The following is a 47,921-nucleotide window of genomic DNA, read 5'->3' as shown; positions in this document are numbered from 1 at the left end:
CCGACCAATGTCATCACCAAGCCGCCCACGGCCGAACTGCGCGAGAACCAGACGGATCAGGACAGCCTGCCGCCCTATGATCTGCTCGATCGCATCCTCTATGGCTTGGTGGAGCAAGAGCGTTCGGCCAGCGATCTGATCGCCGAAGGACTGGATGCCGCCACCGTCGCCCGCATCGAACGCCTGCTCTACATCGCCGAATACAAGCGCCGGCAGGCGCCGCCGGGCGTCAAGATCGGCCGCCGCAATTTCGGCCGTGATCGCCGCTATCCGATCAGCAATGCGTTTCGCACCGCTTAGTCTGGCGCTGCTGCTGGCGGCTGGCCCCGCGTTGGCCGCGCGCAAGCCCAAGCCGCCCCCCTGCCGCCCTTGCCGCCGCTGGTGCTGCCTGCCGCTGCCCCAGTGATCGAGGTGATGATCGCCGGCCAGACCGCGCGGCTGACGGTGGATATTGGCGGCGATGATATTGTGCAGATCAACCCGGCCAGCCCGCTGCGGGCCATGCTGGCCAGCGAAACCCGCGCCGACGGCAGCACGGCGGATCGTGGCCGTTACCGGGTGGCCGTGGGCCAGACGGCGATGGCCATCCCGTTCAGCCGCGAACAGCTGCTGATCGCCGGCCGGCCGCTTGCGGCGCGGGTGCTCACCCCGGCATCTGTGACCGCAGCGGCCGACAGCGACGGCACCATCGGCCTGCCGCTGCTGCCGCATGACGTGGTGAAGCTGCAGCTGCGCCCGCCCGCCGCCGCTGATCGCAGCGCCGTACTGCCAGCCCGCATCGGCCGCAGCGATGCCTGGGGCTTTGACTGGAAGCTGGCCAACGGCGCGGTTCTGGATGTGGAATTGCACCTCTTGCGCCCTGTCAGCGTGATTGCGGCTGCAGCGGCGGCTGAACTGGCAGATGTGGGCGGTGGCAAGCTGGTTGGCCCGGTGCAGCGTATGCCGATCAGTTTCGGCGCCATCCGCCCGGTGCGCGTGCTGGAACTGGCGCGGCCGGTGGCCATCGCCAATCTTTCTCTGCAGCGCGCGGCGGTGCGCCTGTTCGATTGGGCCGGCAAGGCCGAACTGCCGCCCGATGCCGAAGCCGATGATGCCGCACTGGTAATTGGCAAGCGCGGCCGCCAAGGCGCCTGGCGCAATCTGAAACTGGGCCGCGACGTGCTGGGCCGCTGCGCCAGCATCAGCTGGCAGCGCGATCCGGCTGATCCGCAACGTGGCCGGTTCACCCTGCAGTGCTGAAATCCTGAGCAATCCGCGAATGAAGGCGGGCAGACACGCGCAAAAATTCTTGCCGCCGGCCGCGCCCGGCGCAATGATGCAACAAAGGCCGGCACAAGCGGGCCAGCATGGGGAGGAAGATCATGGAGATGAACCGTCGCGAGACGCTAGCGCTGGCTGCCGGCGCTGCTGCCATTGGCGCCTTGGGCGCTGCTGCACCGGCCGCCGCGCAGATGGGCGGCGCGCGCCGCCTCGGCTCCAAGGAGAAGGTGGCCTACTGGGTCGCCACCGTCACGCCCTGCGATGCCCGCGGCCAGTTCGATCCCGGCGCCATGAAGGCGGTGATGGAATGGCACCAGAAATGCGGCGCCGATGGTGTCGTCGTGCTCGGCACCTCGGGTGAATTCCCCAGCTTCTCGGTCGCGGAACGCAAGCTCGTCACCGAAACCGCCATGAAGCACAAGGGCAACATGAACATCATGGTGGGCCCAGGTACGCCCAACATCGTGGAGACCATCGATCTGGCCAAGCACGCCCAAAGCGTGGGCGCCGATGGCCTGCTGGTGATCCCGCCTTTCTATTTCAACCAGCCGCCGACCGAAGGGCTGATCCATTATTACACCCAGCTGTTCGAAGCGGTGTCGATCCCGATCAACCTCTACCACATCCCCGGCACGTCTGAGGTGGCGATCACCATCGAGCTGCTCAAGGCCATGATGAAATATCCGCATCTCGCGGGCATCAAGGATTCGTCGGGCAACGCTGAAGGCTTCGCCGAGTTCCTCAAGGGCTTCCCGGAACTCAACATGCGCTGCGGCACGTCGAACAACCTGATCCCGGCCGTGGAAGCCGGCATGGGCGCCATCCTGGCCGACGGCAACATGTTCAGCGACAAGAGCGCCGACATCTTCAAGACCTACCGCGCCAAGGGCGACTGGAAGGCCAAGCTTGCCCATCTGCGCGCCGCCGGCGGCATCATGCGCGATCACAACATGGGCGCGAACACTTATGCGGCGATGAAGTACGTCCTGTCGCTGCGCATGGCCAAAGAGGGTGGGGGCGGCCCGATGATGTATGCGCGCACGCCCTATCCGCAGCTGAACGACGCGCAGAAGGCCAGCCTGAAGGCCGGTCTCGACAAAGTCATGGCGATGCCGGCGTGAACGACGAAACAAGGGGCAAAACCATGAAGATCATTCTGCCAATCGCCGCAGCGCTGCTGCTCACCACCGCCGCTGGCGCTCAGACGCCGGGCAAGGAAGGCGTCGCTGCGGCGCGCACCACCAATGGGGTCGCCAACTGGACCACCTACAATGCCGATCTGAAGGGAAGCCGCTATTCGCCGCTCGATCAGATCAACCCCGGCAATTTCAAGGATCTGGAAATCGCCTGGCGATTCAAGACCGACATTCTGGGCAGCCGCCCGGAATACAAACTGGAATCCACCCCGCTCGCCGTTGATGGCGTGATCTACACCACCGGCGGCACCCGCCGCGCCGTGGTGGCGCTGAACGGCGCCACCGGGGAGCTGCTCTGGCAATATGCCATGCACGAAGGCAAGCGCTCCGCCGAAAGCCCGCGCGCCCTCTCCGGCCGCGGTCTCTCCTATTGGACGGACGGCACCAGGCGCCGCATCCTCTATGTCACCATCGGCTATCGCCTTGTCAGCCTCGACGCCGATACCGGCCGCCCTGATCCGGAGTTCGGCACCAACGGCGTTGTCGATCTGAAGACCGATTATGATCAAGATCTGGGCGATCTCGATACCGGCGAAGTCGGCGTCCACTCCGCGCCGGCGGTTTCGGGCAACACCATCATCATCGGCGCCGCCTTCCGCGAAGGCTTCACGCCCAAGACCCACAACAACACCAAGGGCTATGTGCGCGCCTTCGACGTGCGCACCGGCAAGCGCATGTGGACCTTCCACACCGTGCCGAAGAAGGGCGAGGTCGGCTATGAGACCTGGCTGAACAATTCGGCCGACGTGAACGGCAACACTGGCGTGTGGACGCAGGTTTCCGTCGATGAGGATCTTGGCCTCGCCTATCTCGCGGTCGAATCGCCGACGTCGGACTTTTTCGGCGGTAAGCGCCCCGGCCCCAATCTGTTCGGCAACAGCCTTGTCGCCGTTGACCTGAAGACCGGGGAGCGCCGCTGGCACTTCCAGCTGATCCACCACGAGATCTGGGATCTCGACAACAGCAGCGCCCCGCTGCTGATGGACGTGACCGTGGATGGCAAGTCGCGCAAGGTTGTCGGCCTGCCGTCGAAGCAGGGTTTCTTCTATGTCTTTGATCGCGCCACCGGCCAGCCGGTGTGGCCGATCAAGGAAACCAAGGTGGCCAAGGGCAATGTGCCCGGCGAATGGTATTCGCCCACCCAGCCGATCCCGTCGAAGCCGCCGGTCTATGCCCGCAACGGCGTCGAGGAAAAGGACCTGATCGATTTCACGCCTGACATGAAGAAGAAGGCGCTGGAATTGACCTCGAAATATGTGCTCGGCCCGGTTTACACCCCGCCGATCGTCTCCACGCCGGAGAAGTTCGGGGTGATCAACAACTGGGCGCAAGGCGGCACCAACTGGCCGGGCGGTTCGTTCGATCCGGAAAGCGGAATCGCCTATGTCTATGCCTGCGGCGCCTGCATTTCCTCGACCGGACTGCTGCCGCCGCCGGCCGGCCTGTCTGACATTCCGCTGGTGGTTGGCGTTGCCGGCCAGCCGGTGGTGATGATCAAGGGCCCGGGCGAAGGCGCCGGTGCCGACAGCCCGGCCCCGGCCGCTGCACCCGGCAGCGGCAATGCCGGCCCACCGCGCCTGGCGGTTGACGGCCTGCCGCTGGTGAAGCCGCCCTATGGCACGATCAGCGCCATCGATGTGAACAATGGCACGATCAAGTGGCAGGTCGCGCATGGTGAAACGCCGGATTTCGTGCGCAATCACCCGGTGATCAAGGCGATGGGCGGCATCCCCCGCACTGGCCAGTCCACCTATCAGATTGGCACCTTGGTGACGAAGGGCTTGGTGGTCGCCGGTGAAAACCAGTTCACCCGCACCGAAGACCGGCCGCGCGGCGCCATGCTGCGCGCCTACGACAAGCAGACCGGCAAGGAAGTGGGCGCTGTGTTCATGCCCTCCACCCAATCCGGCTCGCCAATGACCTATATGGTGAACGGCAAGCAGTATATCATCGTGCCGACCAGCGGCGGGAACGCATCCGGCGAATTCCTCGCCTATGCCCTGCCCAGCAAGCGATAAGGAACCAGTGACGTGAAGATTGCCCTGCCCCTTTTGATTGCGTTCGGCCTTGCTGGTGCCGCTGTGGCCCAGGATGCCGGCAAATCGGTGTGGCAGGGCATCTACACGCCGGAACAGGCCGACCGTGGTGCGGGCGTCTATGCCCAGCGCTGCGGCGCCTGCCACGGCGCGGCGCTGAATGGCACCGGCGAAGCACCGCCGCTGATCGGCGGTGAGTTCGTTTCCCACTGGGACACGATGACAGTGGGCGATCTGTATGACCGCGTGCGCACAACCATGCCGCAGAATGATCCGCAATCGATGACGCGCGAAGAATATGCCGATGTGCTGGCCTTCCTGTTGAAGAACAACGGCTTCCCGGCCGGCGCCCAGCCGCTCGACAAGCGTTCGGAAGTGCTGGCGACCATCGGCATCACGGCAGAAAAGCCGGCCAATAGCGGCCGCTGAACCACTTGGGGGACAAGGCCATGAAGCGGATGATGATGCTGGCACTGCTGCTGGTCGGCAGCGCCGTCAGTGCGCAACAGGCGACGTCTCCCCCCCGCCCGGTGTGGACGGTGGAGACGCTGCCCAAGCCGGCACCGCTGACCGCCGAAACCAACAAACAGCCCAACCCCTATCGCAGCGAACTGGGCTTCCTGAAGCTGCCCGCAGGGCGCGTGATGGGCTCGACCAGCGCAGTGGGTGTGGACAGCAAGGGCCACATCTGGGTGGCGGAACGTTGCGGCGCCAACAATTGCGGCAACAGCCAGATCGATCCGATCATGGAGTTCGACGCACAGGGCAATTTCATCAAGGCGTTCGGCGGCGGGCTGACCGTGTTTCCACACGGGTTTTACATCGACGCCCAAGACAATGTCTGGCTCACCGACGCGCGGGCCATCCCCGGCAAAGGCGCCACCGCCCTGAAATTCAGCCCGGAAGGCAAGTTGCTGCTGACGCTCGGCAAACCCGGCGTGCAGGGCAAGGGCACAGACGTGTTCACCGAACCCAATGCGGTGATCGTGGCGAAGAATGGCGACATCTTCGTTGCCGATGGCCACGAGGCCGATCGCGGCGTCGCCCGCATCCTGAAGTATGATCGCACCGGCAAGTTCCTCATGCAATGGGGCCAACCCGGCAAGGGCCAGGGCGATCTGGAAGTGCCGCACGCGCTGGCCATGGACAGCAAGGGCCTGCTGTACGTGGGCGACCGCTGGAACAACCGCGTGCAGGTCTACACCCAGAAGGGCAAGTTGCTGAACAGCTGGACCCAGTTCGGCCGCCCGTCCGGCCTGTTCATCGACGCCAACGACATCATGTACAGCGGCGATTCGGAAAGCCGTCGCCCGGTCGGTTATGGCTACAACCCTGGCTGGCAGCGCGGCATCCGCATCGGCAGCGTGAAGGACGGCAAGGTGACGGCCTTCATCCCTGATCCCGAACCCGCCCCGGATGCCGGCGCCACCAGCGGCGCCGAAGGCCTGTGGGTGGACAAGAACGGCGTGATCTACGGCGCCCAGGTGAAAGAACGCACGGTCGCGCGGCATATCAGGGCGAAATAGGCGTCCCCGCCGACCCTGCGCTGCCATCCTCATAACGCGTTGCCCACACCCCGCTGGCAACGCCGAGGATGATCGTCTCCTCGTCGGCCCCGTCGAAATGCACGGCACCCGCTGGCACCACGACGAAACTGCCAGCCGGGAAGGCCTGCGCGGTGGACTTGTCCATGGTCGCGCCCCATCCCAATTTCAACACGCCTTTTAACACGAAGATGCGCGCGGTCGTGCTGTGCCGATGGGGCTTGTCCCACGCGCCAGCAGGCAGCGCGAAGGCATAAGAAAAACTCTGCCCCGCCACTTCGCGTTGACCATCGAGCAAGGCAAAGCGGCTGCCATCCGCCGCAGCCGGCCCCCACGGAATCGTGGCGGGCGTGATGGAGACAGCACCAGGCGGTGCAGTGGCGGCGGCAAGTGCGATGAGGAGCGTGATCATGGCGGAACCTTGCCACACATTCTCCCAATTGGGCTGGCGACAATCGGACGGTGATTTCCGCGCCTCAACCCGCTATGCCGCCGCCATGATCGTCACCCGCTTCGCTCCCTCGCCCACTGGCCGGCTCCACGCCGGCAATATCCGCACTGCGCTGGTCAACTGGCTGCTCGCCCGTTCGGCGGGTGGCCGCTTTGTGTTGCGGCTGGATGATACCGACCTGGCGCGCTCCACCGCGGAATCGGCCCAGTCCATCCGGGACGATCTCGCCTGGCTGGGCCTGGCGCCTGACATGGAGGTCAAGCAGTCTGACCGATTCGACCGCTATGAAGACGCGCTGGCTCGCCTCGCCGCGCAGGGCAGGGCCTATCCCTGCTATGAAACCGCCGAAGAGCTGGAGCTGAAGCGCCGCGTTGCCCTGTCGCGCGGGCTGCCACCGATCTATGATCGCGCCGCACTGGAGCTGAGCGATGCCGGCAAGGCGAAGCTGGAAGCCGAAGGCCGCAAGCCGCATTGGCGTTTCCGGATGGATGAAACCGCCGATGTCGAGTGGCAGGACGGCGTGCGCGGCCATTGCCATTTCCCCGCCGCCGCACTGGCCGATCCGGTGGTGCGCCGCGCCGATGGCTCGTGGCTCTACATGCTGCCGTCGGTGGTGGACGATATCGATCTGGGCATCACCGACATTGCGCGCGGGGAAGACCATGTCACCAACAGCGCCGTACAGCTGCAGATGTTTGCCGCACTGGGCGCCGCCGCCCCGCGCCTCGCCCACATGGCGCTGTTCACCGGCAAGGATGCGGCGCTGTCGAAGCGGCTGGGTTCCGAAGGGGTCGATGCTTGGGCAGAACAGGGTATCGAGCCGGTAGCGGTCGCAGCGCTGCTCGCCCGGCTGGGCACCTCGCAGCCGGTGGAGCCGATGGCCCGCTTGGCTGATCTGCTGCCCGGCTTTGCGCTCAACCACTTCGGCCGCGCGCCTGCCCGCTTCGATCCGGCCGATCTTGCCAGCCTGTCGGCCCGCTGCATCCACCACATGGAACACGCCGACGTCGCCGCCCGCCTGCCGGCCAGCATCGGTGAGCGCGAATGGCTGGCGATCCGGCCCAACCTTGCCCGTCTTGATGAAGCCGAAGCCTGGCACCAGATCATCGCCGGACCAATCACTGCGGCCACTGATGAACCCGACTATTTGGCCACTGCCGCCGCCACGCTGGCCGGCCTGGACTGGGGCGATGATATCTGGAACCGCCTGATCGACGCACTGAAGGCCACCACCGACCGCAAGGGCAAAGCGCTGTTCCTGCCGCTGCGCCTCGCGCTCACGGGCCAGCCGCACGGGCCGGAAATGGCGGCCCTGCTGCCGCTGATCGGCCGCGACGAAGCGTTGCGCCGCTTGGCCCCGTGAAACTGCTTTTCCTGCACGGGCCACCGGCGGCCGGCAAATACACCATCGCCAGGGCCGTGTCGGATGCGACCGGGCTGCCGTTGTTTCACAATCACCTGATCGTCGATGCAGTGCACGCCGTCTTTCCATTCGGCTCGCCGGGATTCGTGACCTTGCGGGAGCGCTTCTGGATCGACGTGATTCGCGCCGCCGTCGCCGAGAATCGCTCGCTGATCTTCACCTTCCAGCCCGAATCCAGCGTCTCTCCGGGCTTTCCCGAACAGGTGGCGGGCATCGTGGCGGCTGGCGGCGGCGAGACCATCTTCGTGCAATTGCGCCTCGATCTGGCCGGGCAGATATTCCGCATTGCCAATGACGATCGTGCCCGTTTCGGCAAGCTGCGCGATACCGCCCTGCTTGAACAGCTCCACGCCGATTTCGCCGCCTGTGAAACGGCCATGCCGGCCTCGGCGCTGACCATCGATACTGCCAACACTGCGCCCGCCGACGCCGCTGCCCGCATCATCGCCCTGCTGACGGCCCCCCAGTCGAATTGACGCCCCTCTGGCCAAGCGCGCGCCGCGCCCCTATCTTGGCCGCTATGGCCTTTCTTGATCCCCCTGATGCCACCCAGCGCCGCAAGCGTTACTGGATCGCCGCCGGCTCCGTGCTGGCCACGACCATCCTGATGACGATGTTCCTGCTCGAATCGCGCTGGGGCTACATGAAGCCCGATTCGGTGATCATCTATGCGCAAAGCTGGAAGGCTGACCGCAGCCGGGATGATGCCATCGCCGATGTGAAAGCGACGAAGGCCGCGCGCGAAGCCCGGCTGGCTGAAGCCCGCGCTGCCATTGCCGGGCTGTCTGGCCAGCCGAAGATCGACGCGCAGAAACAATATGATGATTATGTGAAGGGCGGCGGCTTCAAGCGGGATCTGCCCTATGTCGCCGCAGAGCCATCCGTGCAGGCCATCGTGCGCGTGCCGGCCCCGGCCGAACCGCCGATCGAGTGAGGGCTCCCGACGACTGGCGGTTCATGGGCGCGGCGCTGGCGCTGGCCAGCCGCGGCATTGGCACGACCTTCCCCAACCCGTCGGTCGGCTGTGTGATCGCGAAAGATGGCCGCGTGGCTGGGCGCGGCTGGACACAGCCGGGCGGCCGCCCGCACGCCGAAGCCTTGGCGTTGAGCCAGGCCGGTCAGGCCGCAAGCGGCGCCACCGCCTATGTGACGCTGGAACCCTGCGCCCATGTTAGCCCTCGCGGGCCCAGCTGTGCCGACAGCCTGATTGCCGCCGGCGTGGCGCGGGTGGTGATCGCCGCGCATGATCCCGATCCGCGCACCGATGGCGATGGGGTGGCGCGGCTGCGCGCGGCCGGCATCGCGGTGACCACAGGCGTGCGCGACGCCGAGGCCGAACAGCAATTGGCCGGCCTCCTGACGCGCCTCAAACTGGGCCGGCCGCACATCACGCTGAAACTGGCGGTGTCGCTCGACGGCGCCATCGCCATGGCCGACGGCCGCAGCCAATGGATCACCGGTGAGCGCGCCCGTGCCGCCGCCCATCTGGAACGCGCCCGCGCCGATCTGATCGTGGTTGGTCGCGGCACCTGGGATGCGGATCAGCCCCGGCTGGATGTGCGCCTGCCGGGCCTCGAAACCCGCACGCCGCGCATCGGCGTTGTCGGGCGCGGTGACGGCCTGCCGGACCATTTCACGCATTTCCCCGATCTCGCTGCGCTCACCGCCGATCCGGCGCTGTGTGTGCTGGTTGAAGGCGGCATGGGCCTCGCCGCCAGCTTGGCTGCCGCCGATCTGGTGGATGCGTTGCTGCTGATGCGCGCGCCGATCCTGATCGGAGCGGGCCGCGCGCTGGGCGATATCGGCCTAGCCGAGTTGCCAGAGGCGCACGGCCGCTGGGCGGCAGGCGCGGCGATGATGCTCGGCCCCGACCGCATTGAACGTTACGCACGGACACGTTAGGGCAGCCCCATGTTCACCGGCATCATCACCGACATCGGCATCATCACGCATGTGGAAGAGCGCGGCGATCTGCGCGTGACCGTGCAGACCGGGTATGACACCACCGGCATCGCCATCGGCGCGTCCGTTGCCAACAGCGGCGTGTGCCTGACGGTGGTGAGCAAGACCGCGAACAGCATCAGCTTCGACGTGTCCGCCGAAACCCTGCGCTGCACCGCCGGCGGCATGTGGAGCCAAGGCGCGCGGCTCAATCTTGAGCGCGCACTCAAGGTGGGCGATGAACTCGGCGGTCACATCGTCACTGGCCACGTCGATGCCGTCGGCCAGATCGCCGCCATCACTGCGGAAGGCGATTCCAAGCGCTTCACCTTCCAGATGCCGGCCAGCGTCGCGCCCTATGTGGCGCCCAAGGGCAGCATCTGTTTGAACGGCGCGTCGCTGACGGTGAACGAGGTCAGCGATGATGATCTTGGCCACTGGTTCACGGTGAACATCATCCCGCACACCGCCGAATGGACCACCTTCGGCACCGCCAAGGCCGGCGACGAGGTGAATATCGAGATCGATGTGCTCGCCCGCTACCTGTTCCGGATGAACCAGCTCAACTCTTGACAGCGCAATGTGATGAGCGCATCCCGTCTTCACATTTCGATGTGAGGCCCCGATGAGCGAATCCCTGATTGCCCGGCTGCGTGACCTGGTTGCCAGCGGCGAGGAATCAAAAGCCGGCATGGCTCGCGCCGCTGGCCTGCACGCCAACAGCTTGCGCGCGCTCGACGAAGCCGAGTGGAACCCCACCACCGATACGCTCCGGAAACTGGAAAACTGGCTGGCCGATCGCAGCAGCGGCCCGGCGCTGTCCCCCATCGAGGATATCATCAACGAGGCCCGCAACGGCCGCATGTATATCCTGGTCGACGATGAAGACCGCGAAAACGAAGGCGACCTGATCATCCCCGGCCAGATGGCGACGCCCGATGCCATCAACTTCATGGCCAAGTTTGGCCGCGGCCTGATCTGCCTTGCCTTGGCTTCAGAGCGCGTGAAGGCACTCGGCCTGCCGCTGATGGCGCAGCACAATGGCACAAGGCACAGCACCGCCTTCACCGTGTCGATCGAGGCCAAGGAAGGCGTCACCACCGGCATTTCGGCTGCCGATCGCGCCCGCACCATCGCGGTGGCCATCGATGCCGGCAAGGGCCCGGAACATATCGTTTCGCCCGGTCACGTGTTTCCGCTCGTCGCCCGCGATGGCGGCGTGCTGGTGCGCGCTGGCCATACCGAAGCCAGCGTGGACATCTCGCGCCTGGCCGGTCTCAGCCCCAGCGGTGTGATCTGCGAGATCATGAACGACGATGGCACCATGGCGCGCCTGCCCGATCTGATCCCGTTCGCCCGCCGCCACGGCCTGAAGATCGGGACCATCCGCGATTTGATCGCCTATCGCCACGCCCATGACCGGCTGGTGAAGTGCGTCGCCGAAACAAAGCTGGAAAGCTGGCACGGCGGCGAATGGCTGGCGAAAACCTATGCCAACACTGCCGAATATGGCGAGCACATGGTGCTGCAAAAAGGCCGCATCGAACCCGGCAAGCCCACGCTGGTGCGCGTCCACACCCAATCCATGTTCACCGACATGTTCGCCGAAAAGGGTGAGCGCGCCGGGCAACTGGGCCGCGCCATGGACGCCATCGGAGAAGAAGGCGCCGGCGTCATCGTCATCATCCGCGACGGCAGCCCCACCGCCATTTCCGAACAGATGCGTGCCAAGGGCCAGGGCGAATCCATCGTGCTGCGCGATTACGGCATCGGCGCGCAGATATTGGTTGATCTTGGCGTCACCGACATGATCCTGCTCACCAACCAGCACCGCAACATCGTCGGCATCGAAGGCTATGGCCTGCACGTTGTTGGCGAACGCGCCATTCCCCCCCGGAGCTGAATCTCATGCACATCCTGATCGTCGAAGCCCCGTTCTACACCCACATCGCCGATATGCAGCGCAACGGCGTGACCGAAGCCCTGAAGGCCGCCGACGCCACCTATGACGTGATCACCGTGCCCGGCGCGCTGGAAGTGCCGGCGGCCATCGCCTTTGCCGATGCCAGCGGCGAGTATGATGGCTATGTCGCGCTGGGCTGCGTGATCCGCGGCGAGACTTATCATTTCGAAGTCGTCGCCGGTGAAAGCGCGCGGGCCATCATGGCGCTCACGCTCGACGGCCTCGCCATCGGCAACGGCATCCTGACCGTAGAAAACGAAGCCCAAGCCATCGCCCGGGCCGACAAAACCCAGAAGAACAAGGGCGGTGAAGCGGCGGCCGCCGCGCTGGCCATGGTGGCGCTGAAACAGCGTTTCGCCTGAGCCACGGTTTGCCAAGTTCGTGCTTGGCCTTTGCGATGCCGTGATGGCACACTGATTGATAGGGTCGCGAACCGCTGTTTCCAGGGGGAGGCGCCGTCATGACCGATCCGCACACCATCCAGTCGATCGACGCCGCCGGCCGGCCCCAGGAATGCGATCTGATCATGAAGGGCGGGGTGACGAGCGGCCTCGTCTATCCCGGCGCCATCGCCACCCTTTCTGAAACATTCCGCCTGCGCAATATCGGCGGCACATCGGCCGGCGCCATCGGCGCGGTGGCGGCTGCTGCGATGGAATATGGCCTGCGGACGGGCAGGAACCCCAAGGCCCGGGAACGCATGGCCTGGCTGCACGATGAACTGGCCCAGCGCACCGATCAGGGCGCCTCCCGGCTTGATGCCATGTTCTGCGGCGATCCGGGCACCGCGCCGCTGCTCGATGCGCTGAAGGGCGCGCTCAACAGCCAGCCCGCCGCGATCCTGGGCCTGATCAAGGCCGCACTCCCCACATTGCCGGGCAACGCCCGCCGCGCGCTGTGGCTCGCGGCCGGGGCCACGGCCCTTGAAATGCTCGCCGGTGCCGGCCTCGGCTGGCTGCTCACCGCTGGCTGCAGCCCTGGCGTGCAGGGCTTCGCCACGGCATTGGCCGCCGTCGCCAGCCTTGCCTTCGCCGGCTGGTGGAACCTCAAGGCCAGCCTGGTGCAGGCGGTGCCGCTCTCGCTCGACAGTCTCAACCGGCTGCTGCAGCCGATCGTGGCCAACGGCCTGGGCCTTGCCACCGGCTTCGCCTTGCCGGCCCACACCTTCAACCAGCGCCAACTGCCTTCGCTCACCCAGTGGCTGCACCAGACCATCCAGCAACTGGCCGGCCTGCAAGAAAACAGCACAAGCGAGGTGCTGACCTTCGGCAAGCTGTGGTCGCTGGGCCTGTTGCCGGAACCCAGCGCCCTTGATCCGCGCGCCATCGATCTGGTGCTGGTGTGCAGCGATCTCAACCGCGTGCAATCCACCAGCTTCCCCTTTCTGTTCGACAACCAGCGGCTGTTCTACGATCCTGCCGAATGGGCACGGCTGTTTCCAGAATCGGTGCTGCAGGCGCTGGACGCCAATGCCTGGGCCGTGGCCAGCAACACCGAAATCCCCGATGATCTGGGCTATGGCCGCGACGAGGTGGAAACGGCCGTGGCCCGCCTTGGCGATCTGGGCCAGCGGCTGCGGCTGCTGCCCAAAGGCCGGCACATCCCGATCCTGGTCGGCGCCCGCGCCTCCATGGCTTTTCCCGGGCTGTTCACGCCGCTGCCGCTGTGGGTGTTGCGCTGGGTCGGCCAACCGGAAGTGCCGGAAGAACGCACGCCGTTCCTCTCACGCCTCTATCTCTCCGATGGCGGCATCACCTCAAACTTCCCCATCCACCTGTTCGATGCCGTGGTGCCCAGCCGGCCCACCTTCGCCATCAATCTTCTCTATCCCGATGATGATCTTTCCATCGAGGAATATGGCGTGCTCGACAGCGCCGCGATGCGCGGCAAGGCGGTGCCCGGCAATGTCCGCACGCTGGGCGGCACCCGCGCCGACACCGGCAGCCTGCAATTGACCGACCTGATCATGCCCTTTGCCGATGGTGACCGCGTTGCCTTCTACAAGGAACCGACCGCGGGCACCCCGTTGGCGCAACTGGCCGGGCTGGGCTTGCGCGTCGTTGAAACCGCCCGCACCTGGGGGGATGTCAGCCTCTACAATCAGGTTGGCATGCGCGATCGCATCATCCATGTCCGCCTGGCCGGCAACGAAGGCGGCTTCAACCTCAGCATGCCGGCCCAGACCATCACCGCGCTGAGCGACAAGGGCACATTTGCCGGCAGCGTTCTGGCGTGCCGCTTCCGCCGCGATGCGCCCGTCGATCCGCTCGACGATCCCGCCGATCCGCGCTTCACCCTCACCTGGGACAATCACCGCCGCATCCGGGTCGAAGGCCTTTTGGCTGCACAGGATCTGCTTGCCGGCCGGTTCAACGCGCTGTGGCCCGACAACAGCGGCCTTGTTGGCGATGCGCATTATCGGGCCGTGGCGCACGGGCTGGCCGGCATCGGGGCGCTGACCGTGCCCGTCCCCGATCCGCTGGCCGATGCCCTGCGGCCCTTGAATGTGCTGCGCATGCGCCCGTCCGGCAGCGACCCGCGCGCCAGCCGCCGCGCCTGACACCCGCGACACACTGAAGCGCGGCGGTCTTGCCGCAGTGCACAATGAATAATGGGGGTCCATGATTCGGTACGCCTGTTCCTCCGTTCAGGTTGGCATGGGTGCCGTTCCAGCGATCCGACCCGCTTGCTCGGCACCCACGCCCCCTGCCGCCCCACGCGGGCGGCCCGGCTTCCCCCCAAATTGCCACGATGACAGCGTCGCCCTTTGCGCTTATGGCCAGCCGCCATGGCCGCGCTGTCCCATATTGATCACTGGATCTTCGATCTCGACAACACGCTGTACCCGGCGCACTCGGCGCTGTTCCCACAGATCGATCGGCGCATGGGCCTTTATATCCAGCGCCTGCTGAATGTTGATCCGATTGAGGCGCACCGCATCCAGAAGGAACTGTATCACAGCCACGGCATGACGCTGCCCGGCCTGATGGCACTGCACAATGTCGATCCCCACGATTTCCTGGCCAATGTCCACGATGTCGATATCGACGTGCTGCGCCCGCACCCGGAACTGGGTGACCTGATCGCCCGCCTGCCGGGGCGCAAATATATCTTCACCAATGCCGATGCGCCTTATGCGGAACGCGTGCTGGAACGCCTGGGCCTCACCCACGCGTTCGACGGCATGCACGACATCCACGCGCTGGATTATGTGCCGAAACCGCAGCCGCCGGCCTACACCCACATGTGCGCCGCCCACGGCATCAACCCGAAACGCGCGATGTTCGTGGAAGACATGGCGCGCAACCTGACGCCCGCCAAAGCGATCGGCATGACAACCGTGTGGATCGACAACGGCAGCGAGCAAGGGCCGGGCAGCGACCGCGATCACATCGACTTCATCATCAACGACCTCGCCGCCTTCCTGGGGCAGGTGCTGGAACAGGTGGAAACCGCATGAACATCGAAGCCATCATCAACGCCGGCTGGGAAGAGCGCACGACCGTTACCAGCGCCACCCACGGTGAATTGCGCACCGCCGTCAACGCGGCGCTGTCAGCGCTCGACGCCGGCGAATTGCGCGTCGCCGAGCCGGACGGCACCACCCACCAGTGGCTGAAAAAGGCCGTGCTGCTGTCTTTTCGCCTGCACGATAACGTGGTGATGCCCGGCTTCGGTCACGCCGGCTTCTACGACAAGGTGCCGCTGAAGTTCGACGCTTGGGGTGATGCCGAATTCCGCGCCGCCGGCTTCCGCGCCGTTCCCGGTGCCGTCGTCCGCCGCGGCGCCTATATCGCGCCGGGCGCCGTCCTGATGCCCAGCTTCGTCAACATCGGCGCGCGCGTTGGCAAGAACAGCATGATCGATACCTGGGCCACGGTCGGTTCGTGCGCGCAGATCGGCGAAAATGTCCACATCTCGGGCGGCGCCGGCATCGGCGGCGTGCTCGAACCGCTGCAGGCCAACCCGGTGATCATCGGGGACAACGCCTTCGTCGGCGCCCGCGCCGAAGTCGCCGAAGGCGTCATCGTCGGCGAAGGCGCGGTCCTCTCGATGGGCGTCTATCTGGGCGCGTCGACAAAGATCATCGACCGCGCCACCGGCGAAATCCACATCGGCAAGGTGCCGCCCTATGCCGTCGTCGTCTCCGGCACCCTCCCCGGCAAACCGCTGCCCGATGGCACGCCCGGCCCCAACCTCTATTGCGCCGTGATCGTGAAGACCGTGGACGCGCAAACCCGCAGCAAGACCGGCATCAACGAGCTTCTGCGCGACTGAACATGATTATGGGGCAGGGATCGCTCCCCGCCCCACATGTCGTCTGCGAACGGCGGTTCAGGCCACCTTGAACCCCTCACGGTTCATGCGGCTGGTCAGCGCCTTCTTTTCCTCATCGGTCAGCATCGCCTGCAAGGTCGGGAACACCACGTCCTCCTCCTCGCGCACGTGCGATTCAAAGGCGGTGCGGATAGCGGCGACCTTTTCCAGGAAGCCTGGACCCTTCGCCTTGCCGATCATTTCCAGCGCATACAGGCCCTGCTTCACCTCGAAATGATCGGTGTTCAGCGCTTCGGCCACATCGCTCTGGCCATGTTCGGCCACCACGCAGTAGATCACATATTCTTCCTGCACCTGGTGCTTGCCCATGGCGTACTGCAGTTCGAGCACCAGCGCGGCGCGCTTGGCCACATCCTCTTCCCGCGTGGCCGCCAACTGCTCCAGCAGCGTTCGCGCGGCCTGATGTTCGGCCTTCAGGCCTTCGAACCAGTCGCCCGCCGCAAAGGTCGCCGCTTGCGAAGCCGCCTTGCGACCCGCCGAAACCATCATGCCCAGCCCGAAACCAGCCACCCCGGCCATCAAGGCCGATGTGCCGCCGTTGCCGATCGTCATCTTCCGTCCCATCGTGCGTGTGCTTGTATCCGTCATGGTGAATTCTCCTTTTCCCATGACCATCAAACCCGTGCCGCGCGCAGAAGTTCCAAAGGCCGGCGATGTTCGTCCGGCATTCCGGGCAGCCTGTCCCAGCGTGTATTTGTGCGCTGAAGGGAAAAGGAAAAGTCGGGGCCTCCGACGGGCAGGTTCGCAGACCCTGCACCCGTTTGTTTTCGGGCGACCCATTTCTCACAGCCAGTACGACTACGACCTCGTGCGACAGGCTTGAAACAACGAAAGTGGGTGCAGGGCCTCAGGCCCTGCCCGCCGGAGGCCATTTCTTCCTATCGCCTTTGCCCCTTGCCATCCCGCAGCCGCCCCGCTTTGATGCCGGCAACAAGGGGAAACATCATGCGCACATTCATCGCCGCACTTCTGGCCGCCACCATCGCCGTTCCGGCCAGCGCTCAGGCGCTGCGGCCCGACCAGCAGGCGTTCCGCGCGCTCTACAAGGAGCTGGTGGAGACCAACACCACCGTGTCCACCGGCAGCTGCAATCTAGCGGCCGAGCGGATGGCGACGCGGTTGAAGGCCGCTGGTTACACCGATGCCGATATCAAGCTGTTCCCCGGTTCCGCAGAACGCCCGCAGGATGGCGGGATGGTGGCCACGCTGAAGGGCAGTGATCCGAAGGCCAAGGCGATCCTGCTGCTCTCCCACCTCGATGTGGTGGAGGCCAAGCGCGCCGATTGGGAGCGCGATCCCTTCACCTTCATCGAGGAGGGCGGCTTTTTCTATGGTCGCGGTGTGAGTGACGACAAGGCGCATGGCGCGATCTTCACCGATGCGATGGTCCGGCTGAAGCAGGGCAAGGCGCCCAAGCGCACCGTGAAGCTGGCGCTGACCTGTGGTGAGGAGGGCGGGCCCTACAACAGCGCCAAGTGGCTTGTGGAGGAGCATCGCGACTGGATCGAGGCGCAATTTGCCTTGAACGAGGGCGGCGGCGGCAAGGCCGACGCGACCGGCAAGCCGATCAGCCTCGCCTTCCAGGCCGGCGAGAAGGTGTATCAGGATTTCACGCTGGAAACCCGGAACCCCGGTGGGCACAGCAGCCGCCCGCGCCCGGACAATGCGATCAATGAACTCGCCGCCGGTCTGGTGAACCTGGCAAAGAATGATTTCCCGGTGATCCTGTCGGACACGACGCGCGCCTATTTCGCCGAGATGGCCAAGCTGAGCGATGCGCCCACCACTGCTGCCATCCGCACCCTGCTGGCCAATCCGGCCGACGCGGCTGCCGAGGCCATCGTGTCGAAGGATCCGGGTTGGCACTCCACCCTGCGCACCACCTGCGTGGCGACGATGCTGGACGCCGGCCACGCCCGCAACGCCTTGCCGCAGCGCGCCCAGGCCAATGTGAACTGCCGCATGTTCCCCGGTGAGAGCGTGGAAAAGGTGCGCGGGCAAATCGTGGAGCGGCTGGGCGACCCCACCATCACCGTCACCCCGCGCGCTTCGGAAAATCCGGAAAAGGCCGCGCCGCCGCCGCCGCTGTCAGACATGGTTTATGGCCCTGCCGGCGCGCTGGCGACCAAGCATTTCCCCGGCATCCCCCTGATCCCGACCATGGCCACCGGCGCCACCGATGGTCGTTATCTGAACGCTGCCGGCATGCCGACCTATGGCATGCCCGGCCGTTTCGGCATGCCCGACGGCAATGGCGTCCACGGCCTCAACGAGCGGATTTCCGTCGCAGGCGTGATGAAGGAACGCGACTATCTGTTCGATCTGATCACCGCCTACGCTGCCAAGTAAGGATAAACCGATGCGCGCGCTCTTCCTCACCGCTGCCCTGTTCGCCAGCACCGCAGCTCAGGCCCAATATGTCAGCCAACAGCCCGGCGAGGCGCAGTTCCGTGCGCTGTTCAAGGAAATGGTGGAGACCGACACCAGCGTCACCACTGGCAGCTGCACCGCGGCGGCCGAAAAGCTCGCCGTACGATTCAAAGCGGCAGGCTTCGGCGATTCCGACATCACCCAGTTCAGCGTGCCGGAGTTCCCCAAGGATGGCGGCATCGTTGTCCATCTGAAGGGCAGCGATGATGGCAAGAAGGGTGGGGTGAAGCCGATGCTGCTGCTCGGCCACCTCGATGTGGTCGCCGCCAAGCCGGAAGACTGGACGCGCAGCCCGTTCACCCTGATCGAGGAAGGCGGCTATTTCTATGGCCGCGGCACCTTTGACGACAAGGCGCAGGCCAGCATCTGGGCCGATCTCCTGATCCGCATGAAGGCCGGCAAGGCGCCAAAACGCACCATCAAGCTGGCGCTTACCTGCGGGGAGGAGACCACTTACGCCTTCAACGGCGCTGATTGGCTGGCGAAGAACCGCCCCGAACTGATCATGGCCGAATTCGCGTTGAACGAAGGCGGCGGCGGCCGCAACGGCCCCGATGGCAAGCCGCAGGGCCTGGCCGTGCAGGTGGGCGAAAAGACGGTGCAGAATTTCTGGATCGAAGCCACCAACCCCGGTGGTCACAGCAGCGTGCCGCGCCCCGATAACGCCATCACCGATCTCACCGCCGCCGTGGTCGCCGTGAACCGGCACGAATTCCCGGTGCAGTTCACCGATACCACCCGCACCTATTTCACCACCCTGGCGAAGGTGATGCCCAATCCTGTTGGCCCCGCCATGGCCCGCCTGCTCACCAACCCGAATGATGCCGAAGCCAATCGCATCGTTTCGATGGACCCGACCAATCACAGTGTGCTGCGCACCACCTGCGTCACCACTCTGCTGGAAGCCGGCCACGCCGAAAATGCCCTGGCCCAGCGCGCCCGCGCCAACGTGAACTGCCGCATGTTCCCGGGCACCGATCCCAATGCACTGAAAGCCGATCTGGAAAAGGTCATCGCCAACGCCAAGGTGAACGTTAGCCTGAAACCGCCGATCCGCCCGGTGGCCAAGCCCACCCCGATGAACCCAGCCATTATCGGCCCGATGACCAGCGTTGCCGCCAGGCACTTCCCCGGCGTGCCGATGCTGGCCATTATGAGCACGGGTGCTACCGATGCCATCTACATCACCCCGATCGGCATCCCGGTGTACGGCGCCCCCGGCACGATGATCGATGCCGATGGCAACGGCATTCACGGCCTGAACGAACGTATCAGCGTGCGAAGCCTGATGCAGGGCCGCGATTATCTTTCCGATCTGGTGATGGTGCTGGCGAATCCCAAATAGTCTGGCACTCCGGCCCGCAACACCCTACATGCCCGCCATGGACATCGCCCACCTGCTCAGCCCCGAAGCCCTGTCCGCGTTTGGCCAGGTCGTGCTGATCGACGTCGTGCTGGCCGGCGACAACGCCATTGTGGTCGGCGCACTAGCGGCGGGCCTCCCGGCGGCCCAGCGCAAGAAGGTCATCCTGATCGGCATTATCGCTGCGCTGGTGCTGCGGATCATCTTTGCCCTGGCGGTCACCCAATTGCTGCAGATCGTCGGCCTCATCCTCGCCGGCGGGCTGCTGCTGCTGTGGGTGGCCTGGCGCATGTGGCGCGAAATCAACCCGCGCAGCGCTCTGATCGACGCGCCGGGCAGCGACAGCGATGATTTCGTCGCCACCGATGCACCGCCGCCGGCCAAGAGCTTCGCCGCCGCGGCGTGGAGCGTTGCGCTGGCCGACGTGTCGATGAGCCTCGACAATGTGCTCGCCGTCGCCGGTGCCGCGCGCGAACATCCCGATATCCTCATCGCCGGCCTGGTGCTGTCGGTCGCGCTGATGGGCATCGCCGCCAACATCATCGCCCAGTATATCGAGCGCTACCGCTGGATCGCCTATGTCGGCCTGGTCGTGATCGTCTATGTCGCCTTCAAGATGATCTGGGAGGGCTTCAACGAAGTCGCCCCCATCGTGCAACCAATGGTCGGGATGTAGGCCTCCTTACGGCACCAGCACCGTCGATCCCGTCGTCAGCCGCGCCGCCAGTTCTTCGTGCGCCTTGGCGGCGTTGGCCAGCTTGTAGCGCTGGTTGATCGCCAGCTTCAGCCCGCCCGATGCCATCAGCCCCAACACTTGGCCTGCATGCTGCAGCCGTTCTTCCGGCGTGGCATAATAATCAAACAGCGTCGGCCGCGTCGCAAACAGCGATCCCTTGCGCGCCAATGTGCCCAGATCCACCCCCGAAACCGGGCCGGAGGCATTGCCGAAACTGATCATCAGGCCCCGCCGTTTCAGGCTGTCCAGGCTTGATTCCCAACTGTTCTTGCCCACCCCGTCAAACACCACGTCCACACCGCGTCCACCGGTCAGCGCCCGCACTTGCGCCGCCACATCGCTGCTATCCAGCACACCATGATCCGCCCCGTGCGCAGCAGCCAGCGCCAGTTTCTGCTGCGTGCCGGCAACCGCAATAACAGTCGCCCCCGCCAGCTTCAGCCATTGCACCAGCAACAGGCCCACACCGCCCGCGGCCGCCGGTACCAGCGCCCAGTCCCCTGGTCGAACCTTCGCGCAGCGTTCCACCAGGAATTCGGTGGTGCAGCCCTTCAACAGCCCGGCCGCTGCCATCTCGTCCGACACACCATCAGGCAACGGAACCAGCATCGCCGCGGCAATGTTGCGGTGTGTGGCATAGGCTCCGATCGGCCCCCAGCAATAGCCCACGCGCGTGCCAACGCTCAGCGTCACGCCCTCGCCCACCGCTTCCACCACGCCAGCCGCTTCGAGCCCCAGCCCTGATGGGAAGGCAATCGGATACAGGCCGGAACGATGATAGGTGTCGATGAAATTCAGCCCGATCGCCGTGTGGCGCAGCTGCACCTCCCCCGGCCCCGGCGGCGGCAGCGTGATGTCCTGCCACTGCATCACTTCCGGGCCACCACTGGCATCGATCCGGATCGCCTTCATGCCCATTCCCCTTCATGCTGCACGTATGTTGCGCGGTAACTGTTTGTTTTTACTAGAATGGCAGTTCGACTCAGCATCGCCTTGCCGATTGCCACTTCCCACCGCTACACTAGCGCGAACCGAGCCAAGGAAAAGAGGCATTGCGGCCATGAAGATCAGCTTCGACATTGATTGCACACCAGAAGAAGCCCGCACCTTCTTTGGCCTGCCCGATCTGCAGCCCCTGCACGATGTCTATCTCGATCGCATGAAGACCGCGATGACCGAAGGCATCACCGCCGCCGATTGGCAACGCATGATGCAGAATTGGGCGCCCGGCATCGCCGGCGGTTTTGAACAATGGCAGAAACTGATGATGGCCGGGCTCGGCGCCGCCGCCGGCAAGTCACAAGGCTGAACGATCCTGCCATGACCGATACAATTGCGGCGCTGGCCAGCGGCCGTCCGCCGGCAGCGCTCGCCGTTATTCGCCTGTCTGGCCCAGCCGCCTTCGCTGCCGTTCTGGCCCTGGCTGGCCGCGTGCCGCCGCCGCGCCGCCTCAGCCTGTGCCAGCTTCACGCGGGGGATAGCTTGCTCGATGAGGCCCTCGTCGCCGTCTTCCCCGGCCCCACAAGCGCCAGCGGCGAAGACCTTGCCGAATTCCACCTGCACGGCGGCCCCGCCGTCGTCTCCGGCGTGCTCACCGCCCTCACTGCGCTGCCCGACATCCGACTGGCCGAACCCGGCGAATACACCCGCCGCGCCTTCGCCAATGGCCGCATGGATCTCGCGCAAGTCGAAGGCCTGGCCGATCTCGTCAGCGCTGAAACCGCCAGCCAACGCGATCAGGCCCTCGCCCTGGCCGGGGGCGCCCTCGGCCGCCTGGCTGACGAGTGGCGCGAACGCTGCCTGATGCTGCTCGCCGAAGCCGAAGCCGGCCTCGATTTCGCTGAAGACGAAGCCGATGTCGCCGAACGCCTCGACGAAGCCGCCCGCCACCAGCTGCTCGCCATGGCCGATGAACTCGCCGGCCTCATCGCCGATTCCACCCGCGCCGCGCGCATCCGCGAAGGCCTCTCCATCGCCGTCACCGGGCCACCCAACGTCGGAAAATCCAGCCTGGTCAATGCCTTGTCCATGCGCGACGCCGCCATCGTCACGCCCATCGCCGGCACCACACGCGACGCCATCGAAGTCCCGCTCGACCTGGGCGGCATCGCTGCCGTCCTGATCGATACCGCAGGCCTTCGCGATACCAGTGATCCTATCGAGGCTGAAGGCATCGCCCGCGCCCGCCGCCGCGCTACCGCCGCCGATCTCGTTGTCAGCGTCGCCAGCGCCGACGCACCGCAGTGGCCGACACCGACAGCCGACGGGCCGCCCCACTTGCTGCTGCTCAACAAGTGCGACCTTGGCCAGCCTGACTTGCCAGCCGGCGCCCTGGCCGTTTCTGCCACCACCGGCGCCGGCATGGCGCAGTTGCGCGACTGGCTCTCCACCTGGGCTCACACCACTACCCGCCCTGGCGAACCGGCCCTGTTGGCCCACGCCCGCCACCGCGCCGCCTTTTCCGACGCCGCAGCCGCCATGGGCGACGCCGCTCACGCCCCGGAACCCGTCCTCCGCGCCGAATCCCTGCGTGCCGCCGCTCACGCCTTCGGCCGTATCGCCGGCCGTATCGGCGTGGATGACGTGCTGGATCGGATCTTCAGCCGCTTCTGCATCGGGAAGTAGTCGTCCCCCGCTCCGCTGCGCCAAACTTGATCCGGGGCGCCGCTTCCTTTGCTTGAAGTAAAGATGGAGCCTCCGGCGGGCGGGGACGCAGTCCCTGCACCCATTTGATTTCGCGCAGCCCGCGCACCACAAGCGCAATCCAGCGCCGCAGGCAACGGAACAAACCTGCGGCGCTACTCTATGAGATATCAGCGCTGTCCAGAATCGAACGTGGGTACAGGGCCTCAGGCCCTGCCCGCCGGTGGCCCTCTTCCGCTTCCTCCAATGTTTCACGTGAAACATTACCCACGAGTCGCTATGGATGTCGTCATGCACGATTTCGACGTCATCATTATCGGTGCCGGCCACGCCGGTTGCGAGGCGGCTGCCGCCGCCGCGCGGCGCGGCGCACGTGTGGCGTTGGTCACGCTACGCGCCGATGATCCCGGCACGCTGAGCTGCAATCCCGCGGTGGGCGGCATCGGTAAGGGTCATCTCGTCACCGAGATTGATGCACTGGGTGGCATCATGGGGCGGGTCACCGATGCGGCTCGGTTGCAGTCCCGACTACTGAATCGGTCGAAGGGCCCGGCCGTGCACGGCCCGCGCGCGCAAGTTGATCGCGCCTTGTATCGCGCCGCCATGGCCGAGGTACTCGACGAGTTGCCGTCGCTCTCCATTATTGCCGCCGCCGTTGAGGGCCTGATCCTCGAACAGGGTCGCATCGTCGGTGTTGACACTGCCAAGGGCCGGCTGTGCGCGCCTGCTGTCGTGCTCACCACCGGTACCTTCCTTGGCGGCATGATGCACATCGGATCGGCCTGCGAGGCGGGTGGCCGGGTCGGGGCGCAGGCCAGCGATCTGGGCCAGTCGCTGCGGGCAATGGGCCTGCCGGTGAGCCGGCTGAAGACGGGCACGCCGGCCCGACTTGATGGCCGCTCCATCGATTGGGCGGTGCTGGAATGGCAACACGGCGACGATGATGATCCCCGCTTCAGTCGCTTTGGCAAGGCCAATGACCGGCCGCCGATTCCGTGTGCTGTCACACGCACCAGTGTGGAGACGCATCGCATCATCCGCGACCATCTCGGGGAATCGGCACTTTATGGCGGCCACATTGATTCGGTGGGCCCGCGCTATTGCCCATCCATTGAGGACAAGGTGGTGCGTTTTGGTGATCGTGACGGCCACCAGATTTTCCTGGAGCCAGAGGGCTATGATGACATCACCATCTATCCCAATGGTCTCTCAACGTCGCTGCCGCTGCATGTGCAGGAAAAGTTCATCGCCTCGATCAAGGGCCTGAAACGCGCTCGCATCCTGCGGGCCGGTTATGCCATTGAGTATGATCATGTCGATCCGCGGGCATTGACGCCCGGCCTTGCCGCGAAGGATGTGCCAGGACTGTTCCTCGCCGGCCAGATCAACGGCACCACCGGTTATGAGGAAGCCGCTGCACAGGGCCTTGTGGCCGGCGCTAACGCTGCCGCAGCCGCGCTGGCGCTGCCCGAGCTCATCGTCGATCGCACCCAGGCCTATATCGGCGTGATGATCGACGATCTCACCACGCACGGCGTAGCAGAGCCATATCGCATGTTTACCAGTCGCGCCGAGTATCGCCTTCGCCTTCGGGCCGACAATGCCGATCAGCGTTTGACCCCGCTGGGCCTTGATCTCGGCCTCGTCCCCGCCGCGCAAGCCGCTGATTTCCATGCGGACCAGACGGCCAGCGAAGCCGCCCGGGCCATGCTCGACAGCCTGTCGGCCACGCCCCACCAACTTGCGACCCATGGAATCGAAGTACGCCAGGATGGCCAGTTGCGTTCGCTGTTCGATTGGTTGCGCTTTCCCGCTGTCACCCATGAAGCCGCTCGCCGCGTGTGGCCAGAACTTGCACAGGTGCCGGACGACCTCTTCGCCAGCCTGGCGGTGGACGCCAACTATGCCACCTATATCGTTCGGCAGGAATCAGAGGTCGCAGCCCTTCGCCGCGACGAAGGGCTGACATTGCCCGCCAGCCTCGACTTCACCGAAGTGGCCGGACTGTCCAAGGAAATGGTCGAACGCCTCAGCCGCGCACGCCCGCTCACCTTGGGCGCCGCCAGCCGTGTGCCGGGCATCACCCCGGCGGCACTGATCGCTCTGTTGCCCCACACCACCCGCCGGGCGGCCTGAGATGAGCCAAGACGCCCGCACCGCATTTGCGACCGAGTTCGATGTTTCACGTGAAACATTGGCCAAGCTCGATCGTTTCGCCGAACTGCTCACCGAATGGCAGCAGCGCATGAACCTGGTCGGCCCATCGACCCTGCCGCACATCTGGGATCGCCACTTCCGTGATTCGGCACAGCTGTTGGCAATCGCCGGCCCCGGCAGATCCTGGCTCGATATCGGCGCCGGTGGCGGCTTCCCCGGCCTGGTCCTCGCTATCCTAGATCCCGAATCCAATATCACGCTCGTCGAATCCATCACCAAGAAATGCCGCTTTCTGGACGCCGTCGCCCACGAAACCCACGTCGCCGGCCACGTAGCAGTCGCCAATGTCCGCGTGGAGGCGCTGGCCGGCAGCAAGTATGACATCATCACCGCACGTGCTGCCGCCGGCCTCGAGACCTTGTTAGATTGGGGCATGCGCTTCGCCGGCTCTGGCACGCGCTGGATCCTGCCAAAGGGCGCCCGCGTGCAGGAAGAGCTTGCCAGCGCAGCCAAGCAGTTCCACTTTGACCATGAGCTGATTCCCAGCCGCACCGATTCCGATGCCCGCATCGTGGTCGCGAAAAGGGTTAAACGCCGATGATTATCGCGGTCGCCAATCAGAAGGGTGGGGTTGGAAAGACGACCACCGCCGTTAATCTTGCCACTGCGCTGGCTGCTGTTGGCAAGCGCGTGCTGGTGGTTGATGCGGATCCGCAGGGCAATGCTTCCACTGGGCTGGGTATCGGCCGCAAGGATCGAGATCCCTCAATTTATCAAGTGCTTGTGGATGGCGTTCCCGCCGCTGCAGCCTTGCGCCAGACGGCCATCCCGGGCCTGTCGATCCTGCCGGCCGATGCCGCCCTGGCCGGCGCGGAGGTGGAGCTGGTCGATGCTGACCGCCGCTCCCACCGCCTCGCCGATGCGCTGGACAGCCTACCGCCACAGGATTTCGTCATCATCGATTGCCCGCCATCACTGGGCCTCGTCACCGTCAATGCGCTGGTCGCCGCCGATGCCGTGCTGGTGCCGCTGCAGAGCGAGTTCTTTGCATTGGAAGGACTCAGCCACCTGCTCGGTACCATCGAACGGGTGAAGGCCGGGCTGAACCGCCGGCTGGAACTACTTGGAATCGTGCTGACCATGGTCGATCGCCGCAACCGGCTGTCTGACCAAGTCTGCGCCGATGTCCGGGCGGTGATGGGCGCCAAGGTGTTGAAAACCATGGTGCCACGCAACGTTCGCCTGTCGGAAGCGCCCAGTCACGGACTGCCGGCACTGATCTATGACAGCGGCTGCGCCGGCTCCGAGGCCTATCTGGCGCTGGCCCGCGAGCTGCTGGAACGCATCGAAGGCCCATTGGCACTGGCCGGATGAAGAGGGATAAATGACGGACAACAAACGCAAGTCCGGCCTTGGGCGCGGGCTTTCTGCGCTGCTCGACGATATCGCGGCGCCGCCAACTGCCACTGCGCCCGGCGTTGTCCGCCTGCCCGTCGCCGATATCGTGCCCAACCCGGGACAGCCCCGCCGCCAGTTCGATGAGGCGGCGATGGCGGAACTCGTCGCCTCGGTGAAAACTCACGGCGTATTGCAGCCTATCCTTGTCCGCCGCTTCAATGGCCGACACCAGATCATCGCCGGCGAACGCCGCTGGCGCGCGGCCCAGGCTGCCGGCCTGCACGAGATCCCGGTGGTCGTCCGCCAACTCGACGACCGGCAAGTCTCTGAAATTGCGCTAATCGAGAATATCCAGCGCGCCGATCTGAACGCCATCGAAGAAGCTCGCGGTTACCAGAAACTTATTGCCGATTTCGGTCACACCCAGGCTGTGCTCGCCGATATCGTCGGCAAATCACGCAGCCATGTCACCAATCTGCTTCGCCTCCTCGATCTGCCCGCGTCGGTGCAGACCTTGGTGGAATCGGGCGCTCTCTCCATGGGGCACGCCCGCGCCCTCGTTGGTGCAGCCGATGCCGAAGCCCTGACCGAGCGGGCTGTAAAACAAAGCCTTTCAGTTCGCGCCCTCGAAGCCCTCGTATCCGGCGGCAAGGCCAAGCCGAAGGCCCCGCGCGCCACCCCGGCAGGCGCGGCCAACGATCCCAACAGCGACGCGCTCGAAGAGCAACTGGCCGAAGCCCTCGGCATGCCGGTAGCCCTCCAAGTCGCCCCGGGCGCTTCTAGCGGCAGCCTCACCATCCGCTTCGCCGACCTCGACCAACTCGACCTGCTCTGCAGCAAGCTCGGCGTGGCTTAAGGAGAAATGGCCTCCGGCGGGCGGGGTCGCAGACCCTGCTCCCGATTGTTTTCTGACGGTCCCGAACGAAAAGGGCGCACACCAACGCTGCAGGCAAGAAACTTATGCCTGCGGCGCTGACTTTTGGGGCTGGGCGCCAACCGATAACGAAAGCGAATGCAGGGGCTCAGCCCCTGCCCGCCGGAGGCTCCTTTTAACGCCTCCGGGCGGCAACGGCAGCGCGGCGGGTAAGATCAAGCAACAAATTCTGCGCGCCGAGATCGGCGAGACTGCCGCTGGCTTTCACGGCGCGCTCGGCGGCAAGGATGTCGCCCATGGCCGCAGCGAGGGCCGGCTGGCTCCACAGCGACAACGCCTTGATGATGATGGGTTTTTCTTTCCAGAAGATGGCCTTACCCTGGCCTTCAACGACGGCGGCCGGTGTGTCGCCGCCATCGACTTCGGTGCGCAGCAGGGTGAGTTGCGCGAAGCGGCGCTCGAGGGCGCGCAACAGCGGGATAGCAGTGCCATCGGGCAGACGGCCGAGGAGGTCGGTGGCTTCGACCACATCGCCAGTGGTGATGGCGGCGATCGGTGCGAACAGCTCGGCTTCTCCGGTGGCAATACCCAGCGCGGCGAGATCTTCGGCGCCGAGCTGCTTCGGGCTTTCCGGGGTTGAATCCTTGTAGAGGGCGTATTTCTCAAGCTCACGGCGCATGATCATGCGGTCGCCGCCGGCGCTTTCAAACAAGGATTCGGGCACGCCGCGTTCCAGCCGCAAGCCGAGCGGCGCGGCCATCTCGCCGAGCAGGCGGCCTGCATCGCGCAGGCTCGCTTCGTAATTAATGCAAGCGGCGATGGCGGGGTGCTTGTCGGCCAAGGTCAGCAGCTTGCTGCCCTTCTTGAAACTGCTGGCCACAGCCAGCACCGGGTGGCCTGGCGGGCCTTCCAGCAACGCCTCCACGGCCGCCAGCGCATCGTCGTCGAGACCGTCGACGCGCACCAGTTCGCGATCCCCGAACATGGAAAGGCTGGTGGCGGCCGCCATCAGTGCCTGGGGGTCGGACTTCAGCGCATTGCCCGCCAGTTCGGTGATGGTCACGCCGGCGCCCAGACCGGCCGTGACCTGCCCCGCCATGTCACGCGAGGCGGATTCATCGGGGCCGTGCAGCAACACCAGCCGCACATCGGCGGGCCAGGCGCGGGCGACGGCCGCTATCCGGCCCGAGTCTGCCTTCATCGGTCGGCCTTCATCAGCCTTTGGCGGCGCGGGCGTAGCGGGCGAGGCGCGCGCTGATCTGGCGGGCGAGATCGACGGAGAGACGTTCCAGCGCTGTCGTTTCAGCGGCGACAACCGCGAAATTGGAACTGACACGATCGATGCCGGCGTCGGCCGCAGCGGTATCATCCACCAGCACGGTGCCGGTGGCAGCATCGACCAGCCGATAGCGGGCACGCAACATACGCCGTTCACGCGCCGCCGAGGAATCGCCGCGCACACCAAAGGCCGTGATCTGATCATCCAGAGCGATTTCAAGGCGATATCGTGGGCTTGCCACGGCGAGGCCGAACTGGTCTTCCAACGCCTGTCGCACCATGAAGCCAGCGCGTTCCGGGATGGGTGCGATGGCGATATCCGCCAGCAGCGTTGCCGGGGCGGACGCGTTGCCGCCGGCATAGACCGGGCTGAGCTGGCAGCCAGGCAACGCCAGCAACGCCAGCGCGGCGGGGATAAGAAGGCGGCGGGCATCAGACAACGATGTTCACCAGGCGATCGGGAACAACGATGATCTTCTTTGGCGCGGCGCCGTCAAGGGTGCGCTGCACATTCGGCAACGCCAGCGCATCGCCTTCCAGCACGGCCTTGTCGCTGCCCTTGGCGGCGGTGAAATCGCCCTTCAGCTTGCCGTTAACCTGCACGGCGATGGTCACTTCATCGTCCACCAACAGTGCCAGGTTGGCGATCGGCCAAGCGGCATCGCACACGAGGCCATCCTGCCCAAGCAGCGCCCAAGCCTCTTCGGCAAGGTGCGGCGCCATAGGCCCCACCAGCTGCACAAGCGTGATCACCCCGGCGCAGCGGCTGGGGCCGGCGGTGCTGCGCTCCAGCGCGCCGACCAGTTCATACAGCCGGGCGACGGCCTTGTTGAACTGCAGCTTTTCGATATCGCTGGTCACGGCGGCGATGGCGCGGTGGACGATGCGATCCAGCTTCACGTCGGCAGCGCCGTCGGCCGCAGTCGCATTGTCTTCAGCCAGCCGCCACACGCGTTGCACGAAGCGCCAGGCGCCGTCGATGCCAGCTTCGGACCACGCCAGATCGCGTTCCGGCGGGCTGTCAGACAGCACGAACCAGCGCACGGCATCAGCACCGTAACGGCCCAGAATGGCATCGGGGTCGATGACATTCTTCTTGGACTTCGACATCTTGATGACGCGGCCGATCTCGACGGCCAAGCCGTCATCCTTCAATGTCGCACTGGTACCGGTGCGCTCCACCTCGTCCGGCGTGTACCACACGGGTGGCAGGCCTTCACCCTGCGGCCGGCTGTAGGTCTCGTGGGTCACCATGCCCTGCGTGAAGAGGCCGGCGAACGGCTCCGCCACATCGAGCATGCCGATGTGCTGCAGGGCGCGGGTCCAGAAGCGGGCATAGAGCAGGTGCAGGATGGCATGCTCCACCCCGCCGATATACTGGCCGACCGGCAGCCATTTTGCCGCCACCGCCGGATCGAACGGGCGATCATCGGGCGAGCTAGCGAAGCGAATGAAATACCAGGACGAATTGGTGAAGGTGTCGAGTGTGTCGGTCTCGCGCCGAGCTGGCTTGCCGCATTGCGGGCAATCCACATGCTTCCACGTCGGGTGGCGATCGAGCGGGTTCCCCGGCACATCGAAGGTCACGTCTTCGGGCAGGATCACCGGCAACTGCTTCTTCGGCAACGGCACGACGCCGCAGATCTCGCAGTGGATGATCGGGATCGGCGTGCCCCAGTAACGCTGGCGGCTCACCCCCCAATCGCGCAGGCGATATTGCGTCACGCCTTCGCCCCAGCCTTCGGCCTCGGCGCGCGCAATCACGGCGGCGCGCGCGTCGTCGGCGCTCATGCCGTCGAGGAAGCGCGAGTTCACCATGCGGCCGGGGCCGGTATAGGCCTCGTCGTGAATGGGGGCGTTTTCCTCGCCCTCGGCAGCGACGACGCGGATCACCGGCAGCTGGTATTTGCGGGCAAAATCGAGGTCGCGTTGATCGTGACCGGGGCAACCAAACAGCGCGCCGGTGCCATAATCCATCAGCACGAAATTGGCGACGAACACCGGCAGGCGGATGCTGGGATCGAGCGGGTGGATGACGCTGAGACCGGTGTCGAAGCCCAGCTTTTCCTGGGTTTCGATATCGGCAGCTGCAGTGCCGCCGGCCTGGCATTCGGCGATGAAAGCGGCCAACGCCGGGTTGGTCTCTCCGCACTGGCGCGCCAGCGGGTGATCGGCGGCGATCGCAGCGAAGCTGGCACCGAACAACGTATCGGGCCGGGTGGTGAACACGTCGAAACTGCCGCCACCCTCTACCGCAAAGGTGAAGCGCAGCCCGGTTGAACGGCCGATCCAGTTTTCCTGCATCAGCTTGACCTTGTCAGGCCACTGATCGAGCGTCTTGAGCCCGTCGACCAGATCGTCGGCGAAATCGGTGATCTTCAGGAACCACTGGTTCAACTTGCGGCGTTCCACCAGCGCGCCCGATCGCCAGCCGCGGCCATCGATCACCTGTTCGTTGGCCAGCACGGTCATGTCGACCGGATCCCAATTCACCGCCGATTCCTTGCGGTACACCAACCCGGTGGCCAGCATATCGAGGAACAGCGCCTGTTCCTGACCGTAATAATCCGGCTCGCAGGTGGCCAGTTCGCGTGACCAATCGAGCGCAAAACCCAGCCGCTTCAGCTGGGCGCGCATCGCGGCGATATTGGCGCGTGTCCAGCCGCCGGGGTGAACACCCTTTTCCATCGCGGCATTTTCGGCCGGCATGCCAAACGCATCCCAGCCCATCGGGTGCAGCACTTCGAAACCTTGCGCCCGTCGCGTACGCGCCACCACATCGCCCATGGTGTAGTTGCGCACATGGCCCATGTGGATGCGCCCCGATGGATAGGGAAACATCTCCAGCACATAGGATTTGGGCTTGGGGCTGTCGTCGTGCGCGGCAAAGCTCTGCCGTTCGTCCCAAAGCGCCTGCCACCGCACTTCGGCGGCCTGGTGGTCAAACCGGGACATGCAGTTACTCAGCGATCCGGGGAAATGGCATTGCGGCGCAGGTCGCGGGCCTTGCCAAGGATGGTTTCCTCCAGGCGCTGCACAGTGCCAGCGCGCACCGTGGCTTCGGTCCAGCCGGTGGCGCCCAGTGTCTGGCGCTGCACGGCCACGCGCACGGCATCGGCGCGCAACTCGGTATCGAGCACGGTCACCGTCACCTTCACCCGCTCATTGGCGCTCTGCGGGGAAACATACCAATCGGTGATGATCACGCCGCCGTTGGAATCGACCTGGGCCAGCGGCATGAAGGCAATGGTATCGAGCGCGGCGCGCCACAGATAAGCGTTTATGCCCAGCGTGGTGACCCGGGCCGGCGCCTCGGCCGACAGCCTGGGCTTCTTGTTCTTGCCGCAAGCCGGCGCCAGCACGGCCAGCGACGTCAGGAAAACCAGGGTTGCAATTCGCCGCATGGCAAAACCTTCATCACGAAATTCGGGCCGGAACTGGCCACAGTCCGGCCTGCCTTTTGGCATGTTGCACCCGCCCCGCCAAGCCCGCAGCCCCACGGAAATCGACGGAGGAGCGAGGCAGCGGCCTGCAACTGTGTACATGCCGCCACAGGCGAGATGAAAACGCGTGGCGCACGGCCGTTCAGGCAAATTCTACGCTTATTGTCATATGGGATTCATGGTCCGGTGTTGATAGGACGGAATTGTATGAAACCGCGTGCCGATTCGCTCGCGCTGCCAAGCGCGTCGCAGAATCCAGCCAAGTCCTGGCTGGCGGTGGCAGCACTGTGCGTGGCGGTGATGGCAAACCCGGCGCTGGCCGCCAAGCCCAAGCCGGCCAAACAGCGGCTGGTGGTTGATACGCCGCTCACGCCGTTCCAGCCGCAAGTTGGCGAATTCGGGCGTTTCGCTTTCACCGCCCCCGGCGCTCCGACCATGCCGCAATCGCTGGGCAGCGGTTTCCGCTTCACCCCGTCGGGCCAGGCCGATAACCGCCGCGCCCTCTCCCTGGGCGTCGCTGCCCGCGTTACCACCCCCGTGGTCGATCGTTCGCGCGCCGCCGCGCCTGCCGATCGCTTCGTGGTGCCCGCCGGTTACAATTTGAACCTGTCGCTGGGCTGGAAGGGCTTTGCGGTCGATACTGGCTATAGCCACGCTGAACCGTTGCTGATGTCGCCACTGTCGGGCCGCATGACCGACCAGCTCAGCCTTGGCCTGTCCTATAGTGGCCGCAACTGGCGCACGTCGCTGCAGGGCACGGCCGAACAGAGCCAGCCGCTGGCCTTTGCGCCGCTCACCCGCCGCTATGGCCTGGAACTGGGCGGCGCCTATCGCGTCGCGCCGCGCTTCTCGGTCACCGGCGGCCTGCGCTATCGCATCGCGCCGGAACCGCCATCGCTGGTGCTGCCCAACCGCGACGATCAGGCCGTCTATTTCGGCACCAACATCGCCTTCTGATCCAGTGAGTGACGCAGAACAGCGGCTTGCGGCAGTGCAGGCAGGCCTTAATCGGGCCTGCCGTGACGCTGCCCGCACGGAAACGCCCCTGCTCGTCGCCATCTCCAAAACCTTCGACGCCGATGCCATCCGGCCCCTGATCGCCGCCGGCCAGCGCCACTTCGGCGAAAACCGCGTGCAGGAAGCACAGGCCAAGTGGCCGGCGATGATGGCGGAAACGCCGGGCATCACACTCCACCTCGTCGGCCAGCTGCAATCCAACAAGGCCGCCGAAGCGGTGGCGCTGTTCGACGTGATCCACAGCGTTGATCGCCCGTCGCTGGTGACTGCGCTGGCCAAGGCCCAAGCCGCCGCCGGCAAGCACCCGGCCTGCTACCTGCAGGTCAACATCGGCAACGAAGCGCAAAAGGGCGGCTGCGCACTTGTCGAACTGCCCGCCCTGCTCGCCCAGGCCCGCGACGCCGGCCTCAACGTGGTCGGCCTGATGTGCGTTCCGCCGGCCGCGGTCGAACCTGCCCCCTATTTCGCCCTGCTCGCCGAACACGCCAAACGGCTGGGGTTGGCCGGACTCTCAATGGGTATGTCGAGCGATTACGAGACGGCAGCGCTACTGGGATCGACCGTGGTTCGCGTGGGCAGCGCGCTGTTCGGCAGCAGATAAGCGGCCTCCGGCGAGTAGTGTCGTAGCCCCTGCCGACTTCTTCCCGAAAATCAGACCGCCAGCGGCTGAATCCGCAGGCGCTTCACCATGCGCGGATCGCCGTCGATCACTTCGAAGCGCCAGCCCGCCGGGTGGTCCACGAACTCGCCCGGCGCCGGCACGCGGCCGGCGAGCATGAAGACGAGGCCGCCGAGCGTGTCGACGTCTTCGCCCACTTCGTCATCGGCCAGGTTCACGTCGAGGGTTTGTTCAAGATCGTCGATGGCGAGGCGGGCGTCGGCTTCCCAGAGGCGTTCGCCGACCTCCTGAATCAGCGCGGCTTCCACCTCGTCATGTTCGTCCTCGATGTCGCCAACGATCTCTTCCACCAGGTCTTCGATCGTCACCAACCCATCGACGCCGCCATATTCATCGATGATGATTGCCATGTGGGTGCGGCCGGCGCGCAGCTGGGCCAGCAGATCGACGATGCGCATGGAAGCCGGAACGAACAGCACTTCGCGCAGCAGCGGCTCGATGGGCAGATCGTGCAGCGGTGCGGAGCTGATCGCATCGTTGAAGGTGTCGGCGATGCGCGAATAGACATCCTTGATGTGGATCATGCCGATGATGTTGTCGCGGTCGCCGCGCCACACCGGCATGCGGCTGTGGCCGGCATCGCGGAAGCGCGCGACCAGCGCCGGGAAGCCGGCATCGGCATCGAACATCACCATATCACCGCGCGGCACGGCGCTGTCGCCGGCGCAGGCATCGCCCAGGTGCAGCATGTTGCGCATCATGGCGCGTTCCACCGGGCCAAGATCGTCGCTGCCCTTGCCATTGGCCGGTGCGTCTTCGGCTTCGTCGATCGCCTCTTCCAGGCTTTCGCGCAAGCTGTGTTCGGGGGTGCGGCTGATCAACTGGCGCAGCTGCCGCCACCAGCGGCTGCCGCGCAATCGAGAATGGCTGTCGCCGCTACTGTCGCCCTCGGGCATGGTTACTGGTCTTCCTCATACGGGTCGGGCAGGTGCAGCCGGGCGCAGGCGGCGCGTTCCAGCGCTTCCATCTGCTCGGCATCCCAATCACCGGTTTCGTGGTCATACCCTAGCAGGTGGAGTGTGCCGTGGACAACCAGATGGCCAACATAGTCCGCCACGCTCCAGCCTTTCTCTGCGGCTTCGCGCACCACGGTCTCAGCCGCCAGCACCAGATCGCCCACCAGCACTTCGCCGTCGTCACTGTTGGCCAGACTCACCAGCATGTCAGGAGCGAGCATCGGGAAAGAAAGGATGTTGGTCGGCTTGTCCTTGTCGCGGTACTGGCGGTTGAGCGTGTGCACTTCGGCATCGTCGGAAAGGCGCACGGCCACTTCCACCGCCATCGATGCATCGGCCAGATCGGCATAGGGGGTTTCAGCCAGTGCGGCCGCCACGGCGGCGCGCGTCAGCGCCGGCCAATCCGCCGCTGGCCAGTCACCCGCCACCACATCGGTTTCAACAACCAGCATCAGCCGTCTTTCGCCGGGCCTTCATACGCCTCGACAATGCGGCCGACGATGGGATGGCGCACCACTTCCTTCACCGAGAAGCGCAGCGTGGCAATGCCTTCCACCCCGTCCAGCCGGCGCACGGCATCGGCCAGACCCGAAGAACCGGCCACCGGCAGATCGACCTGGTTGGGATCGCCGCAGATCACCATGCGGCTGCGCTCGCCAAAGCGCGTCAGGAACATCTTCATCTGCAGCGGCGTGGTGTTCTGCGCTTCATCCAGAATGATGAAAGCATTGGCCAGCGTGCGGCCGCGCATGAAGGCCAAAGGCGCAATCTCGATCTCGCCCGAAGCCAGCCGCCGCTCCACCTGTTCGGCGGGCAGCATGTCGTAGAGCGCGTCGTAGAGCGGGCGCAGATAGGGATCGACCTTTTCCTTCATGTCGCCGGGCAGGAAGCCCAGCCGTTCACCGGCTTCCACTGCGGGGCGCGACAGGATCAGCCGGTCCACACTCCCGGCGATCAGCTGGCTCACGGCCTGCGCGACGGCCAGATAGGTCTTGCCGGTGCCGGCCGGGCCCAGCGCGAAGATGACGTCGGACGAACCCAGCGCTTCGATATAGCGGACCTGGGTGGGCGAACGGGCGACGATGGTCTTGCGGCGGGTGCGGATGGCGGCTGTGGCATTAGGGCGGCCGCTGTCGGCCTGCTCCAGGCCATCAAGCGAAGGATCAGACGCGATGGCAACAGCGCCCAGCACATCGCCGGTATCGATGGTTTCGCCCTTGAGCAGGCGATTATAAAGCCCGGTGAGAACATCGCGGGTGCGGGCGGCGGCATCGGCCTGGCCTTCCACCACCACGCGGTTGCCGCGCGCGCTGATATAGACGCCCAAATGGCCTTCGAGCGCGATCAGATTCTGATCATATTGGCCGAACAGCGGCCCCAGCAATTGCACCTTGTCGAATTCGATCTCCAGTCGGACACGGTCAGTGGCGGCGAGCGGGCCACGCGGGGCTTTTTTCGACATCAGGCGGCAGCACTTTCCTGGCTGGAGGGAACGACAGGCACGGCTTCGACACTATTGGGGTGCGCATCGACAATGTCGACCTCTACCAGATCACCGATGGCGGAGCCGGGGATGGAAACCACCGCCGATTGCAGCCACGGCGTCTTGCCGATCAACTGCCCCGGCTTACGACCCGGCCGTTCCAGCAGAATGGTGCAGCGGCGGCCGATGGTGGAGCGGTTGAAGGCCAGGCTGCCTTCGGCGACGGCGGCCAGCAGACGGGCAAGCCGATCATCCTTCACCGCCTCGGGCACCTGATCGGCCATGGCGGCGGCCGGTGTGCCGGGGCGGATGCTGTATTTGAAGCAGTAGGCGGCAGCGTACTGCACCTCCCGCACGATCGACAACGTGTCCTGGAAATCGGCCTCGGTTTCGCCAGGGAAGCCCACGATGAAATCGCCTGACAGCGCGACATCGGGTCGGGCTGCCCGCAGCCGCGCCAGCGTTGCCAGATAGGATTCGCGCGTGTGCGCCCGGTTCATCGCCTTCAGGATCCGGCTGGAGCCGGACTGCACGGGCAGATGCAGATAGGGCATCAGCTTGGCCACCTCAACATGGGCAGCAATTAGATCATCTCCGCCTGTACCTTGCATGTCGCGCGGGTGGCTGGTGGTGTAGCGGATGCGCTCCAGCCCATCGATCTGCGCCAGCGCACGGATCAGGCCAGCCAGAGTCAGCCCACCATTATAGGCGTTCACATTCTGGCCGAGCAGGGTAACCTCGCTTACGCCGCGCGCCACCAGCGCCTCAGCTTCGGCGATCAGATCGGCCGCCGGCCGGCTGGTTTCCGGCCCGCGCGTGTAGGGCACCACGCAGAAGGTGCAGAATTTGTCACAGCCTTCCTGCACGGTAAGGAAGGCCGATGCCTGCGCGATGCGGCGCTGGGGCAGGCTGTCGAACTTGGGCACCGCCGGCATGTCGATATCGACGGCGCGGCCGGTTTCAGATTGCTTCAGCAGTTCAGGCAGGCGGTGATAGGCGAGCGGGCCGACAATCACGTCAACATCCGGCGCCCGCCTGCCAATTTCGGCCCCTTCGGCCTGGGCCACACAACCGGCGGCAACAATGGTGGGGCGGCTGCCATCAGCGCGGGGTTGGCGCAGGCGGCCGATATCGGAATAGAGCTTTTCGGCGGCACGTTCGCGGATGTGGCAGGTGTTGAGCACCACCACGTCGGCTGCTTCCGGCGTGTCGACGGCGGTCAACCCGTCGGCACTGAGCAGATCGCCCATCCGCTCACTGTCATAGACGTTCATCTGGCAGCCGAAGGACTTGACGTGGTAGGTCTTGGGGCTGGCTGGTGACGTCAAGTTGCGGCTCCGAGGGATTGTTGCCCTTTCATAGCGATTTTGCCCGGCCCGGTCATCCCCGCTATCATCCCCGCTGTCATCCACCGCGCATCAGCCGGCGGTAGCCGGCGGCGATCAGCGTGTGGCAGTGCCGCGCCAGCGCCTTGCGATCGGCGTGTTCGGCCGGATCGATGGGATCGTGGAACAGTATTTCCGCCGTCACCCGGCCCAGCCCCACGAAGGTGATGGCGTGCGGCGCCAGTTCAGTATCACCCACCCAGGCCAGATCGGGCAATTGCCGGCGGGTAACCGGCAGGCCGTTGACGCGCGTATAGGCCAAGGTGATCGGCTGGATGATCAGGCCGGGCACGTCGCCCACCACCGAAAACAGCGCGGATTTGAATGGCAGCACGCCGGTGCCATCGCTGTTGGTCCCTTCCGGAAACAGGATGATCGACCCGCCGGCATTCAGCCGATCGGCTATCTCGTTCTTCTGGATGGCGGCGGTGGAACGGCGATCGCGCGCGACATAGACGGTGTGGGCAAAACTGGCGAGCCAGCCCACCGGCCCCCAACCCGCCACTTCCGATTTGGCGACGAAGCTGGCGTGAATGCGCGCGCCGAGTACTGGAATATCGGTCCAGCTCAGGTGATTGACGATATACAGCACCTTGCCGCGCCGGGGTGGCTCGCCGTGGGTGATGATCCGAACGCCAAGGGAACGCGACAGGCCGCGGTGAAACCAGATCGGAAGATAGGGCCGGTTGCGCAAGGTGATGGCGCGCAGCAGAAGTTCGGCCGGCACGGTGGCAGCAGCGGTAGCGGCGGCGCCAAGCGCGGTGCGGGTCTTGCCCCATCGCCGGGCCGGCGGCGGACGACGTTGCATCAGATAATGGCCTCAGGCCGGCTTCTTGAGGGCCTGGCCATACAGCTCCATGCGGTGATCAACGAGGCGATAGCCCAATTTCTCGGCAATGCGGCGCTGCAGATCTTCAAGTTCAGGATCATGGAATTCGATCACGTCGCCAGTATCGATATCGATCAGATGATCATGGTGGCCATCGGCCACGGTTTCATAACGGGACCGGCCGCCCTGGAATTCATGGCGTTCAAGGATGCCCGCTTCTTCGAACAACTTCACCGTTCGATAGACGGTGGCGATGGAAATGCGCGGGTCAACCTCCGCCACCCGGCGGTGCAGCGATTCCACATCGGGGTGGTCGGTCACTTCGCTCAGCACGCGGGCGATCACCCGGCGCTGTTCCGTGATGCGCAGGCCCTTATTCAGGCACAGCGCTTCGATGTCGATGGGCGTGGTCACGATCATTCTCCCGCCGGGCGCACCAAAGCCCGCCCTGCTTCCCAATTAGGGGCCAAGGCGGGCTTGAGCAAGCGGGGCAATTACCGGTTCAGGCCCTCCCCAGCACCGGCAATTGCAGCCTGGTGGATCAGGCCGGGTTCTTGCGCGGACGACCGCGCGGCTTGGACGTGCGATTGGTGCCGAGGCCAATCGACTTGGCCAGCGTGCGACGCTGTTCGGCATAGTTGGGCGCAACCATCGGATAATCGCCCGGGAGGCCCCACTTGGTGCGGTAATCATCGGGCGTCATGCCGTAACGCGTCATCAGGTGACGCTTCAGCATCTTAAGCTTCTTGCCGTCTTCCAGGCAGACGATATGATCCGGCTTGATCGAAGAGCGGATCGAAACGGCTGGCTCCTGCTTGGGCACCGGCAAGACGACGGGCGTGCCCAATCGTGCAAGCGTGGCGTAAACGCTTTCAATAACGCCCGGCACTTCGGCCGGCGCAACCGTGTTGTTGGCAAAGTGCGACGCGACAATATCAGCCGTCAAAGCCAGCAATTCGGTGTGAGACTGTGAATTTTCCGTCATTTTTATGTCCTTGGCCCGTCAACATTTGCGGTTCTAGATCCCGCAATTGTCACATTGAGCGTTTTTAAAGGATTTTGCAATCCGAAATCCTTATCCGACCAACTGTTCGAGACTATATCGCATCGTAATCGCCGCACGCCGATTGCCGTCGTTGGCCGTGTAATAGTCAGCGCGGCGCCCAACCTGCACAAAACCGGCCCTATTATAGAGATACTTGGCCGGTTCATTATCCTCACGCACTTCCAGGAACAATTCGCTGGCGCCGCGCCCCATAGCGTCTTCTTGGCAGCGCAGCAGCAACCGGCCGGCGATGCCTTGCCGGTGAACCGCCGGTGTGACCGCGATTAACAACAATTCCACTTCCGGCCCTACCGCGCGGCAAAGGCTGAAACCCACGGCCTGCGACCCCAGCAACGCCAGGCGGGCCCAGCAACCGGGCAGGGTGAGGGTGGCGGCAAGCTGCGCCGCCGACCAGACTTCTCCATACCGCGGATCAAAGGCGGCGTGCATCACGGCCATCAGCGCATCTAGATGCCGCTCAACAGCCGGCACAATGGCCAGAACGATTTCCGGGGCGGGAACGCTGTCCACAGGCGACGGGATAATCGGCTCCATCGCCGGCGTAAAGCGCCTGCGGCAGCCCAAGTGCCGCGGGCGGCAAATGTCCGGCAAAAGCCGCATCGGGGTAATCCAGATGCAGCGCGGCAGCGCCCGGCAACAGGCCGGCTCCCGCGCCAGCCGCGGCGGCACCCGCCGGCAGGGAAGTGACCACCGCCGGCAGCGGCGCCACAAGGTCTGGCCCGATGAGTGCGCCGGCCGCATGGCCACGCCCGGCATCGATCAGCGCAAACACGCTGTCCAAGGCCAGATCAGCGGCAAAGGCCTGCGCCGCCACCAGCCCCAGCGCCGAGACGCCATGCACGGGCACCCCCCACGCCACCCCGAGCGCGCGCGCCGCCGCGATGCCGATGCGGATGCCGGTGTAGCTGCCCGGCCCGATATCAACGATAATGGCTTCAACCCGACGACCCGTCAGCAGGGCCGCTATTGCCGGCACCAGCGCTTCGGCGTGGCCACGCCCGATCCGTTGATGATGGCGGGCCAGCACCTTGCGCCCATCGACCAGCGCGATCGACAGCGCCGGCGAGGAGGTGGAAAGGGCAAGGACGGTCACCCGTGTGCCGCTACAGGATTTGCGCGGCATCCTCAAACGACAAGCGCGGCAGGCGCGGGAACAGGCCTTCGCCATTGCCCTTGCCGAGCGAGCAGATGAAATTGGTTTCGATGCCGGTCTCACCCCAGAAGGCGGCATCTACGGCCATCTTGTTGAAACCCGACATCGGCCCGGTGTCCCAGCCCAGACCGCGCGCCGCCATGATTAAGTAGGCACCCTGCAAGCTGCTGTTGCGAAAGGCGGTTTCGCGGGCAAAATCGGCGCTCCAGTTAAACCAGGGCCGCGCATCGACATGCGGGAACAGCTCGGGAAGCTTGTCATAGAATTTCGGATCAAAGCCGATGATTACCGTGACCGGCGCGGCCTTCACCTTGGGCTGGTTGGCCACACTTACGCACGCAGCCAACTTTTCACGGGCTTCAACCGAATGACAGAAGATGAACCGCGCCGGGGAGCCGTTGGCAGAAGTCGGCCCCATTTTCACCAGATCATAAAGCTGGCGCAGATCAGCTTCGGCGACCGGCGTCGCGTCCCAGCCATAATGCGTGCGGGCATAGGTGAAGAGTTGCGCCAGTACAGCACCATCCAGCGGGGATGTGGCCATGATCAGACCGCCCGCACGTCGAGAACTTCAGGCACATAATATTTCAGCAGCGATTCAATGCCCATCTTCAGCGTCATCGTGCTTGATGGGCAGCCGGAACAGGCGCCCTGCATTTCGAGGAACACAGTGCCCTGGCGGAAGCCGCGATAGACAATGTCGCCGCCATCCTCTGCCACCTGCGGGCGCACCCGGGTTTCGATCAACTCCCTGATCTGCATGACGATATCAGCATCAGCGGGATCGTCATCTGTGGCCGCTTCCTGCACGGCGCCGGTGAACAGCGGCGCACCACTGGTGAAATGATCAACCAACACGCCCAAAATCTGCGGCTTCAGCGCCGGCCAGTCAGCACCAGCCGGGTTCCGAGTGACCGAAACAAAATCATGGCCAAAGAAGACCCGGTCCACATCGCCCAACGCGAACAGCGCGGCTGCCAGTGGCGAGGCTTCGGCGGCTTCCGGGGTGGGAATGTCCACGCCGTCCGCGCCGGTCACCTTCTGGCCGGGGCGGAACATCAGCGTCATCGGATTGGGGGTCTGTTCGGTTTCGATGAACATGAGCGGAGCCTTTTAACAATACGCAGCCGATATGGCCCACTGGCTGGCTCGCTTCAAGTCAATTCAGACAGTTTTTGTCGTGATTCAGGCGCCAAGGTCAGGCAATCGTTACCAGCCGGTCCGGATCGAGACTGCCGGGCACCAGCATCAGGATGCATGGCAGACTGCCAGCGCGTTCGCCGGCAAAGAAGCTGACCAGCGGCCCTGGCGTGCCGCGGCTGGCCGTGCCGAGCACCAGCGCACGGACACCAGGATTGTCCTTCACATGCGCCAGAATCACTGCCGATGGATCACCCTCCAGCACCAGCACACTCGGTCGCGCGCCTTCCATCGCCTCGGCCTCTCCGGCCAATTGCGTCAGCAGCGCCTCGGTATCGGCGCGGGCTTCGGCCGCCATCATCGACTGCACGGCGCCGAAATGCATGAACTCGGTGGGGCGCACCACGCTCACCAGCCGCACATCGGCACCCACATGCGCCGCACGCAGCACGGCAAAGCGCATCGCCACCCGGCTTTCCGGGCTGTCATCGATCACGACGAGATAGGTAGCGGCAGCATTCATCAGAGAAGCGTAAGGCGATTTGGCGCGCTGGAGCAAGTCATACCCGGCTCTTGAGCGCCGCAGCCAAACTGGTGGTAGCGCTGCCCGGGGCCTTGGGGCTGGGCTGACCGGGGCCAGGTGCCCAGCCGGCGACATGCAGGATCTCGATGGTCACGCCAGTCTTGCCATCGTCCTCAGCAAGCGCTGCAAAACGTTCCGCCGCTGCCATCAGCACATCGCGGCGCAAGGGCCGGCGCTGGCGCAGCACCGAACGCGCACCCATGGCAGTGAGATCATCGAACAGACCGAACAGGCTCGAATAACGCAGGGTGATGCGCTCGATATCAGCCACCGGCATGGCAAAGCCGGCGCGGGCCAGCAGGCCGGCGGCGGCACTGGCCTCCACCATCGGCGCGGTGTGACTGCCAGCCCCGCCAGTGATCGCCGCTTCAGCCTCGAGCAGGCAGGCACGCAACTCCACCAGGCTCATGCCGCCAATAAACGCTGCCACGAACAAGCCGTCGGGACGCAGCACCCGGCCAATACCGGCCAGCGCGGCGGGCAGATCGTTCACCGTGGTGAGCGCCCCGGCCGAAACAACCAGATCAAAGCTGGCATCGGCAAAGGGCAATTGATCCTCGTCGCCCACCATAACGCCGGGCTCACTGGCGGTGAGCGTCACCCGCTTTGCGCCTGGCCAGATTGCCCGCGGCCCGCCAAGATCGAGCACATCTGCAAACGGCCGCGCCACCATCGCCGCGCGTTCGCGCAGTTCTTCGGCCATCAGATCATGCAGGAAGGATACGCGGCTAAAACCTAGCGCAGCAGCAGCATGGCGGCGGCGACGCAGCGCAACATCAAAGGGAAGGACATCCGTCATTACCCTACCCTTTACGCGCCGCTGGTGCGGGCGCAAACTCCCATAATGGTGGCTGTGCTTGCCTTGGTGACAACCCCCTTTTCGCGCTGTGGCCGACGTGGTGCTGCCGCCCCGCTGCCCCGGCTGCGGCGAGATCGTCGATGGCGATGATAGCTTCTGCGCGGCCTGTTTTGGCAATCTGCAGGCGCTTGGCCCGCCACAATGCGCCTGTTGCGGCCTGCCGCTGCCTCACGACGGCGATGCGGCCGCGCTGTGCGGCGCCTGTCTGGCCGATCCACCACCATTTGCACGTGCCCGGGCGCCCTTTGCTTATGGTGGCCCGGCGCGGCAACTGGTGCTGGCGCTGAAGCACGGCCGCCGCCTGCATCTGGCCCGCATGATGGCCCGTGCCATGCTGCGGGCAGCTGGTGATCTGCCGGATGACGCCATCATCGTGCCGGTACCCTCCCACCGCTGGCGGCTGTGGCAGCGCGGTTTCAACCAAGCCGCCGCGATCGCCTACCACTTGGCCCGCCAATCAGGGCGGCCGCTTGCAGTGGATGCGGTCAACCGCATCAAACCGACACCAAAGGCCTGGGCCGCCGCGCCCGCCAGAAGAACGTGGCTGGCGCCTTCCGCGTGGCGCGTCCGGAGCAGATCAGGGGTCGCACCGTCGTGCTGGTGGATGATGTGACGACCACCGGAGCCACCGTGTCTGCCTGTGCGGCAAAGCTGATCAAGGCAGGGGCGCGACAAGTGGAGGTCTTGACCTATGCCCACGCCCTGCGCGACGGGCAGGGGAGCATGACGCGCGTGTGACAAATCGCTGCGACAGGGATGGGATGCCATGGCCACAATCGAAGTCTACACCAAGTTTCTTTGCCCCTATTGCACCCGGGCCAAGGCGTTGCTGAAAGCCAAGGGCGCCAGCTTTGAAGAGATCGACATTTCCACCGGCGGGCCGCGCCGGGCCGAAATGCTGGAACGCTCCGGCGGCCGCCAGACGGTACCGCAAATCTTCATCGACGGCCGCCACATCGGCGGTTGCGACGATCTGCAAGCGCTCGACCGCGCCGGCGGGTTGGATCCGCTGCTCGCGGCATGACGCTCAGCATCGGCCTGATCCAGACCAACACCGGCATCGATCCGGTGATCGAGGCTAAACTTCTGGCCGCACAGATTGGCGAAGCCGCAGCCAAGGGCGCGCAGATCATCTTCACGCCGGAAATGAGCGGCCTGCTCGATCGCGACCGAAGTCGCGCCGCCAGCAAGATCCGCCACGAAGCTGATGATATTGTGCTCGCTGCCGTGCGCGCAGCAGCAGCCAGACATCATGTCTGGGTCCACCTCGGCAGCCTGGCCTTGCGGGGCACGGGCGACAAGTTCGTGAACCGTGGTTTTCTCATTGGCCCCGATGGCGAAATCACCGCGCGCTATGCCAAGATTCACTTGTTTGACGTTGCGCTCGGCACCGAAAGCTGGCGCGAGTCCGCCGCCTATGACGCCGGCGAAGAGGCCGTCGTGGCGGCAACGCCGTGGGGCGCACTGGGCCTGACCATCTGTTACGATGTCCGCTTCCCCGCGCTGCACAGGGCGCTGGCTTTGGCCGGCGCGCAGATCATCGCGGTTCCCGCCGCCTTCACCCGGCCCACCGGCCAGGCCCATTGGCATGTGCTGCTGCGCGCCCGCGCCATCGAAACCGGCTGCTGGGTGATCGCTGCCGCGCAGACGGGTGAACACGCCGATGGCCGCGCCACCTATGGCCACAGCCTTGTCATCTCGCCGTGGGGCGAGGTGGTGCTCGACATGGGCGAGGCGCCAGGCATCGGCATTGCCCACATCGACATAGCCGCAGTGGCCGCCGCGCGCGGCAAAGTGCCCGCGCTGGAACACGCCCGGCCGTTCCGGGTGGTCGGCCCATGATCGTCTATGATCTGGTCTGCACCGCGACCCACCGTTTTGAAGCCTGGTTCGGCTCCAGCGGCGATTATGTTGGCGATCGCTTTGCCGCCGAAGCCCGCGCCATCCACGGCGCCGGCGAGACACTCAGCATCCATGGGGAAGCCATACCCGCCAAAGTGAAGGCCTTGCGCGAGGATGGCATCTCGCTCTTGCCGCTGCCATTTCGCCCGCGCGCGCGTTCGGACGCCTGACACGCAAATTTTGCCAAAGTTTTTGCTTGAACGGCGCAGCACATCATGGCCTTGGAAAGTATGAGCACCCGTAGCTCAGCAGGATAGAGCGACGGTTTCCTAAACCGTAGGCCGCAGGTTCGAATCCTGCCGGGTGCACCATTTTTCGGCGCGGTGCCGCCCACCAGTCCCGCCATTGCCAGATGTGGCCAGACATGATGTACTTCGGGCATTGGCAGCTTCGGGATGTTGCGACGTCAACCGGTCATGTACTCGGCCGAACTGAGTGTCGCCTGGGGGATGATATCATGAGGCAGGGACTGTTGAACCTGCTGCCGCCGGTCGCGGTAACCGCACTTCTATTGTTCTGGGGCAATGCACCCGCTGCATTGATCGACAACAGGGCCACCCTGGTCATCGTGATCGTGACAGTGGTGCTCTTCGTGCAATTGCTCGAATTACGGTTCGAACGGCATGAAGGATGGCGCATCAACTGGCGTGAACTGGCCACGGATCTGTTTTATGTCGTGCTAGGCTTTACGGGGATCAGCTGGATGACCGATACCTTCGCGGAAGGTCCGTTGCGTAACGCCAAGGAACCGCTGGGTCTGACGTCACCATGGCTGAAATCGCTACCATTTCTCGTGCAGACCTTCATGGTCATGGCTCTGTTTGAATTCGGGCAATATTGGATGCATCGGCTGATGCACAACAATGCGCTGTTCTGGTCTACCCACGCGCCGCATCATCACATTACCCAGCTAAATGCGGCCAAGGGTTATGTCGGCAATCCGATCGAGCTGTTCCTGATTTCGCTCAGCGTCATCGCACTGTTCGATTTCGACAAGGCGGCCATCTTTGCCTCCGCCTCGCTGGGCACCGCCATTTCGACCTTTGCCCACGCCAACGTGCGGTCCGATCCGCCGGGGTGGTACAGTTTCTTCTTCACCACCATCCGCCATCACAGCCTGCATCACACTGCGCTCAGCTATGAAGACACGCGCTGCAACTATGGCAATGTGCTGATCCTTTATGATCGCATTTTTGGCACTTATCGCGAAGGCGAATCCGCCGTGGTTGGCCAAGATGAACGACGGCGGCTGACAATTGCCGAGCAATTCCTGTTCCCCTTCCGGCCGCTGATCAGCCGCTGGAAGGCCAAAGGCGCCTGATCACTGCCGTGCCCCACTTGCGTCTTGCCCTGTTGATCCCGGCTGCATTTGCCCTGCAGGCGGCTACCCCGGCCGAACGGATCATCCCGGTTCCCGGCTTCGCCGATTTCCTGACCGTTGATGGCAACACCGTGTGGGTGACCAACAAGGGCCGGGTTGAGCGCTGGTCGCGCCGCGGCAAGCTGGCGACGGTATCGATGCACCACCCGTGCGGCACCATGGCCATGACAACTGACGCCCTGTGGGTGGCCGATTGTGACGACAAGACACTGAGCCGCATCGACCGGCGCACGGCTCGCATCATCACCATCATCGCCACCGGGATTGCCGCGGCCGATGGTGAGATGAACGTGGTAGCAGGGGCAGGGTCAGTGTGGCTGGCCAGCGCCGCCAGTGGTGTGATTTCACGTATCGATCCGGCGCTGGGCCGGGTGAACGCGCGGATCACCGTGGCACCTGGCAGCAATTATCTCGCCTTTGGCCATGGGGCGCTCTGGGCGGTCAGTGGCTCGAAGAATCTCATCCAGAAGATTGATCCGGCCACCAATCGCGTGATTGGCCACACACGGCTGGGCCGCCAACCCGGTTTTCTGGTGGCTGGTGAAGGCGCTGTGTGGGTGCAAGAACAAGCCGATGGCACCGTCGCCCGCATCGATCCGGCCCGCGTAACGGTCAGCGGCAGGATCAAGGTCGATACCAGTCTCAACTATGGTGACATTGATACGGGCGGTGGCAAGATCTGGCTCAGAACCACGGCCGGGCAGTCGCTGGTGGTGATTGATGCGGCAACACTGGCCATCCGCGCTCGCCTTGGCGCCGTCACCGGCAGCGGGGCGGTTCGCTATACGCGCTCAGGTGTCTGGACATCGGCGCATGACCGGCAAAGCCTGTCGTGGTGGCCTCATCCCGCCCGATTGAGCCCTTAGAGCGGTTTTCGACCGCTCTGAATCGTAAGGGATTCCCAAGGGGCGGATTTTCTGACTCAGAATCCGTGCTGGTGAAGGAGGCCAGCATGGATGGGTCAGCCTTTATCGTTGGATTTGCGTGTCCGGCTTCTTGCGGCGATTGATGCGG

Annotated in this window: 53 protein-coding genes, 1 tRNA gene and 1 pseudogene; 35 read left to right on the top strand and 20 right to left on the bottom strand. The window is 64.9% G+C overall.

Translation table 11 applies throughout. The features are described 5' to 3' along the window. The 6 genes and pseudogenes from Q7O19_RS05735 to Q7O19_RS05710 all read left to right on the top strand — a co-directional run. A pseudogene (locus Q7O19_RS05735) lies at positions 1-300 on the top strand (NAD+ synthase); the annotation flags it as partial. A gap of 81 nt (positions 301-381) precedes the next feature. Then, a complete protein-coding gene (locus Q7O19_RS05730; protein WP_303809214.1) occupies positions 382-1,239 on the top strand; it encodes a hypothetical protein in 858 nt (285 codons plus the stop codon). A 122-nt stretch (positions 1,240-1,361) separates the two neighbouring features. Beyond that, on the top strand, positions 1,362-2,381 hold the full coding sequence (locus Q7O19_RS05725) for a dihydrodipicolinate synthase family protein (RefSeq protein ID WP_303809213.1): 1,020 nt from the start codon (positions 1,362-1,364) through the stop codon (positions 2,379-2,381). 23 nt (positions 2,382-2,404) lie between these two features. Continuing rightward, positions 2,405-4,474: a PQQ-binding-like beta-propeller repeat protein gene (locus Q7O19_RS05720; protein ID WP_303809212.1), complete on the top strand. Its 2,070-nt coding sequence runs from the start codon at positions 2,405-2,407 to the stop codon at positions 4,472-4,474. A 12-nt stretch (positions 4,475-4,486) separates the two neighbouring features. Then, positions 4,487-4,921, top strand: coding sequence for a c-type cytochrome (locus Q7O19_RS05715; RefSeq protein ID WP_303809211.1), 435 nt, complete (start codon positions 4,487-4,489; stop codon positions 4,919-4,921). Between the two features lie 20 nt (positions 4,922-4,941). Next, on the top strand, positions 4,942-6,018 hold the full coding sequence (locus Q7O19_RS05710) for a peptidyl-alpha-hydroxyglycine alpha-amidating lyase family protein (RefSeq protein WP_303809210.1): 1,077 nt from the start codon (positions 4,942-4,944) through the stop codon (positions 6,016-6,018). On the opposite strand, the gene Q7O19_RS05705 is transcribed toward Q7O19_RS05710, so the two are convergent. Then, the gene (locus Q7O19_RS05705; protein ID WP_303809208.1) at positions 6,005-6,448 is read right to left on the bottom strand and encodes a cupin domain-containing protein; all 444 of its coding nucleotides are present in this window, start codon (positions 6,446-6,448) and stop codon (positions 6,005-6,007) included. The two genes, Q7O19_RS05710 and Q7O19_RS05705, sit on opposite strands and share 14 nt — an antisense overlap. Positions 6,449-6,533: 85 nt before the next feature. Between Q7O19_RS05705 and gltX the strand changes: the two genes are divergently transcribed. From gltX to Q7O19_RS05655, 10 genes are all read left to right on the top strand, one after another. Next, positions 6,534-7,850 carry a glutamate--tRNA ligase gene (gene gltX, locus Q7O19_RS05700; protein ID WP_303809217.1) on the top strand — a complete coding sequence of 439 codons (1,317 nt, stop codon included), beginning with the start codon at positions 6,534-6,536 and terminating at the stop codon, positions 7,848-7,850. Continuing rightward, complete coding sequence (locus Q7O19_RS05695; protein WP_303809206.1) at positions 7,847-8,386, top strand: shikimate kinase; 540 nt, start codon at positions 7,847-7,849, stop codon at positions 8,384-8,386. Before gltX ends, Q7O19_RS05695 begins: the two co-directional genes overlap by 4 nt. A gap of 44 nt (positions 8,387-8,430) precedes the next feature. After that, a complete protein-coding gene (locus Q7O19_RS05690) occupies positions 8,431-8,844 on the top strand; it encodes a hypothetical protein (RefSeq protein WP_303809204.1) in 414 nt (137 codons plus the stop codon). 23 nt (positions 8,845-8,867) lie between these two features. Then, positions 8,868-9,812 carry a bifunctional diaminohydroxyphosphoribosylaminopyrimidine deaminase/5-amino-6-(5-phosphoribosylamino)uracil reductase RibD gene (ribD, locus tag Q7O19_RS05685; protein ID WP_303809216.1) on the top strand — a complete coding sequence of 315 codons (945 nt, stop codon included), beginning with the start codon at positions 8,868-8,870 and terminating at the stop codon, positions 9,810-9,812. Between the two features lie 9 nt (positions 9,813-9,821). Then, complete coding sequence (locus tag Q7O19_RS05680; protein WP_303809202.1) at positions 9,822-10,424, top strand: riboflavin synthase; 603 nt, start codon at positions 9,822-9,824, stop codon at positions 10,422-10,424. A 52-nt stretch (positions 10,425-10,476) separates the two neighbouring features. Continuing rightward, on the top strand, positions 10,477-11,754 hold the full coding sequence (gene ribB, locus Q7O19_RS05675; RefSeq protein ID WP_303809200.1) for a 3,4-dihydroxy-2-butanone-4-phosphate synthase: 1,278 nt from the start codon (positions 10,477-10,479) through the stop codon (positions 11,752-11,754). A 5-nt stretch (positions 11,755-11,759) separates the two neighbouring features. Continuing rightward, entirely contained in the window at positions 11,760-12,176 is a 417-nt protein-coding gene (locus Q7O19_RS05670) for a 6,7-dimethyl-8-ribityllumazine synthase (RefSeq protein ID WP_303809199.1), read from the top strand. Between the two features lie 98 nt (positions 12,177-12,274). Then, positions 12,275-14,374, top strand: coding sequence for a patatin-like phospholipase family protein (locus Q7O19_RS05665; RefSeq protein WP_303809197.1), 2,100 nt, complete (start codon positions 12,275-12,277; stop codon positions 14,372-14,374). A gap of 228 nt (positions 14,375-14,602) precedes the next feature. Then, positions 14,603-15,274: a pyrimidine 5'-nucleotidase gene (locus Q7O19_RS05660; protein WP_273462162.1), complete on the top strand. Its 672-nt coding sequence runs from the start codon at positions 14,603-14,605 to the stop codon at positions 15,272-15,274. After that, positions 15,271-16,092, top strand: a complete 822-nt coding sequence (locus Q7O19_RS05655) for a 2,3,4,5-tetrahydropyridine-2,6-dicarboxylate N-succinyltransferase (RefSeq protein ID WP_303809195.1) — start codon at positions 15,271-15,273, stop codon at positions 16,090-16,092. Before Q7O19_RS05660 ends, Q7O19_RS05655 begins: the two co-directional genes overlap by 4 nt. A gap of 57 nt (positions 16,093-16,149) precedes the next feature. Here the strand turns inward: Q7O19_RS05655 and Q7O19_RS05650 are convergent, their stop codons facing one another. Next, complete coding sequence (locus Q7O19_RS05650; protein WP_303809193.1) at positions 16,150-16,740, bottom strand: hemerythrin domain-containing protein; 591 nt, start codon at positions 16,738-16,740, stop codon at positions 16,150-16,152. A gap of 357 nt (positions 16,741-17,097) precedes the next feature. On the opposite strand from Q7O19_RS05650, the gene Q7O19_RS05645 reads away from it, so the two are divergent. The 3 genes from Q7O19_RS05645 to Q7O19_RS05635 are packed head-to-tail and all read left to right on the top strand — an operon-like array spanning position 17,098 to position 20,621. After that, positions 17,098-18,501 carry a M20/M25/M40 family metallo-hydrolase gene (locus Q7O19_RS05645; RefSeq protein WP_303809192.1) on the top strand — a complete coding sequence of 468 codons (1,404 nt, stop codon included), beginning with the start codon at positions 17,098-17,100 and terminating at the stop codon, positions 18,499-18,501. Positions 18,502-18,511: 10 nt separating this feature from the next. Beyond that, positions 18,512-19,927 (top strand): M20/M25/M40 family metallo-hydrolase, encoded by a 1,416-nt coding sequence (locus Q7O19_RS05640; protein WP_303809190.1) that lies wholly within the window; start codon positions 18,512-18,514, stop codon positions 19,925-19,927. Between the two features lie 37 nt (positions 19,928-19,964). Next, a complete protein-coding gene (locus Q7O19_RS05635) occupies positions 19,965-20,621 on the top strand; it encodes a YjbE family putative metal transport protein (protein ID WP_303795366.1) in 657 nt (218 codons plus the stop codon). Positions 20,622-20,627: 6 nt separating this feature from the next. Here Q7O19_RS05635 and Q7O19_RS05630 read toward each other — a convergent pair whose 3' ends face one another. After that, positions 20,628-21,599: a quinone oxidoreductase gene (locus tag Q7O19_RS05630; RefSeq protein ID WP_303809188.1), complete on the bottom strand. Its 972-nt coding sequence runs from the start codon at positions 21,597-21,599 to the stop codon at positions 20,628-20,630. 142 nt (positions 21,600-21,741) lie between these two features. Here Q7O19_RS05630 and Q7O19_RS05625 point away from each other — a divergent pair, with 142 nt between their 5' ends. The 6 genes from Q7O19_RS05625 (at position 21,742) to Q7O19_RS05600 (ending at position 27,735) form a co-directional block, all read left to right on the top strand. Next, complete coding sequence (locus tag Q7O19_RS05625) at positions 21,742-21,990, top strand: DUF6489 family protein (protein ID WP_303809187.1); 249 nt, start codon at positions 21,742-21,744, stop codon at positions 21,988-21,990. A gap of 11 nt (positions 21,991-22,001) precedes the next feature. Beyond that, the gene (mnmE, locus tag Q7O19_RS05620; protein ID WP_303809184.1) at positions 22,002-23,306 is read left to right on the top strand and encodes a tRNA uridine-5-carboxymethylaminomethyl(34) synthesis GTPase MnmE; all 1,305 of its coding nucleotides are present in this window, start codon (positions 22,002-22,004) and stop codon (positions 23,304-23,306) included. A 297-nt stretch (positions 23,307-23,603) separates the two neighbouring features. Next, positions 23,604-25,460, top strand: a complete 1,857-nt coding sequence (gene mnmG / locus Q7O19_RS05615; protein WP_303809182.1) for a tRNA uridine-5-carboxymethylaminomethyl(34) synthesis enzyme MnmG — start codon at positions 23,604-23,606, stop codon at positions 25,458-25,460. A 1-nt stretch (position 25,461) separates the two neighbouring features. Further along, positions 25,462-26,082, top strand: a complete 621-nt coding sequence (gene rsmG, locus Q7O19_RS05610; RefSeq protein ID WP_303809180.1) for a 16S rRNA (guanine(527)-N(7))-methyltransferase RsmG — start codon at positions 25,462-25,464, stop codon at positions 26,080-26,082. Then, the gene (locus Q7O19_RS05605; RefSeq protein WP_303809178.1) at positions 26,079-26,855 is read left to right on the top strand and encodes a ParA family protein; all 777 of its coding nucleotides are present in this window, start codon (positions 26,079-26,081) and stop codon (positions 26,853-26,855) included. The genes rsmG and Q7O19_RS05605 overlap by 4 nt, the downstream gene beginning before the upstream one ends. A 10-nt stretch (positions 26,856-26,865) precedes the next feature. Next, on the top strand, positions 26,866-27,735 hold the full coding sequence (locus tag Q7O19_RS05600) for a ParB/RepB/Spo0J family partition protein (protein ID WP_303809177.1): 870 nt from the start codon (positions 26,866-26,868) through the stop codon (positions 27,733-27,735). A gap of 193 nt (positions 27,736-27,928) precedes the next feature. Here the strand turns inward: Q7O19_RS05600 and holA are convergent, their stop codons facing one another. The 4 genes from holA to Q7O19_RS05580 are packed head-to-tail and all read right to left on the bottom strand — an operon-like array spanning position 27,929 to position 32,435. After that, positions 27,929-28,954, bottom strand: a complete 1,026-nt coding sequence (holA, locus tag Q7O19_RS05595) for a DNA polymerase III subunit delta (protein ID WP_303809176.1) — start codon at positions 28,952-28,954, stop codon at positions 27,929-27,931. Between the two features lie 13 nt (positions 28,955-28,967). Beyond that, positions 28,968-29,471 carry an LPS assembly lipoprotein LptE gene (lptE, locus tag Q7O19_RS05590; protein ID WP_303809175.1) on the bottom strand — a complete coding sequence of 168 codons (504 nt, stop codon included), beginning with the start codon at positions 29,469-29,471 and terminating at the stop codon, positions 28,968-28,970. Next, positions 29,464-31,986, bottom strand: a complete 2,523-nt coding sequence (leuS, locus tag Q7O19_RS05585) for a leucine--tRNA ligase (RefSeq protein ID WP_303809174.1) — start codon at positions 31,984-31,986, stop codon at positions 29,464-29,466. Before leuS ends, lptE begins: the two co-directional genes overlap by 8 nt. Positions 31,987-31,994: 8 nt before the next feature. Further along, complete coding sequence (locus Q7O19_RS05580) at positions 31,995-32,435, bottom strand: DUF3576 domain-containing protein (protein WP_273433817.1); 441 nt, start codon at positions 32,433-32,435, stop codon at positions 31,995-31,997. 246 nt (positions 32,436-32,681) lie between these two features. Between Q7O19_RS05580 and Q7O19_RS05575 the strand changes: the two genes are divergently transcribed. Together Q7O19_RS05575 and Q7O19_RS05570 are read left to right on the top strand one after the other, a co-directional pair. Next, on the top strand, positions 32,682-33,431 hold the full coding sequence (locus Q7O19_RS05575; RefSeq protein WP_303809173.1) for a hypothetical protein: 750 nt from the start codon (positions 32,682-32,684) through the stop codon (positions 33,429-33,431). A 4-nt stretch (positions 33,432-33,435) separates the two neighbouring features. Then, positions 33,436-34,092: a YggS family pyridoxal phosphate-dependent enzyme gene (locus Q7O19_RS05570; RefSeq protein ID WP_303809171.1), complete on the top strand. Its 657-nt coding sequence runs from the start codon at positions 33,436-33,438 to the stop codon at positions 34,090-34,092. Between the two features lie 50 nt (positions 34,093-34,142). Here the strand turns inward: Q7O19_RS05570 and Q7O19_RS05565 are convergent, their stop codons facing one another. The 13 genes from Q7O19_RS05565 to Q7O19_RS05505 all read right to left on the bottom strand — a co-directional run bounded on the left by Q7O19_RS05565 (position 34,143) and on the right by Q7O19_RS05505 (position 43,564). After that, a complete protein-coding gene (locus Q7O19_RS05565; protein WP_273433821.1) occupies positions 34,143-35,066 on the bottom strand; it encodes a hemolysin family protein in 924 nt (307 codons plus the stop codon). Positions 35,067-35,068: 2 nt separating this feature from the next. Further along, positions 35,069-35,578, bottom strand: a complete 510-nt coding sequence (ybeY, locus tag Q7O19_RS05560) for an rRNA maturation RNase YbeY (RefSeq protein ID WP_022679628.1) — start codon at positions 35,576-35,578, stop codon at positions 35,069-35,071. Continuing rightward, a complete protein-coding gene (locus Q7O19_RS05555) occupies positions 35,578-36,588 on the bottom strand; it encodes a PhoH family protein (protein WP_303809170.1) in 1,011 nt (336 codons plus the stop codon). The genes ybeY and Q7O19_RS05555 overlap by 1 nt, the downstream gene beginning before the upstream one ends. Continuing rightward, positions 36,588-37,937, bottom strand: coding sequence for a tRNA (N6-isopentenyl adenosine(37)-C2)-methylthiotransferase MiaB (miaB, locus tag Q7O19_RS05550; RefSeq protein WP_303809168.1), 1,350 nt, complete (start codon positions 37,935-37,937; stop codon positions 36,588-36,590). The genes Q7O19_RS05555 and miaB overlap by 1 nt, the downstream gene beginning before the upstream one ends. Positions 37,938-38,013: 76 nt before the next feature. After that, positions 38,014-38,802, bottom strand: a complete 789-nt coding sequence (locus Q7O19_RS05545; RefSeq protein WP_303809166.1) for a 1-acyl-sn-glycerol-3-phosphate acyltransferase — start codon at positions 38,800-38,802, stop codon at positions 38,014-38,016. A gap of 12 nt (positions 38,803-38,814) precedes the next feature. Next, positions 38,815-39,237 (bottom strand): Fur family transcriptional regulator, encoded by a 423-nt coding sequence (locus Q7O19_RS05540; protein ID WP_303809165.1) that lies wholly within the window; start codon positions 39,235-39,237, stop codon positions 38,815-38,817. Positions 39,238-39,364: 127 nt separating this feature from the next. Further along, positions 39,365-39,808, bottom strand: coding sequence for a MucR family transcriptional regulator (locus Q7O19_RS05535; RefSeq protein ID WP_303809163.1), 444 nt, complete (start codon positions 39,806-39,808; stop codon positions 39,365-39,367). Between the two features lie 90 nt (positions 39,809-39,898). After that, on the bottom strand, positions 39,899-40,399 hold the full coding sequence (locus tag Q7O19_RS05530) for a GNAT family N-acetyltransferase (RefSeq protein WP_303809162.1): 501 nt from the start codon (positions 40,397-40,399) through the stop codon (positions 39,899-39,901). After that, positions 40,347-40,982 carry a tRNA (adenosine(37)-N6)-threonylcarbamoyltransferase complex dimerization subunit type 1 TsaB gene (gene tsaB / locus Q7O19_RS05525; protein WP_303809161.1) on the bottom strand — a complete coding sequence of 212 codons (636 nt, stop codon included), beginning with the start codon at positions 40,980-40,982 and terminating at the stop codon, positions 40,347-40,349. The genes Q7O19_RS05530 and tsaB overlap by 53 nt, the downstream gene beginning before the upstream one ends. Before the next feature lie 10 nt (positions 40,983-40,992). Continuing rightward, the gene (locus Q7O19_RS05520) at positions 40,993-41,586 is read right to left on the bottom strand and encodes a malonic semialdehyde reductase (RefSeq protein WP_303809160.1); all 594 of its coding nucleotides are present in this window, start codon (positions 41,584-41,586) and stop codon (positions 40,993-40,995) included. 2 nt (positions 41,587-41,588) lie between these two features. Further along, positions 41,589-42,143 (bottom strand): NifU family protein, encoded by a 555-nt coding sequence (locus Q7O19_RS05515; protein WP_022679637.1) that lies wholly within the window; start codon positions 42,141-42,143, stop codon positions 41,589-41,591. Positions 42,144-42,240: 97 nt separating this feature from the next. Then, a complete protein-coding gene (locus tag Q7O19_RS05510) occupies positions 42,241-42,705 on the bottom strand; it encodes a universal stress protein (RefSeq protein ID WP_303809158.1) in 465 nt (154 codons plus the stop codon). Positions 42,706-42,742: 37 nt separating this feature from the next. After that, positions 42,743-43,564, bottom strand: a complete 822-nt coding sequence (locus tag Q7O19_RS05505; protein WP_303809157.1) for a class I SAM-dependent methyltransferase — start codon at positions 43,562-43,564, stop codon at positions 42,743-42,745. Positions 43,565-43,664: 100 nt separating this feature from the next. Here Q7O19_RS05505 and Q7O19_RS05500 point away from each other — a divergent pair, with 100 nt between their 5' ends. The 8 genes from Q7O19_RS05500 to Q7O19_RS05470 all read left to right on the top strand — a co-directional run bounded on the left by Q7O19_RS05500 (position 43,665) and on the right by Q7O19_RS05470 (position 47,773). Next, positions 43,665-44,237, top strand: coding sequence for a double zinc ribbon domain-containing protein (locus tag Q7O19_RS05500; protein ID WP_369692438.1), 573 nt, complete (start codon positions 43,665-43,667; stop codon positions 44,235-44,237). Then, positions 44,165-44,362 carry a ComF family protein gene (locus Q7O19_RS13490; RefSeq protein ID WP_369692436.1) on the top strand — a complete coding sequence of 66 codons (198 nt, stop codon included), beginning with the start codon at positions 44,165-44,167 and terminating at the stop codon, positions 44,360-44,362. Before Q7O19_RS05500 ends, Q7O19_RS13490 begins: the two co-directional genes overlap by 73 nt. A 28-nt stretch (positions 44,363-44,390) precedes the next feature. Further along, positions 44,391-44,648: a glutaredoxin 3 gene (gene grxC, locus Q7O19_RS05495; protein ID WP_022679641.1), complete on the top strand. Its 258-nt coding sequence runs from the start codon at positions 44,391-44,393 to the stop codon at positions 44,646-44,648. Further along, entirely contained in the window at positions 44,645-45,466 is an 822-nt protein-coding gene (locus tag Q7O19_RS05490; protein ID WP_303809155.1) for a carbon-nitrogen hydrolase family protein, read from the top strand. The genes grxC and Q7O19_RS05490 overlap by 4 nt, the downstream gene beginning before the upstream one ends. Next, entirely contained in the window at positions 45,463-45,696 is a 234-nt protein-coding gene (locus Q7O19_RS05485; RefSeq protein WP_303809153.1) for a DUF1178 family protein, read from the top strand. Before Q7O19_RS05490 ends, Q7O19_RS05485 begins: the two co-directional genes overlap by 4 nt. Positions 45,697-45,760: 64 nt before the next feature. Then, a tRNA-Arg gene (locus tag Q7O19_RS05480) sits at positions 45,761-45,837 on the top strand. Positions 45,838-45,983: 146 nt separating this feature from the next. Next, positions 45,984-46,847, top strand: coding sequence for a sterol desaturase family protein (locus tag Q7O19_RS05475; RefSeq protein ID WP_303809151.1), 864 nt, complete (start codon positions 45,984-45,986; stop codon positions 46,845-46,847). Positions 46,848-46,879: 32 nt separating this feature from the next. After that, entirely contained in the window at positions 46,880-47,773 is an 894-nt protein-coding gene (locus Q7O19_RS05470) for a YncE family protein (RefSeq protein WP_303809150.1), read from the top strand. Positions 47,774-47,921 lie beyond the last annotated feature (148 nt).

Origin of the sequence: Sandarakinorhabdus limnophila DSM 17366, assembly GCF_945882885.1 — a bacterium.
Taxonomy (GTDB): Bacteria; Pseudomonadota; Alphaproteobacteria; order Sphingomonadales; family Sphingomonadaceae; genus Sandarakinorhabdus; species Sandarakinorhabdus limnophila_A.
Note: the sequence above shows the minus strand (reverse complement) of the source record. Positions and strands in the feature narration are given on the sequence as shown.

Coding starts and splice junctions, on each gene's coding strand:
- Q7O19_RS05720 (WP_303809212.1), top strand. CDS start 2,405: ATGAAGATCATTCTGCCAATCGCCGCAGCGCTGCTGCTCACCACCGCC.
- holA (WP_303809176.1), bottom strand. CDS start 28,954: ATGAAGGCAGACTCGGGCCGGATAGCGGCCGTCGCCCGCGCCTGGCCC.
- Q7O19_RS05710 (WP_303809210.1), top strand. CDS start 4,942: ATGAAGCGGATGATGATGCTGGCACTGCTGCTGGTCGGCAGCGCCGTC.
- Q7O19_RS05555 (WP_303809170.1), bottom strand. CDS start 36,588: ATGTCGAAAAAAGCCCCGCGTGGCCCGCTCGCCGCCACTGACCGTGTC.
- Q7O19_RS05600 (WP_303809177.1), top strand. CDS start 26,866: ATGACGGACAACAAACGCAAGTCCGGCCTTGGGCGCGGGCTTTCTGCG.
- mnmE (WP_303809184.1), top strand. CDS start 22,002: ATGACCGATACAATTGCGGCGCTGGCCAGCGGCCGTCCGCCGGCAGCG.
- Q7O19_RS05505 (WP_303809157.1), bottom strand. CDS start 43,564: ATGACGGATGTCCTTCCCTTTGATGTTGCGCTGCGTCGCCGCCGCCAT.
- Q7O19_RS05650 (WP_303809193.1), bottom strand. CDS start 16,740: ATGACGGATACAAGCACACGCACGATGGGACGGAAGATGACGATCGGC.
- Q7O19_RS05665 (WP_303809197.1), top strand. CDS start 12,275: ATGACCGATCCGCACACCATCCAGTCGATCGACGCCGCCGGCCGGCCC.
- Q7O19_RS05625 (WP_303809187.1), top strand. CDS start 21,742: ATGAAGATCAGCTTCGACATTGATTGCACACCAGAAGAAGCCCGCACC.
- Q7O19_RS05515 (WP_022679637.1), bottom strand. CDS start 42,143: ATGTTCATCGAAACCGAACAGACCCCCAATCCGATGACGCTGATGTTC.
- Q7O19_RS05605 (WP_303809178.1), top strand. CDS start 26,079: ATGATTATCGCGGTCGCCAATCAGAAGGGTGGGGTTGGAAAGACGACC.
- Q7O19_RS05705 (WP_303809208.1), bottom strand. CDS start 6,448: ATGATCACGCTCCTCATCGCACTTGCCGCCGCCACTGCACCGCCTGGT.
- Q7O19_RS05630 (WP_303809188.1), bottom strand. CDS start 21,599: ATGGGCATGAAGGCGATCCGGATCGATGCCAGTGGTGGCCCGGAAGTG.
- Q7O19_RS05485 (WP_303809153.1), top strand. CDS start 45,463: ATGATCGTCTATGATCTGGTCTGCACCGCGACCCACCGTTTTGAAGCC.
- grxC (WP_022679641.1), top strand. CDS start 44,391: ATGGCCACAATCGAAGTCTACACCAAGTTTCTTTGCCCCTATTGCACC.
- Q7O19_RS05545 (WP_303809166.1), bottom strand. CDS start 38,802: ATGCAACGTCGTCCGCCGCCGGCCCGGCGATGGGGCAAGACCCGCACC.
- Q7O19_RS05670 (WP_303809199.1), top strand. CDS start 11,760: ATGCACATCCTGATCGTCGAAGCCCCGTTCTACACCCACATCGCCGAT.
- leuS (WP_303809174.1), bottom strand. CDS start 31,986: ATGTCCCGGTTTGACCACCAGGCCGCCGAAGTGCGGTGGCAGGCGCTT.
- Q7O19_RS05535 (WP_303809163.1), bottom strand. CDS start 39,808: ATGACGGAAAATTCACAGTCTCACACCGAATTGCTGGCTTTGACGGCT.
- ybeY (WP_022679628.1), bottom strand. CDS start 35,578: ATGCTGGTTGTTGAAACCGATGTGGTGGCGGGTGACTGGCCAGCGGCG.
- gltX (WP_303809217.1), top strand. CDS start 6,534: ATGATCGTCACCCGCTTCGCTCCCTCGCCCACTGGCCGGCTCCACGCC.
- rsmG (WP_303809180.1), top strand. CDS start 25,462: ATGAGCCAAGACGCCCGCACCGCATTTGCGACCGAGTTCGATGTTTCA.
- Q7O19_RS05490 (WP_303809155.1), top strand. CDS start 44,645: ATGACGCTCAGCATCGGCCTGATCCAGACCAACACCGGCATCGATCCG.
- ribB (WP_303809200.1), top strand. CDS start 10,477: ATGAGCGAATCCCTGATTGCCCGGCTGCGTGACCTGGTTGCCAGCGGC.
- Q7O19_RS05725 (WP_303809213.1), top strand. CDS start 1,362: ATGGAGATGAACCGTCGCGAGACGCTAGCGCTGGCTGCCGGCGCTGCT.
- Q7O19_RS05580 (WP_273433817.1), bottom strand. CDS start 32,435: ATGCGGCGAATTGCAACCCTGGTTTTCCTGACGTCGCTGGCCGTGCTG.
- Q7O19_RS05680 (WP_303809202.1), top strand. CDS start 9,822: ATGTTCACCGGCATCATCACCGACATCGGCATCATCACGCATGTGGAA.
- Q7O19_RS05635 (WP_303795366.1), top strand. CDS start 19,965: ATGGACATCGCCCACCTGCTCAGCCCCGAAGCCCTGTCCGCGTTTGGC.
- Q7O19_RS05690 (WP_303809204.1), top strand. CDS start 8,431: ATGGCCTTTCTTGATCCCCCTGATGCCACCCAGCGCCGCAAGCGTTAC.
- Q7O19_RS05575 (WP_303809173.1), top strand. CDS start 32,682: ATGAAACCGCGTGCCGATTCGCTCGCGCTGCCAAGCGCGTCGCAGAAT.
- Q7O19_RS05655 (WP_303809195.1), top strand. CDS start 15,271: ATGAACATCGAAGCCATCATCAACGCCGGCTGGGAAGAGCGCACGACC.
- Q7O19_RS05520 (WP_303809160.1), bottom strand. CDS start 41,586: ATGGCCACATCCCCGCTGGATGGTGCTGTACTGGCGCAACTCTTCACC.
- ribD (WP_303809216.1), top strand. CDS start 8,868: ATGGGCGCGGCGCTGGCGCTGGCCAGCCGCGGCATTGGCACGACCTTC.
- Q7O19_RS05660 (WP_273462162.1), top strand. CDS start 14,603: ATGGCCGCGCTGTCCCATATTGATCACTGGATCTTCGATCTCGACAAC.
- Q7O19_RS05640 (WP_303809190.1), top strand. CDS start 18,512: ATGCGCGCGCTCTTCCTCACCGCTGCCCTGTTCGCCAGCACCGCAGCT.
- Q7O19_RS05475 (WP_303809151.1), top strand. CDS start 45,984: ATGAGGCAGGGACTGTTGAACCTGCTGCCGCCGGTCGCGGTAACCGCA.
- mnmG (WP_303809182.1), top strand. CDS start 23,604: ATGGATGTCGTCATGCACGATTTCGACGTCATCATTATCGGTGCCGGC.
- Q7O19_RS05510 (WP_303809158.1), bottom strand. CDS start 42,705: ATGAATGCTGCCGCTACCTATCTCGTCGTGATCGATGACAGCCCGGAA.
- Q7O19_RS05565 (WP_273433821.1), bottom strand. CDS start 35,066: ATGCCCGAGGGCGACAGTAGCGGCGACAGCCATTCTCGATTGCGCGGC.
- Q7O19_RS05645 (WP_303809192.1), top strand. CDS start 17,098: ATGCGCACATTCATCGCCGCACTTCTGGCCGCCACCATCGCCGTTCCG.